Genomic DNA, 55,434 nt, shown 5'->3' on the forward strand with positions numbered 1-55,434 from the left:
TTCGGGGGCCTCCTTCTTTTTTTTATACTCTACTGTTTTTTGGCGGTGTTTGGGGGGGGGCCGGGCGGGGGGGGCCTTCGGCCTGTCACGCCGGGCAGCCCCCAAACGTCGGCGCGATCCCGCGTTGTGGTCCCGATCCGCCTTGAGGGTTTTTGTGAGGTGGTTGATTTTTCGCCACCGCCACCGCCAGCACGCTCCGCGTGCGAGACCGCCATCGCCATCGCCATCGCCACTGACTGCGATCTGCGGCGTGGGGATGATCTGCGCGGGCGCGGTCCAGAGGTCTGTGGGGGTGGCGCGGGGGAAGGGTGCGGCGTTCGTGGGTGTGGCATTCGCTGTCGCGGAGTTGTCACTGGGGCCAGTTTTTTGGGGCGTGTGTCCGGACTGTTGGGACGGGTGTCCTGAAGTCCGTCGTGAAATCTGGGCGGGTTTTTCTCCTGGTGAGCCTTGGCGGGGCGGTGCCACGTAGGCTGGACGGGTGCTCGCAGTCGTTCCGCCTCCAGTCACCGTCCGGGTCCCGGCCAAGGTCAACCTGCACCTGGCCGTGGGGGACCTGCGGGCGGACGGGTTTCACGAGCTGGTCACTGTCTTCCAGGCGCTTTCGCTCACCGACGAGGTGACCGTCGCGGCCGCCGACGAGCCTGGGCTTGAGGTGTACGGCGAGGGGGAGCGCACGGTGCCCACCGACGGCACCAACCTCGCCTGGCGCGCGGCGTGCGAGCTGGCCTCCTACTCCGGACGGCCGGACGCGGATGCGCCGAAGGTGCGAATCGTGCTGCGCAAGGGCATTCCGGTCGCCGGCGGCATGGCGGGCGGGAGCGCGGACGCGGCGGCGGCGCTGGTCGGGCTCTCGTCGCTGTGGAAGCTCGACATCACCCGCGACGAGCTGGCCACCATCGCCGGGAGCCTGGGCAGCGACGTGCCCTTCGCGCTCTACGGCGGCACTGCGCTCGGCACCGGCCGCGGCGAGCAGCTCGTGCCGGTGCTCGCGCGGCACACGTTCCACTGGGTGCTCGCCTTCGACGAGGAAGGCCTGTCCACCCCCAAGGTGTTCGGCGAGCTCGACCGGCTGCGTGCCGACGGGAAGCCGCCGCGGATCGGGTCGCACACTCCGGTCGTGGAGGCGCTCGCGTCGGGGGATCCTCGCCAGCTCGCCCTGCTGCTCGGCAATGACTTGCAGGCGGCCGCGGTGTCGCTGCGGCCCGGTTTGCGCCGCACGCTGCGCGCCGGAGTGAACGCGGGCGCGCTGGCCGGATGCGTGTCCGGCTCCGGGCCGACCTGTGCCTTCCTGTGCTCCGACGCGGAAACCGCGGTCGAGGTGGCCGCGGAGCTGTCCGGCGCGGGAGTGTGCCGGACGGTCCGGGTCGCGCATGGCCCGGTGCCCGGTGCGCGGGTGGTCGGCGGCGACGACGCGCCGCGCAACGCGCCGCCGCGCGTGCACGCCTGAAACCCAGCTTGAATCAACAGTCCACAGTGGAAAGGATCCGGATGGCCAACCTGGTCAACCTGGAATCGGTGAGCAAGTCCTACGGCGTGAAGCCGTTGCTGGACAACGTTTCCCTCGGCGTCGCCGAGGGGCAGCGCATCGGCGTCGTCGGGCTCAACGGCGGCGGCAAGACGACGCTGCTCGAAGTCCTTTCCGGACTGAGCGAGCCGGATTCCGGCCGGGTGAGCCAGGTGCGCGACCTGCGGATGGCCGTCGTCACCCAGCGCACGGAACTGCCGGCGGGCAGCACGGTCGGCGATGTGGTGCTGCAGCGCTACGGAGCCGAGCACGAATGGGCTGCCGACGCGCGTGTCCGGTCCATTGTGGACGGACTGGGCATCACCGCGATCGGTCTCGACACCCCGACCGCGAACCTGTCCGGCGGCGAACGCCGTCGCGTAGCGCTGGCCGCCGCGCTGACCGGCGAGCTGGACCTGGTGGTGCTCGACGAGCCCACTAACCACCTCGACGTCGAAGGCGTGCGCTGGCTCGCCGATCACCTGCTGGGCCGCCGGATCGCGGTCGTGGTCGTGACGCACGACCGGTGGTTCCTCGACACCGTCGCGAGCCTCACCTGGGAGGTCGCGAACGGCCGGGTCGAGCAGTACGAAGGCGGTTACGCCGACTGGATTTTCGCGCGCGCCGAACGCGCCCGCCTCGCCGCGACCGCGGAGGAGAAGCGGCAGAACCTGGCACGCAAGGAATTGGCGTGGCTGCGGCGTGGCCCGCAGGCGCGTTCGTCGAAGCCGCGCTACCGCGTCGAGGCCGCCGAAGCGTTGATCGCGGATGTGCCGCCGCTGCGCGATTCCGTGGAGCTGATGGCGTTCGCGAAGCGCCGGCTAGGCAAGACCGTGCTGGAGCTGGAAGACGCATCGCTGCGGGTCGGCGACCGGACGCTGCTCGACCACGTCACGTGGCGGATCGGCCCCGGTGACCGGATCGGTCTCGTCGGCGTGAACGGCTCCGGCAAGACCACACTGCTGAAACTGCTGGGCGGCGACGTCGAATCGCCGACCGGACGGCGCGTGCAGGGCAAGACGGTCGCGCTCGCGCACCTGCGCCAGGAACTCGACGATCTGCCCGCGGATCTCCGGGTGCTGCAAGCGATCGAGCAGATCTCGGGCCGCGTCGTGTTCGGCAAGCAGGAGATGACCGCGTCGCAGCTCGGCGAGAAGCTCGGCTTCCCGGCCGCCCGCCAGTGGACGCCGGTCGGCGACCTCTCCGGCGGCGAACGCCGCCGGCTGCAGCTGTGCCGGTTGCTGATGGCCGAGCCGAACGTGCTGCTGCTGGACGAGCCGACGAACGACCTGGACATCGACACCCTGCAGCAGCTCGAAGACCTGCTCGACGGCTGGCCGGGCACGATGGTGGTGGTCTCGCACGACCGGTACCTGGTCGAGCGGGTCTGCGACGCCACGTACGCGCTCCTCGGCGACGGCAAGGTCACGCACCTGCCGGGCGGCATCGAGGAATACCTGCAGCGCCGCGCCCGCGCGAAGGAAGCCGCGCCGCGTCGCGAAGCACCGGCCGCGGAGAAGACCGAGGCCAAGCGCAGCGCGGCGGAAACCCGTGCGGCGCAAAAGGAATTGGGCCGGTTGGAGCGGAAGCTGGACCAGCTCGCGAAGCGGGAAGAGAAACTGCACGCCGCACTGGCGGAGGCGGCCACCGACCCGGAGAAGCTGATCGAGCTGAACACCGACCTGAAGGCCGTCCTGGCGGAGAAGGACGACGTCGAGGCGCGGTGGCTGGAGACGTCCGAACTCGCCGAGTGACAATCGGCGGATGGACGACGACGTTCCGCGGCTGTCGATGCTGCGCGCCGACACCACGTCGGTGCTGCGGCTGATCGCGCATTTCGACGCGCTGACCGGCCTCGCGCCCGACGCGGTGGTCCGGTCGGCGGCGCTCGTCGCGGGCTGTCCGGTCGGTGCTGCTATCGACGGGGAATCCGTCTGGTTCGACGGCGCGGGCTCGCCGGTTTCCGGGCCACCACTGGACGACGTCCGGATCGACCGCTCAGCGCCACATCCGCTCGACGTCGTCCTGCTCGACCAGCTCCGCCGAGCCCTGCGCGCCACCAGGTCCAGTTCACCGCTCCGGCTCGGCGAACCCGGCCTGCTGGAGATCGCCGTGTCGTCCCGAGAACAACGCCGGGATCGCTTGCGCGCCCTGCACTTGCTCGGCTACGACCTCGACCAGCCGGTCACCGCGCTCGTCCTCGCCGGTGCCCCGGAAGACGGCCTCGACGCGCTTGCCCGCGCCGGAGCCGGTCGGCTGCACCATCACCGGCTGGGCCGCCTGACTCTCGCACTGACCCAAGGCGGCCCGGCACCTCGGGAATTGGCCGGACACCTGCACGACGACCTCGCCGCCCGCCATCCCGCCTCGACCGGGCTGGACCGAGCCGTGGACATCTGGATCGGCATCGGCGAGCCAGCCGCGGCAGCGGACGCACCCGTGTCGTGGCACCAAGCCCGCACTGCGCTGCGGTTCGCCTCGTCCACTGTGTTCGGTCGCCGAGCCGTTCCGTACGGACCGCTCGGAGTCCTTGTCCTGCTTGCTGAACTGCCGCCGTCCCAGCTCGCCGCGACCCCAGGCGTCGCGGCGCTGGAAACCCACGCCCGCACGCCCGGCGGCGCACTCGACGTCGAAGCGCTGGAGTCGTACTGCGTTTTCGGCGCGCTCCGGCGGACGGCGACCGAGCTGAACCTGCACCACAGCACCGTCGCCGCGCGCCTGGACCGGATCGAAGCGGCGACCGGCTGGCGGCTCGAAGACGCGATGGACCGGTTCCAGGCGACGTTCGCGCTGCTCGCCCGGCGGTTGGTGACGTCGGATCGCACGCTGGGCGACGTCGGGTAGGCGACGCCCGTCGCGCGGACCGGCCGGATCCGGCGACGCGCGTCGGCTGACCCGCCGGGGCTCGCCAGCGACGATCGAGCACGCGCAACGACGCGCGTTTCCCGGAGGGACGCCCATGATCGACCCCACCCGCACCTGGCAGATGCTCGAACAGCGGCTCGAAACGACCACGAAACCCCGGCACCGGCAGGTGCTCGGCATCGTCCTGGAGCACATGAAGGCCGAGGCCGAGCCGGATCTCGACCGCCTGATGGCGACCGTCAGCAAGGACGCCGCGTATCACTTCTGGGGCGCGAGCGGCGACAACGGACCGAAGGGCCACGACGGCGTCCGCGAGTACTACGCGGCTTTCGTGGCGAGCAAGGCGAACCACCTCGAATACCGGATGGACCGCCTCATTGTTGACGATCATGCTCTGGTCACCGAGGGCGATCTGCACATGCTCCTACCAGGCGCGACCGCGCGGCAGATGGGTTTCCCGGCGGACGACGCCGACGGGGACTACCTGTACGTCAGCAGGCAGCTGATCGTGTGGCCGGTCGACGAGGACGGCCTGATCACCGCGGAAGATTCCTACACGTCCGGCCCGCTGGAGTTCCGGAAACTGACCCGCGAGGAGCTGCCGCTGGCGTATCTGGACCGGGTGCGTCCGCAACCCGCCTGACTTCGGACATCCGCTGTTCACGCCGCCGCGGGCGGGCCGCGAAAAACCGGACAGTAATCTGACGCACATGAGTCGGTTTGTGGACACACTCGTCGGGACTGCGGCGGACCGGGGGCAACGGCGCGGCATGGTGACCGGCGAGCCCAAGGAGCCGGTGCGCCGGACCTGGGCTCAGGTGCACGACGAAGCGCGCCGGATCGCGGGCGGGCTGGTCAGCGGCGGATTGAAGCCGGGAAGCGCGGTGGCGGTGCTGGCCGCCGCGCCGGTGCTCATCGCGCCGACTGTGCAGGCGGTGTGGCTCACCGGCGGCAGCGTGACGATGCTGCACCAGCCGACGCCGCGCACCGACCTCGCCGAATGGGCCGAGGACACGGTGAAGGTGCTCGAGATGATCGGGGCCGAGCTGGTCGTGCTGGGCGAACCGTTCGACCAGCTCGCTCCGGTGCTCGAGGGCAAGGGCATCAGCTACCGGCTGATCTCCGAACTGGCCGCCGCCGAACCGCTGGCCGAGATCGTGGACACCGACGAGGGCGACACCGCGCTGCTGCAGCTGACCAGCGGATCCACCGCGGAGCCGAAGGCCGTCCGGATCACCTACGGCAACCTGTACACCAACGTCAAGGCGATGGTCGACCGCGCGGAGTTCGAGTTCGACACCGACGTGATGGTGTCGTGGCTGCCGACCTTCCACGACATGGGCATGGTCGGCTTCCTGACCGTGCCGATGACCTTCGGCGTGGAACTGGTCAAGATCACCCCGGTCGAATTCCTGACCGGCCCGCTGATCTGGCCGCAGCTGATCAGCAAATACGGCGGCACCACGACGGCCGCGCCGAACTTCGCGTACGCCATCGTCGGCAAGCGCATGGCCCGGGTCGAGGACGACAACGCCTACGACCTGTCGAAACTGCGCATCGCCCTCAACGGCGCGGAGCCGATCGACGAAACGGCCGTGCAGACCTTTGTGGACGCCGGAAAGCGCTTCAACATGCCGCCCGAGTGCGTGTTCCCCGCCTACGGCATGGCGGAGGCGACGCTGGCAGTCTCGTTCGCGCCGCTGTTCACCGGCCTCACCCTGGACGTCGTCGAGGCGGACGCCCTGGAAGCCGACAACCGCGCGGTGCCGGTCCCCGAGGGCGACCCCCGCCGCGGCACGGACGAGGTCCGCTCGTTCGCCCTGCTGGGTCGCCCTCTGGACGGCCTTGAAGCAGACATCGTGGACGAATCCGGTGCGGTGCTGGGCGAACGGCAGGTCGGCGAGATCCGCCTGCGCGGCGAGGCCGTGACCCCCGGCTACCTGACCGTCAACGGCCCGCTGAACACCCAGGACCCGGACGGCTGGATGAAGACCGGCGACCTGGGCTACCTGGCAGGCGGCCAGATCGTGATCTGCGGCCGCCGCAAGGACGTCATCATCATGGGCGGCCGCAACCTGTACCCGACGGACATCGAACGCGCCGCCGGCTCGGTGGACGGCGTCCGGGCGGGCAACGCGGTCGCGGTCCGCCTGGACGCGGGCAGCCGCCGCGAACGCTTCGCCGTGGTCGTGGAATCCAAACTGGCCGGCGACGCGGCCGAGGAAACCCGCCTGTTCAAGGAAATCGCGGCAAGGGTCCGGGACGCGGTCGACATGCGTCCGTTCGCCGTGGTGGTGCTTCCTGCGGGGAGCTTGCCCAAGACCCCTTCCGGCAAGGTGAAGCGGGCGGCTACCGCGGTGCAGTACGCGGAAAAGATCGCTAAAAACGCGGACAGTTGATTTTGCCGAGCCGGAACACGACGAAGGCCGCTGCGAGGGATCGCAGCGGCCTTCGCGTCTAGGTCTTATCGGCCGGGCAGCCGTTCGGCCGGCGCCTCGGTGACTACGGGCCAGGAGGCGCGCCCCGCGGTGGCCTCGCTGTGGTCCCGGCTTCCCGGGATCGTCGGGGCCCGTCGTCCGGACAGTTCGGCCAGCTGCGTCTCCGCCTCGTCGAGGAACTGGTCGACCTCGCGCTCGTCATACCCGCGCTTGCCGATCAACGGCTTGGAGAACAGCACGTGGTGGACCTCGGCCGCGGTCAGATCGTCCTCGTCGGCGATCGTCTTGGCGATCCGCCGCACGAAGTCGTCGACCTCCTGCTTGGCGTAGCCGCGACGGCCGATCGGGGCGTTACCGAAAGCGACCTCAGCGAGATCCTCGGCGGTAAACGACATGGATCATTCTCCGATTCAGGGGTCGGGGTGATGCGTTCTCCTGAACCCGTCCTAACCGGTCCCGGCCACCCCGGGAAGCCCGCACCCGCCCGGACGACTCGATCAGGGGCACAGAAGCCGCCCATCGAGTGAGAATTCGATCACGCACGGCCACAGCCGCTCACCCACACGCACAACGGCACGCAGCGGGCCTTAATGCCGCATTCGGGTGGAACCAGACAAAGCGCTTCAGGCGGCGTGGAACGCGTTCTGCGCCGCGGCCAGCCCCCGCGAAATCAACGCCTCGGTCGCGTCCGCACACCGGTCGATCTCGAACGGGAGCTCCTTGCGCTCGACCGTCGAGAAATCCTTCAGCACGAAATCCGCCGGATCCTGCCTGCCCGGCGGACGCCCGATGCCGAAGCGCACGCGGTAGTAGTCGCGCGTGCCGAGCGATTTGGTGATGGACCGCAGTCCGTTGTGGCCGTTGTCGCCGCCGCCGAGCTTGAGCTTCAGCGCGCCGAAATCGACGTCCAGCTCGTCGTGCACCACCACGACGCCGGACGGCGGGACCTTGAAGAACCGGGCCGCGCCGACCACCGGCCCGCCGGAGAGGTTCATGAACGACCGCGGCTTCACCAGCACGACGCGGGAGCCGGCCAGCCTGCCTTCGAGCACCTCGGCCCCGCTGCGGTGCGCCTTGAACTTCCCGCCGATCCGGCCGGCCAGTTCGTCGAGCACCATGAACCCGACGTTGTGCCGGTTCCCGGCGTACTGCGGCCCGGGATTGCCAAGGCCGGCGAGCAGAATCTGCTCGCCGGCCCCTGGCACGTCTTCACTCACGAAAGAGAGCTTATTCGGCGGCTTCGGTGGAAGCTTCCTCGGCTTCGGCGTCCTCGTCAGCGGAGCCGCGCGGGGCCTCGTTGACGGCGACGACGAGCGCCTCGGGGTCGGTGACCAGCTCGGCGCCCGCGGGCAGGGTGACCTGGCCGGCGGTGATCTGGGTGCCGGCCTCGATGCCCTCGACGGAGACCTCGAACTGCTCGGGGATGTGCAGCGCCTCGACCTCGACCTGCAGCGTGTCGAGGTCCTGGGCGACCAGGGTGCCCGGGCCCGCGGTGCCGGTGACGACGACCGGGACGTCGACGGTGACCTTCTCGCCGCGCTTGACGACCAGCAGGTCGACGTGCTCGATGTAGTTCTTGAGCGGGTGGACCACGATGGTCTTGGTCAGCGCCAGCTCGCTCTCGCCCTGCAGGTCGAGCGTGATGACGGCGTTGGTGCCGTTCTCGCGGACGACGCGGGCGAACTCGATGGCCGGCAGCGCGAAGTGCCGCGGGTCCGAGCCGTGCCCGTAGAGCACCGCGGGGATTTTGCCGGCGCGACGGGTGCGGCGGGCGGCACCCTTTCCGAACTCGGTGCGCGGTTCGACGGAAAGACGTACCTCGGACACGGTGTAGCACTCCTTCAATCACACGACGTGCGGCAGGGGGCGGCGGGGATCGTCGATCTCTGCTCGGGGGCGGTTGTGCACGGCGGCGAGATTGCGGGCGCGAAATGACCACGGGGCTTCTCGAGCCGCCGCGTCGATCACGCCGGGCACCTACAGGCGCACCCGCCTCGCCGAGACAACCCGAGAAGTGTAAACCAGCCGGCCCGCCCTGGCGCGCACCGGGTCGGCCCAGGCTCCCCCTCGCGGGTGGGTGACGACACAATTCCCGTGCCGCCCGTCGATCTCATGGGGGTGGCATGATTCCCGCGAAAGAGGGGCGGCCGACATGCGGGCTAGATGGACTGCGACAGCGCTGGTGCTGCTGGGTGGGCTTCTCGCGGGCTGCCAGGTCGCGGTGACCGGCACGGCGGGACTGTCCGATGCTGACCGGCAGCTGGCCGAGCAGCGCGCACAGCAGCAGACGGCGGTCGACGCCGCGCTGCAGACGCTGGAGCAGGCGCCGGCGCTGCAATACGACGCGACGTTGAAGGACGGCGCCGGCAACCCGGCGACGCTGACGTACCGCGTCGCGCGCGACGGCAACGGCTTCGGCGCGCTGCCGCTGGAAGGCAAGTCGGTGCGGATCACCGAACCGGACGGGCAGCTGTACCTGGCAGCGGACGCGGACTACTGGAAGTCGCACGGGCTGGAGGAGAACAGCACCCAGTTCGGCGGCGGATGGGTGCACACCGTCGGGAGCGAACTGCCGGTCGACCCTGCCGCGCGGCTCGCCCCGCCGAAGCTCGCCGGCGAACTGCGCAAGGCGCTCGGCGGTCTCGGCTCCGGCGCTCCGCGGAAGCAGAAGCTCCAGGACGGAACCGAGGTGTACGACCTCGGCGGCGCGCTGCAGGTGACCACCGCCGAACCGCACCGGGTCGCCGGGTTCGCGCCCGCGCTGCTCGACCCGCGCGGCGGCCCGAAGCTGGGTGCGGCGTTCCGCGTGCGGCCGCTCAGTGCCGCGGAGATCAAGCAGTTCCACACCGATTTCAACGCGGCGGTCGACGCGATCGGGCAGCCGTTCGACGGTCTCGCGCAGGCGAGCGTCACGGTGCTCAACGACAAACTCGACTGCCAGGATTACGTCGGTTCCTGCAAGACCACAGTGGACGTTTCCAACAGCGTCGTCGGCAATCAGCCGGGTTCCAAGCCGAATGTGCACATCAAGCTCTCGGTGGAGATCAGCGCGGACTCGCTCGGCTCGCAAACCTGCGCCACGGAAGGCGACGCCGCCGCGGACGCGACCATCACGATGTCCTGCTCGGTCAAGTTCACCCTGCCCAACCGCACCGCGAGCTACCAGGTGCTGGCGAAGCCGACGGCGGTCGCCGAGGTGCGGTCGGCGGTCGACGCGAACGCGGTGAAGGCGAAACTGACCACCGCGTTCGCCGCGCTCGGCGGCTGACCTGCACGCTCACCTCGGGGTGCGTTTCTTCCGTTGAAGTAGCCGAAGACCGGTCCTTACCATCGGCTGCGACGAGACGGACTTTCTTTTCGAGGAGCGGCAAATGAGCAAGCTGGTGGTGTTCGGCGCAACGGGATTCGCCGGCGGCCGGATCACCGACGAGGCGCTGCGGCGCGGGCACTCCGTCATCGGGGTCGCGCGCAAGGCCGAGGGCTTGCCCTCTGGTGTGGAGGCGCGGTCGGGGTCGATGCACGACGCGGAATTCGTCGCTTCGGTGGCCAAGGGCGCGGATGTGCTCGTGATCGCGACGCCGGGCCGCGCGGACGACGATGGCCGCCGCCTGGTGGACGCTCTGCCGACGCTGGTGGAAGCGGCCCGCGCGAACGGCGCGCGGCTGGCGATCGTCGGCGGCGCCGGTTCGCTGCGGGTCAGCGAGGACGGGCCGCGCGTGATCGACACCCCGGAGTTCCCGGAGGAGTACAAGGCGGAGGCGGGCAGCCACGTCCTCGTCCTGGACGCGCTGCGCGAGCTTTCGGACGACATCGACTGGTTCTACGTCAGCCCGGCGGCCGAGTTCGGTTCCTGGATCCCCGGCGAGCGCACCGGCAAGTTCCGCCTCGGCGGCGACGTGCTGGTCAGCGACGCCGACGGCCGGTCGCACATCAGCGGTGCGGACCTGGCGATCGCGTTCCTGGACGAGATCGAAGAGCCGAAGCACTCGCGCTCGCGGTTCACCCTGGCGTACTGAGCGCGCTCAACCCGGTGGTGCCGCTTTGTTGGCACCACCGGGTTTTTTGTTGTTTGTCAGCCGGGAGATCCGGCGGTGCACAGGAATTTCTCGGCGTGCGCGGGGTCGAGCGCGTTCGTGACCAGGTTCCAGACGTTGAGGTCGTAGGCCTCGCCGATGTGCCCGACGGGGTCGAACGGGCAGGTGTCCTGGACGTATTCGTTCGTGACGCCCGGCTCGCGCACGAACGACGTTTCGGTGGGCGTGACGAGTTCGTCGAACCGCGAGGTCAGCACTGTGTAGCGCACGCCGGGCTGCGCGATGGGACCGTTCGTGAGCGTCTGGACCGCGCTGCCGTCGGTGATCAGGTTGTCGCAAGCCGGGCAGCCGAACGCGGTGAGCGCCTTGCCGACCTCGTCGCGCACTCCCAGCAGATACGCCAGCTTCGTCAGCCCGGCGAACGTGGTGCCGTGGGTGGGCGGCGCGATCGACACCACGGAGCCGATCCGGTCCGCGATGCCTTGCGTCTTCGTGACGTACAGGGACTGGAAGCCGCCCTCGGAGTGGCCGACCAGATCTACTTGCGCCGCACCGGTTTCCGCTAGAACTTCGCCGACGAACTGCTTGATTTCCGTTGCGGAGTCGGCGATCGGGCGAAGTCCGCCGACGAGCGGGAACTGCGGATAAGCGCCGTAAGTGCGGCTGAAGGTGCAATATCCCTTGGCAGCAACGTGATCCTGCAGGTAGTTCAAGTCCTCATAGGACGTCGCGCCGAGTCCGTGCAGGAACACCACCGGACGCGGATGCGCCGCGCTCGGCCGGCACGCGGGATCGTTGACGCCGCCTGCCGTAGCGGTGGTGGCGGCGGTGGCTGGGGCGGCGAACGCGGCGGTCAGCAATGCCGCGGCGGCCAGGACGATGCGCAACCTCATCGGAGCGGTCCTTCCCTGTCGTCCTTGACAGAGTCCTTGACACTGGATACCCGTGGGTATTGGATACCTGAAGGTATTGAGCGGGCTGAGCCAGTGTCAACCCCCGGATGAGGGAGAAGCCGATGACCGGCCGGACGCGGCCGACGCGGGCGGAGACCCGGCGGCGCATTCTGGACGCGGCCTTCGCCGTGTTCGGTGAACAGGGCATCGCCGCGACGAAACTGACCGAGGTGGCCGCGGCTGCCGGGCTGACAAAAGGCGCGGTCTACTCGAGTTTCGCGTCGAAAGACGAGCTTGTGCTGGCGTTGATGGAAGAGCACGCCGCGCACCGCCTCGAAGCGAGCCTGGCGAGTTTCGCCGAAGCGGACGACGGCGGCGCGGGGCTGGCGAACGTCGCTGCGGTGCTGATGTACGAAATGCGCGCCGACGCCGTGTGGCACCGGTTGCTGGCCGAGTTTTTCGCGATGGCGCACCACGACGACCGGCGGCGCGACGCATTGCGCCGACGCCGCCGGGAAGTTCGCGACACGATCGCGCGTGCGTTGAACCGGCTCGCCGAGGGGTTGGACCTCGAACTTCCGTTGCCTGCTGAGGAATTCGCCGTCGTGCTGCTCGCGCTGAGCAACGGTTTGGCCGTGGAAGCCGACATCGACGACGAAGCTGTGCCAGACGGTCTCCTCGCTAAGGTGCTCACGCTGATCGCTGGCGACGCCGTCGCAAAGGTGCAGGCGGCTAGCGACCTCGCAGCTCAGCCACCACCGGAGCAAAAGTCTCCATCATCGCCTCGAAAACGGTGAAGTAGGAGAAGCCGTACCGTTCGCGGTGCGCGATCAGCTGCTGCACCATTTCGTCCACCGTGCCGAAGAGCAGCTGCGGTGCGCGCAGCAGCTCGTCGACGTCCGCCGCGCTGCGTTCCTCAGTCTCGGCATGCCATTCCGCGGCGGCCTCGCGACGGTTGTCGGTGACCACGACGCGCTGGATCAGCATGTTGTAATCGATCTCGCGATCTCCGGCCAGGGAACGGAAATACGCGACCCGGTCGTCCATCGCGACGTCGTTGTCGAGCACGAACGTGCCCGGTGGACGTCCGCGATCCTGGCGGAGACCGGCGAACCCGGCGATGTCCGCCTGTTCCGCCGCGAGCTTGAGGACGCCATCGCTGTTGCCCGCGATCAGCAGCTTCGGCATGCCGCCTTCGTCCTCGACGCGCGTGCGCAGCTCGGCGAGACCTTCGGTGAGGTACGTGATCCGGTCGGCGGCTTTGCGCCACGGCAGCCCGGCGTCGTCGAACTCGTGCTTCATGTGGCCGGAGCCGAGTCCGAGTTCGAAACGGCCTTGGGTGAGTTTGTTGACGGTGGCGACATCGCGGGCGAAGAGCGCCAGGTTGTAGAAGGGCACATTGGACACGAGCGTGCCGACCCGCACCCGCTCGGTCACCGCAGCCGCGGCCGTGAGCGCGGGGAACGGAGACAACCGCCCCGGCCCGAGATGGTCGGGCACGGTCAGGTGGTCGTAGCCGAGTTCCTCGGCGCGCCGGCATTTTTCGGTCCACTCAGTGCCGTCGGCGGTGAGCCGCAGGCTGACGCCGAATTCGAATTTCCCCATGGCTGCGACGCTAGTCAGTCCCGGACGGGTGACGCATCGGTTTTCGCCGCCGGCGGAACCCGGTTTTTGTCGTACCCCGTCGCTAGCTTCGAGGGCATGGTGTTGTCGAGTGAAGAACGGGAACAGTTTCTGGCCGAACCGCACATCGGCGCGCTCGCTGTGGTGGAGCGCCCCGACCGAGCGCCGCTGACGGTGCCCATCTGGTACCAGTACACCCCCGGCGGCGAGCTGTGGGTGATCACGGAACCGAACTCGCGCAAGGCAAAGGCGATCGAGGCGGCCGGTCGGTTCAGCCTGATGGTGCAGCGAGTGGAGCCGACGGTGCGGTACGTGTCGGTGGAGGGCCCGGTGGTGCGGACGCGGCCGGGCAGTTACGAGCTGACGTGGGAGATGGCTTCGCGGTACCTGCCTGCCGACAAGGTGGCCGGGTATGTGGAGTACGAGCGGACGCAACTGGGTGAGCACATGGCGATCCATATGCGGCCGGAGAGGTGGTTGTCGGCGGATATGGGCGCGGTGTGACGGTGCGACGGTGTGATGACGAGGGCGCGAAGTGAGGAGTGGAGGGGTGTCTTTGGCTGGTGATGGCGGGGCGGCTGCTCGGTAGCGGCGGTGCGGTTTCGGGCGGTGCTGAACGCGGTGCTGCCTGGACGGATCCGACGGCTTGGACAGCTGCTTCGGTCAGGCGCGGCCTCGGTCAGCCGGGGCGGTGCGGCTGGACCGTTGTGATGCGGTCGGTGCGGAGCGGCTGGAGTGGCGCGGCTGGACCGCGGCTGGCGTGGGGCGGTGCGGCTGGACCGCAGCTGGCGTGGTGCGGTGCGGCTGGCGTGGTGCGGCTCGACCGCGGCTGGCGTGGTGCGACGCGGCTGGACCGCGGTCGGAGTGGTGCGGCGCGGCTGGAGTGGGGTGGCACGGCCGGAGTGGCGCGGCTGGGCCGGGCGACCGTGGCTTGAGCTGAGCGGCGGTGGGGCCAGACGGCGCGGCCGCGGCGGCGCGACTGAGCCGGGCGATGCGGTCTGAATTGGACGGTGCGCCTGGATCGGTGGTGCGGCCCGGAACGGCCGACGTGGCCTGCGTTCGGCGTGCCAGCGCGCGGCGGCAACACCGCCTGAGTCGCACTGGGCCGTCCGGCGCAGGCGGTCCTGCTGAGACGAGGAAACGAGATCCACCCGGCAACCGGGACGCAGTCGCCAAAACGAAGCGACCCGAGCCAGCCGATGCGACCTGTCTCAGGCCGCACCCGCCAACTCGGGCCGTGTCGTTCAGAACCGTTCAGAAACCGTAGAGCGTCAGGCGTTGCCGTCGAACAGCGACGTGACCGAGCCGTCCTCGAAGACCTGCTGGATGGCTTCCGCGAGCATCGGCGCGATGGACAGCACCGTCAGCCCCGGGAAGCGCTTTTCTTCCGGGATCGGCAGCGAGTTCGTCACGATGACCTCGCGCGCCTTGCACTGCGACAGCCGCTCGGTGGCCGGGTCGGAGAGGATGCCGTGCGTGGTCGCGATGACCACGTCCGCCGCTCCCTCTTCCAGCAGTGCTTCGGTGGCCTTCACGATCGTGCCGCCGGTGTCGATCATGTCGTCGATCAGCACGCAGAGCTTGCCCTCGACCTTGCCGACCACGCGGTTGGCCACGGCCTGGTTCGGCTTGTCCGGGTCGCGCGTCTTGTGGATGAACGCGATCGGCCGGTCGCCGAGCTGCTGCGCCCACTTCTCCGCCAGGCGCACGCGGCCCGAGTCCGGCGAGACGACCGTGATGTCCGCGTTGCCGTACGTCGACTTGATGTGGTCGGCGAGCACCGACTGGGCCATCAGGTGGTCGACCGGGCCGTCGAAGAAGCCCTGGATCTGCGCGGTGTGCAGGTCGACCGTCATGATCCGGTCCGCGCCCGCGGTCTTGAACAGGTCCGCGATGAGCCGCGCCGAGATCGGCTCGCGGCCCTTGTGCTTCTTGTCCTGGCGGGCGTACGGATAGAACGGCATGACCACGGTGATCCGCTTGGCGCTCGCGCGCTTCAGCGCGTCCACCATGATCAGCTGCTCCATCACGTACTCGTTGATGGGCGTGGTGTGCGCCTGGATCACAAACGCGTCGGTACCGCGCACCGACTCCTCGAACCGCACGAACAGCTCGCCGTTGGCGAACGTGTGCGCGGTCTGCGGGGTGATCGTCACGTTGAGGTGCTTGGCGACCTCTTCCGCGAGTTCGTGGTGCGCACGGCCGGAGAAGAGCATCAGATTCTTCTTCGGCGTACCTGACTTCGGACTCATGCTGGCGACTCCCCGTCGGTTCCTGCTGCTGACTCGGACACAACGGTGTCCTGCTGCTGGGCGGCGAGTGCGGCTTCCGCCGCCTCCGCCGCGGGCGTGCCCGGCCTGCGCCGGACCGCCCAGCCTTCGATGGTGCGCTGCGGACCGGCCGACAGCGCCAGTGAGCCAGGCGGGACGTCGTCGCGGATCACCGCACCGGCTCCACTGTAAGCGCCGTCCCCGATCCGCACCGGCGCGACCAGCGTGTTGTCCGCCCCAAGCCGGACATGCGAACCGACAACGGTCTGGTGCTTGGCCACCCCGTCGTAGTTCACGAACACACTGGAACAGCCGATGTTGCTGTGATCGCCGACGATCGCGTCGCCTACGTAAGTGAGATGCGGCACCTTGGTACCGGTGCCGATTTGCGCGTTTTTCGTCTCGACGAACGCGCCCAGCTTGCCCTTCGCGCCGAGCTTCGTGCCCGGCCGCAGGAACGTGTACGGGCCGACATTCACGCCGTCGCCCAGCTCAGAGCCAGAACCGTGCACGCGGACGACCGAAGCGCCGCGGCCGATCTGCACGTCGGTCAGCGTGGTGTCCGGTCCCACAATGGAGCCTTCGCCGACCGAACAGTGGCCCTTGAGCTGCGTGTTCGGCTCGATCAGCACGTCACGGGAGAGCGTGACGTCCGCCTCGATCCAGGTGGTGTTCGGGTCAACCACCGTGACGCCTTCGCGCTGCCAGCGGCGCACGATGCGGCGGTTGTACTCGGCCCCGAGGACCGAAAGCTGCACGCGGTCGTTCACGCCCTCGGTGACCCACGGGTCGTCGACCACCAGCGCGCCGACGCCCTTGCCGTCCTCGCGCGCGATGCCGAGGACGTCGGTGAGGTAAAGCTCACCCTGCGCGTTGTCGGTGGACAGCCGCGACAGGCCGTCGATCAGCACGGCCGCGTCGAAGGCGTAGACGCCGGAGTTGATTTCGGTGATCGCCCGCTGGTCCGGCGTCGCGTCCTTGTGCTCGACGATCGCGCTGACCGAGCCGTCGGCGCCGCGGACGATCCGGCCGTAGCCGGTCGGGTCCGCGACCTCGGCGGTGAGCACGGTGACCGCGTTGCCGGCCTTGGCATGCTCAGCTCGGAGCGACTCCAGGGTCTCGGTGTCCAGCAGCGGAACGTCGCCGTAGCTGACGACCACGGTGCCGGTGAGTCCTTCCGGCAGTTCGGCCAGCGCGCACGAAACGGCGTGCCCGGTGCCCTTCTGCTCTTCCTGCACGGCGGTGGCGACCTCGCGGCCGAGCGCCTCGCCGACCCGGTCGAGTTCGGCGCGCACGGCGTCGCGGCCGTGTCCGATCACGACCACCAGATGCTGCGGCGCGAGGCCGGCGGCGGCGCGCACTGCGTGTTCCACCAGCGGCCTTCCGGCGATCGGGTGCAACACCTTAGGAGTGGAGGAACGCATGCGGGTGCCCTCACCCGCAGCGAGGATCAGCGTGCTCAGCGGGCCGCTCACGAGTCTCCCAACGATTCACCGGTGCGTTGACGAGCACCAACGATCCTACGTGGGGTCCTCAGCGCTCCACGCGGGGTCGGTCGGAGCCGTTTCCCCAGGCCAGCCGCCCATGCCGTCGCCGGCCATCGAGTTGGCCGACGCCACCTGGTTGCCACCGCCGCGTTTCGCTTCGTACATCGCCGCATCCGCGCGGGCGAGCACCTGCTCGGCCCGCTCCTGCGGACGCAGCGACACGAGACCAATGGACAACGTCACACCGTGCGAGAGGTGATGCGGCAGTGTCGCGACGGATTTGGCCGCGCGGCCGAGCGCCATCTTCGCCGCCGACGCCGGTGCGCCGGGCAGCAGCACGATGAACTCGTCGCCGCCGTAGCGGGCCACGACGTCGTCGCCGCGCAGAGCGTCGCGGAGAGTGCTTGCGACAACACGCAAAACGTTGTCGCCCTCGGCGTGCGACTGCTTGTCGTTGACGCCCTTGAACCCGTCGAGGTCGACCAGTGCGACCGCGAGCGGCTGCGCGTCCGCCGACGACGCCAGCGAGCGCAGCCGTTCGTCGAGCGCGCGCCGGTTCGGCAGGCCGGTGAGCGGATCCTGCAGCGCCTGCTGGGTGATCGCGCCGTGCTCGGCGGACAGCCGTTCATGCTCGCGGCGCGCGTTCAGCGTGGCGATCTGCGATTCGCGCAGCGCCCACATTTCGGTTTCCAGCGCGGTCGCGTAGTCGATCAGCGACTGGCTCGCGGCGTCCGGGTCGAGCCGGGCGAGTTCGCGGGAGAGAGTGAGCCGCATCGACGGCTGCGAGACGTCCTCGGCCAGCACGTCGCGGGCCTCGCGCAGGACCTGCAGCGCGTCGGTGCGGCGGCCGGTCTGGTCGAGGCAGCGGGCGAGCGCGATCGCGACCAGCTCCTGCTCGTGCGGATAGTGGTGGCCGAGATGCATGCCCTGCAGCCGTTCGACGTGCTCGGCGGCCGGATCGTGCAGCGCGAGCGCCGCGGCCAGCACGCCGACCTGGTCGACCGCGGACACCCCGATCTTGCGCGGGAACAGCGATTCGGCGAACGGCCCTTCGGCGGCCACCGCCATCGACGCGGCGGTGCGGAACTTCTCCGCCGATTCGTCGTACTGCTCGATCCGCTCGAGCCGCAGCCCCCAGCCGAGCAGCATCTTGACCCGGTTCATCAGCTGCAGGGTGATCTCGTGCGGGCTCGCGCTTTCCCGGATCGCCTGGTGCGCGCGGCCGATCACCTCTTCGGCGGCCTCGTAGACGCCGAGCTGGTTGAGCACTATCCAGCAGTCGATGAGCGCCATCGACTGCATGCGGTTCCAGTTGCGGACGCCGACCTGGCGGTCCGGAATCGTGGAGTCGTCGAGGATCGCGAGCGCGCGGGCGATCTCGGTGAGCGCGGCGTCCTCTTGCGCGGCGAGCACGAGCCGTCGCCCGCGCAGCGCGTGCGCGTCCGCGCGCAGCAGCGACAAACCGTGCCGGCGGGTGTGCGCGAGCATCTCGTCGAGCCGGGGTTCGGCCTCGGCCGCGAGGCCGCGGGTGACGAGCCGGGAGAAGGCGGAGGCGCGCAGCAGCTGGGCGACGAGCGTGGGTTCTCCCCGGCGCAGAGTCTCCTCGAGCAGCTCGTCCATGATCTTGACGATCTCGAGCTGGTTTTCGTGCTCCTGGCGCTGAACGGCCGCGATGAGTTCCCGCGCGCGCCCCACCAGCCACGCGTCCGACATCTCGACCAGGGTCGGGCGACGGGCGCCCGCGGGGTCGCTCGGTTCCTCGCTCAGCCGCCCCCACTCCCATCGCCCTCGCCGGATGTGCAGCTCCGCCGCCAGGATTCGAACCTGAACTGTCAGAACCAAAATCTGAAGTGCTGCCGATTACACTACGGCGGATCGGTCCTGGTCAGGATAGCGATGATCGAGGACGGGGGCGCCAGGAGGGGGAGGCGTGCGCCACAGGGCCGTCCCGGGCACCGGGCAATCGGACTTTTCGGGCCTCCACAGCGCCGGAAACCTCCTGTACCGTAACTTACGACACCGTAGGTAAGGGCACCCTTCGCAAGGGGTTGTGAGAGGAAAGAAGTGAGCGCATGACGGCCACCCTCGATCGTTCTCAGTCAGCGGGCGACCCGCCGAAGGGCCCCAAGCCGATCATCGACGGACAGCGCGGGATCGGCGTTCAGCTGTCGGTGTACTTCGGGGTGCTGCTGCCGATCGTGGCGCTGCTGGTCGCGGTTCCGTTCGCCTGGGGCTGGGGCCTGACCTGGCTGGACGTCGCGCTGTTCGTCGTGTTCTACGGGATCAGCGGGCTGGGCGTCACCGTCGCCTACCACCGCTACTTCACCCACGGTTCGTTCAAGGCCAAGCCGTGGCTGCGCGTCGTGATGGCGATCGCGGGCAGCATCGCGCTGCAGGGGCCGGTGATCACCTGGGTGGCCGACCACCGGCGCCACCACGCGTTCTCCGACCGCGACGGCGACCCGCACTCGCCGTGGGCGTACGGCACCTCGCCGCTGGCCATCGCCAAGGGTTTCTGGCACGCGCACATGGGCTGGCTGTTCGACCGCGACCAGAGCAACCAGGCGCGGTTCGCGCCGGATCTGGTGAAGGACCCGGCCATCCGCAAGGTCGACGACCTGTTCTGGCTGTGGTCGCTGGTGAGCCTGTTCGGCCCGGCGCTGCTGGGCGGGCTGATCTCGTGGTCGCTGTGGGGCGCGGTGACGGCGTTCTTCTGGGCGGGCCTGGTCCGCGTGTGCGTGCTGCACCACGTGACCTGGTCGGTCAACTCGATCTGCCACATGATCGGCGAGCGCCCGTTCGCCGCCCGCGACCGTTCGGCGAACTTCTGGCCGCTGGCGATCTTCTCCTTCGGCGAGTCGTGGCACAACCTGCACCACGCGGACCCGACCTCGGCCCGGCACGGCGTGAAGCGCGGCCAGATCGACATGTCGGCGCGGCTGATCTGGATGTTCGAGAAGTTCGGCTGGGTGCACGACGTCCGCTGGCCGACCCCGCAGCGGCTGGCCAGGATCGCGGCCGAGGCCAAGTAGGTTTTCCTTTGCCGGGCTGAGCTTCCGGCGCGCGCTCGTGGATGAACCCCGTCACTCGGCGAGGTTTATTCATGTTTAAACCTGAGGCGACGAGCGGCTCGCCGCGGTCCGCCCGCTACCCTGCTGCGAATGGCGGGGAGACGACGGGCGAAGCGAGAAGCAGCGGTCACCGGCGCGCGGCCGGCCGCACCGGTCGCCCGGGTGCGCATGACGGGCAGCGAGCGCAGGCAGCAGCTGCTCAACGTGGCACGCGCTCTGTTTGCCGAGAAGGGTTTCGACGGCACTTCGGTCGAGGAGATCGCCGCGCGGGCGAACGTGTCCAAACCGGTCGTCTACGAGCACTTCGGTGGCAAGGAAGGCATTTACGCCGTCGTCGTCGACCGGGAAACGCAGCTGCTGCTCGACCGGATGGTCTCGACGCTCCACGGCGGACATCCGCGGGTGATGCTGGAACAGGCCGCCGTCGCGTTGCTGAGCTACGTCGAGGATTCCCACGACGGGTTTCGCATTCTCGTGCGCGATTCCCCGGTCGCCAGTTCCACCGGTACGTTTTCGACTGTCCTCAATGACATCGCCAGCCAGGTCGAGCACATCCTCGCGCAGCAGTTCGCCGCGCGCGGGTATGAGGAGAAGCTGTCCGCGCTCTACGCGCAGGCGCTCGTCGGCATGGTCGCGCTCACCGGGCAGTGGTGGCTGGACGCGCGCAAACCGAAGCGGGACGAGGTCGCCGCGCATCTGGTGAATCTCGCCTGGAATGGCTTGTCGCACCTGGAAAACAAGCCTCGGCTGCTCGGCTGAACCCTCAGCTGCCGGACGGCGCGTTGCTCAGATCCACCACGCAGAACAGGTTGTCGTCCGGGTCGGCGAGGACGACGAAGTCCGGCTCGGGCGGGTAATGCTTCCAATCGACCCGTTGTGCGCCCAGGCCGACAAGGCGTTCCACCTCGGCGCGTTGCTCGTCCGCGGTGTCGGTGTAGAGGTCAAGGTGCAGCCGCGGCTTAGGTTCGGCGGGCGACTCGCTGCGCATCAGACCGAGTGCGTGCGCGCCGCCGGGGTGGGCCAGCGTCCGCCACGACTCGCTCGCCCATTCCGGGTCCTCGACGAGACCGAGCGCCTCGGACCAGAACCGCATCGCGCGGTCGACGTCGGCGACTCCGAGAACCGTCGTCCCGAGCCGCAGCATCAGACCAGTTTTCCTTGGGCGTGCAGGTCGTCGAGGATCAGCTGGACCGTCGCCGAGACCCGGTCGCGGTCGGCGTGGGCGAGCCAGCCGAACGACTCGATCTCGCTGCTCGGCTTCAGTGCGCCGGTGTACTCCGCGGTGTAGCAAGTCATCCGCACCACGACGCCGTCCGCTTTGCCGTGCGCCTGCGCTTCCCAGGCTCCGGCCAGCCGCGCGGACGCCGGATCCAGCGTGACGCTCAGTTCCTCGGCGATCTCGCGGACCAGCGTCTCGACGTCCGACTCGCCTTCTTCGCGTTTCCCGCCGGGCAGATACCAGGTGTCCTTGCCCGCGGAACGCGCGGCGAGCAGCTTGCCGTCGACCACGTGCAGCCAGGCGACTTTGTCGATGGTGGGCATGTCCGCCACCCTACCTCCGCGCCCGCCGATCCAGGTCCGAGAGCAGGATGCGCAGGAGATCGGCCAGCTGATCGCGTTCGGCCGGGGACAGCGCGGAGACCAGGGTTTCCTCGTGCTCCAGCAGATCTCCGACGGTTCGCTCGATCAGCTCGTGGCCGGCCTCGGTCAGCTCGACGTACACCCCGCGACGGTCCGAAGTGGACTTCACTCGGCGGACGTGGCCGTCGCGTTCGGCGCGGGCGGTCTGCTGGGAGATCGCGCCCGGGCTGACCCGGCAGCGTTTCGCGAGTTCTCCCGCGCTGAGCCGGTACGGCGGCCCGGCGCGGCGCAGCGTGCTGAGCAGGGTGCGGGTGGAAGCGTCCATTCCGAGCTCCAGCATCGTCGCACGCCGGTCGTCCTCCAGCAGTTTCGCGATGTGCCAGATCCGCGTGATCACGCCGATGGACGACACCGGCGTGCCCGGCCGCTCCCGCAGCCACGCCTGCTGAATCTCGTCCACCTCGTCGCTTGACGGGTTTTCCCCGCCGCCGGTACCGTCGTCCACAAGAGGTACTTTAGCAATAAAGGACGTGGGGATGAATCGGGACGTAGTGGTGACCGGGGGCAGCACCGGAATCGGATACGCGATCGCCGCGGCGTTTGTCCGGGACGGCGATCGAGTTACGATCACCGGACGGCGCGAGGACGTGCTCACCGAGGCGGCGACGCTGCTCGGCGCGCGGGCGGTGAGCTTCGACGCGAGCGATCCCGAGGCGGTCGAGGCGGCTGGCGAACAGTTGCCGGAACGGGTCGACGTGCTGGTGAACAACGCTGGTGGGAACACGGATTTCCTGCGCTCCGACGGTCAGGGATTGAAAGCGCTCGATGCCGCCTGGACGGCCAACATCCGGGCGAATCTGTTCTCCGCCGCGTTCGTGACGTCGGCGCTGGGGGAGCGGCTGGCCGACCGCGGCCGCATCGTCACCATCGGCTCGATCGCCGGGCACACCGGCGCTGAATCGTACGGCTGGGCGAAAGCCGCGGTGGAAGTGTGGAATACCGAAACCGCGCGCCAATTCGGCCAGCGGGGGATCACCGCGAATATCGTCGCGCCGGGGCTGATCGTGGACACCGAGTTCTTCCGCGGCAAGCTCTCCGCCGAACGGCAGGAGCGGCTGGTCGAGAACACGATGACAAAACGCGCGGGCAAACCGGAGGACATCGCCGAGGTGGTGCGGTTCCTGGCCTCTCCGGAGGCGGGACACGTCACCGGCCAGGTCGTGCACGTGAACGGCGGCGCGTACGTCGGCTGACCTCAGCCCGGCGTCACCCGCAGCACTTTGTCGTTGCTGCCGTTGGAAGTCGTCACGTACAGCGCGCCGTCCGGTCCGCTTCGGGCGGCGCGCAACCGGCCGAACTTGTCATTGAATTCGACAGGCAGCGTGACTCCGGTGACCTTCGCGGCGGCGTCGAGGTGCAGCAGCAAAAGCTTCTGTCCCTTCAGTGCCACCACGACCAGCGCGCCTTCGTTCGCACCCCACTGTTTGCCGGTGAGGAACGCGTCGCCGCTGGTCGCTTCGGTGATCTGCCCGCTGGTCCACAGTGGACGAACCGCGTCCGGGAACCGGGTGGTGTCGGTCATCGGCACGCTCTCGTCGTAGCTGGCATCGGTGCCGCCCTTCGACGGATCCCAGCCGTAATTCCCACCTGGCCGCAGGAGATTCACCTCGTCGTCGAACGCCGGTCCGTGTTCGGAGGTGACCACCTGCCCGGTGCCCGGCCGAATCGCGACGCCCTGCACGTTCCGGTGGCCGTAGGTGTAGATCCGGCGTTCGTTCGGATCGGCGGACGACAGGAAAGGGTTGCCGGGCAACGGTTCCCCGGTTTTCGCGTCGATCCGCAGCACCTTGCCGCCGAGGCTGTGCCGATCCTGCGCCACCGTGGACCGCGCGGTGTCGCCGGTGCCGACGAGCAGCGCGCCGTCGGGAGCGAGCGTCGGGCGGCAGCCGGAATGCCGTCCGCTCGGATTCACCGGCAGGCCAGTCAGCAGGTCGCGCACCTTGGCCGCGCTGGCGCCGTCGTCGGCGAGCCGCCAGGTGACAAGCCGGACGTCCACCGCGCGTCCGTTTTCCTGGTGCGTCTGGCAGGTGGTGAACTCGCGTGACGTCGCGAAATCCGCCGCCAGGACCAGGCCCATCAGGCCGCCTTCGCCCTGCACGAGGACGTCGGAGAAATCGGCGCGCACGTCGGTCTTCCGGCCGTCGCGGATCAGCGCGAGCTTGCCGGGGCGCTGCGGCACGAGCAGCGATCCGTCGGGAAGGAAGGCGACGTCCCAGCCGTGTTCGAGGCCGTCCGCGACCTCCTGCACAGCGAAGCGGCCGGGCTCCGGCTTCGCTGGGACGCTCGCTGGCGCGGCCGAGCAGGCGGCGAGCAGCAGAACGGAGGCGAGCAACGCGACGAGACGCATGGGTCCAGCATGCCCCGATTCAGCCGCCTGGACGTACCAATCCGGATTCATACGCGAAGACGACCGCGTGCACCCGATCCCGCAGCCCGAGCTTGTTGAGCAACCGTCCGACGTGCGTCTTCACCGTCGTCTCGCCGATGAACAGCGTCCCGGCGATCTCGGTGTTCGACAATCCGCGCGCGATCAGGCCGAGCACGTCCTTCTCGCGTTCGGTCAGCGTCTCCAGTTTCTGCTCGTCCAGCGGTGTCCGGTGTGCGCTGAGATAGCGGTCTAGCAGGCGTTTCGTCACCGACGGCGACACCATCGCGTCGCCGCGCAGCACGCCCCGGATCGCCACCAGCATCTCGTCCGACGGCGCGTCCTTGACCAGGAATCCGCTCGCTCCGGCGCGAAGGGCGGAGTAGGCGTACTCGTCCAGGTCGAACGTCGTGATCACCAGGACCGAGGTGTCCGGGAGCTCGGCGCAGATCTGCGCGGTGGCCGCGACGCCGTCGAGGACTGGCATCCGGACGTCCATCAGGACGAGGTCCGGGCGGCGCGCGCGGGCGAGCTCGACGGCTTCCGCGCCGTCGCCCGCCTCGGCGACCACCTCCAGGTCGGGTTGGCTGTCGACGATCATCCGCAGCCCGACGCGCACCAGTTCCTGGTCGTCGCAGATCAGCACGGACGTCATGCGGCGTCCGTCCGCAGTGTCGCCGAGACGCGGTAGCCGCCGTCCGGGAGCGCGCCGGTTTCGAGCTTGCCGTGGTACATCGCGACGCGCTGGGCCATGCCGGTGAGCCCGCGCCCGGATCCGGGCAGCCCCGCTGCGACCGGCTGGCGTCCGCCGGAGTTGGTGACTTCGACGCGGACTTCCGGACCGGCGAACGTGACCCGGACCCGGCCGGTCGCGTCGGGCGGCGCGTGTTTGAGCATGTTGGTCAGGGCCTCCTGGACGATGCGGTACGCCTGAAGCGCGACACCGGCGGGCAGGTCGGCGATGTCGCCGTTGACTTCGAGGGTGACATCGCGGCCGGACTGCTCGACGAGCGTGCGCAACTGATCGAGCGTCGGCTGCGGAGCGCGCGCGGGTTCGCCAGCGTGCATTACTTCCAGCAGCCGCCGAAGCTCGGCGAGGGCGGAACGGCCGGTTTTGCTGATGGTGTCAAGCGTACGGTCGACAGCGTCCGGGTCGTGATGGCGTGCGAGCTTCGCTCCTTCAGCGTTCAGGACGATCACGCTCATGCTGTGTGCGAGTACGTCGTGAAGCTCGCGCGCGATCCTTGTGCGCTCTTCGGCGACTGAAGCGCGACTGCGGGCTTGTTCCTCGGACGCCGCCAGCTCCGCTCTCAGTCGTTCTTCTTCGGCGAGTTGTTCCTTCGTGCGGAAGAACGCGCCGAGCGCCCAAGCTGCTAAGTACAGCGGCACTGTGCCGACGACGCTGAGCGTCGGGTTCAGGGTGTTGACGCCCCAAGTGAATCCCCAGAAAGTGTCCAGCCCGGCGACAGCTACCGCGAAGCCGATGAACCATCTGTCACCGGCTTTGACGAGCGTGTACAGCATGACCGCCATCGCGAGGTCGCCACGGCCACGGTCATACGCCCAGACTTCGTTCATATAGACGACGGCTACGCCGATGAGGATCAGGAGCGCGACTGTGCGCGGGTAGCGGCGACGCAGCAACAGAGGCAGCAGAAACAGCATCGAAGCCATGCGGATCTGCCACGTCTCCTGATCCGCGATGTTGGGTCCGAAGGCGATGAAGACGGCGTACAGCGGCAAGTCCAGCAACCATCGCTGCCTGCGCCCCCACATGACCAGTCTCCGCACGAAACGAACGTAACGCGAGATCGTCGTCGCGCGCGTCGTTCCGGAGGATGGCCGTGGTCCTCCGAGCGAACGACTTTTCCCGCCGACCGAGCCGATCCGCGACGACCGAAGCGCTTCCTACCGTCGAAAACATGTCGATTACCAGGGAGTTCTTCCGGCACCCGATGCGGACCGGCGCGATCGCCGCCAGCTCGGAACGGCTGGCCGGAGTGATGACGGCGGGGCTGGGCGTCGAGAGCGCGCACAGCGTTGTAGAGCTGGGGCCAGGAACGGGCGTCTTCACCGAAGTGCTGCTTCGCATGCTTCGGCGCGACGCGCACTTCACCGCGGTAGAAATCAACACGCACCTCGTACAGGAGCTACGCGAACGCTTCCCTTCGCTGCACATTGCGGAGGGCTCTGCGGAACACGTCGCTGCGTACGTGACGATGCCGGTCGACGTGGTCGTCTCCGGTCTGCCGTGGACAGCCATGCACGCCGCGCCACAGGCCGCAGTACTGAACTCCGTCTGCGAGGTGCTTTCCCCGCAAGGCCGTTTCACCACCTTCGCGTACGCGCACACCTCGTGGACGCCGCCAGCGCGTCGGTTCGCACGGTTGCTGCGAAGCCGCTTCGCGGTTGTCGAACGCACCAGTGTGGTTTGGCGGAACCTGCCGCCGGCGTACGTGTACCGCGCGGCCTTGCCGGTGCGGTCGGGACTGGACCGGTATGGACAGCCTGCTTCAGCCACTTCTTGACGCTCCCGCGCCGCTCGTCTATCTGATCTGCGCGCTGGTGATCATGGCCGAGACAGCGCTGTTGCCGGGCATTGTGCTGCCGACGCTGTCCACCTTGCTGCTTATGGGTTTCCTTGTGCAGCGCGGGACTTTACAGCTGTGGCCAGCCCTCACCGTCTGCGTCGCGTCGGCGCTTGCGGGGGATCAGCTCGCGTACTGGGAGGGACGACTGTGGGGCCCGAAGCTGCGTCGGTCGCGCGTAGGGCAGCGGATCGGCGAAGCGAAGTGGGACAAGGCTGAAGCGACTGTCGCACGTTATGGCGTGCCAGCTGTCGTCCTAGGACGGTGCCTTGCTGGCGTACGCACTCTCGTGCCGCGCGTCGCGGGTTCTGCCGGACTGTCGTACCGACGGTTCTTTATCGGAAGCCTGTGCGCGGCGGTGCTGTGGGCGGGTGTGGAGTTGACGTTGGGGCAGGTCACCGGCTGGGTTGCGCCTTGAGCAGCTCGGCTGTCGAAGCGTCGGCGGGCAGGAAGGTTTCGAGACTCAGCTCAGCGACCGTCACATCGACTGCGGTAGCGAACTGCGTGATCGCGGTAAGCAGCCGAAGTTCGCCCGCAGAACTGGACAACTGCAACGGCACAGCGAACCCGAGGTGGTCACCCGACGGTTCACCAGGCGACGGCAGATAACCGGTGAGTTCCTCCAACAACGCCTGGTGCCGCGGATCAGGTCCGTGCGCCAGGCCACGCCGCGGGCGTTCGAGCACGTGCTGCGCCCAATCCGCGAAATTCTGGATCCGCGGTGCCATCCCTCGCGGATGCAAGGCCAGCCGCAGCACGTTGATCGGCGGTTCGAGCAGTTCCGCCGCGACACCCTCGGTGAGGAGAGCGAAACCGTCGTTCGCCGCGACCAGATCGCCGTAGCGATTCACGACCAGCGCCGGGTACGGCTCGTGCCCGGCGAGCAGCGCGCGCAGCGATTCGAGCACCGGCGTCAGCGCGGGGTCGTCCAGCCGGGTTTCGGGGTAGACCGGCGCGTATCCGGCGGTCAGCAGCAGGGCGTTGCGCTCGCGCAGCGGCAGGCCGAGCGCCTCGGCGACCCGCACCACCATGCCGCGGCCGGGCAGCGAACGGCCGCGTTCCATGAAGCTGACGTGGCGTTGCGTCGTCCCGGCTTTCAGCGCGAGGTCGAGCTGGCTGAGCCGGCGGCGGGAACGGGCGTCGCGCAAGGCGTCGGCGAACGTGGTGGGCACCTGCGCGATTCTGGCCGAGGTTTCGGACGTCGGGCCATTCCCCGCAGGGAATTGCCGGGACGCCGGGCCGAGCTGGATCGTCGACGGCGTGGAATTCGGACTACTTCTTCCTGCCGGACAGGCACAGCTCGAAGCAGGCGGCACCCCGCGTGCCCTCGTCGCAGTGGCCCGCGAAGCCGAACGGCTCGGGTTCGCGTCGATCTGGGCCGGTGACTCGCTTTCCCGGCCGCGGATCGAACCGCTCACCCTGCTCACCGCGGTCGCGCAGGCGACCGAACGCGTCACCGTCGGAACCGCCGTGCTGCTGCCCGCGCACCGCAATCCGGTGCAGACCGCGATGACGCTCGCCTCGGTCGACCTGATCTCCGAAGGACGGCTCGCAGTCGGCGTCGGCGCGGGCTTCCCCGGGTTCAGCGAGCGGGAGTTCGACCTGGCCGGGGTCGATTTCCGGACGCGGTTCTCGCATCTGGACGACGTCGTCACGCTCTGGCGCGAACTGTGGACCGGCCAGCCGAGCTCGTTCCACGGCAAGGTGCTGCACTACGACTGGCTGCCGCCGGCGATCCGGCCCGCGCGCCCCGGCGGTCCGCCGATCTGGCTGGGCGGCGCGACACCGGCCGCGCTTCGCCGCACCGCTCTGCGTTACGACGGCTGGCTCCCGTACCCGCCGGACCCCGCGGACTACGCGTCCGGCCTCGCGACCATCCGCGCCGCAAGCGATCGCACGATCACCCCGTCGCTGTTCCTGACCGTCTACGTCGACCCCGATCCGCGGCGCGGCCAGCGTGTCCTGGAGGACTACGCACAGGCGACGTATCAGCGGTCGCTGGCGCAGATCAGTACCATCCAGGCGACCGTGACCGGCCCGATCTCGGAAGTCGCGGCGACTGTGCGCCGATACGCCGAGGCCGGAGCGGAGCACATTCTGCTGCGCGTCGGCTCCCTGGAACCCGGCGCGGTCGAGCGGCAGCTGCCCCTGTTGGCGGAGGTGATCGCCGGGGAGCGGAAACCTGTCGGTGCCGCGACGTAGGCTGGGATGGTGACCGACGCTGTACTGTCCGGACTCCTCCAAGCCATCCTTCCCGACCCGGCGCTGCGCGGCGTTGTCGAGCGCGCCGGCGCCCCGCTGCTCGAACTGCAAGGCGCTGTCGCCGTACGGCAGCTCGTGGCCGCCGCGCTGGCCGAAGACCCCGAGCGCGGCGGCGCGGGCCGTCCGGTGCTGGCCGTCACCGCCACCGGGCGCGAGGCCGACGAGCTGACCGCGTCGCTCAGCGCGCTGCTCGGCCCCGATCGCGTGGCCGACTTCCCGTCCTGGGAGACGCTGCCGCACGAGCGCCTTTCGCCGCGCGCGGACACGGTCGGGCGGCGGCTGGAAGTGCTGCACCGGCTGCACACCGGGGACGAGGAACTGCGCGTCGTGGTCTCCACCGTGCGCAGCCTCATCCAGCCGATGGCCCCCGGGCTCGGCTCGCTCGCGCCGATCGACCTGGTCGTCGGAGAGGAGCAGAGCTTCGAGGACCTGCTCGAACGGCTGGTCGAGCTGGCTTACACGCGCGTGGACATGGTCGAGAAGCGCGGCGAGTTCGCGGTCCGCGGCGGCATCCTCGACCTGTTCGGGCCCACCGCGCAGCATCCGGTCCGCGTCGAGTTCTGGGGCGACGAGGTCAGCGAGATCCGCGCGTTCGCGGTGGCCGACCAGCGGTCGCTGCCCGGCGAGATCCAGCGGGTCACCGCGCCGCCGTGCCGCGAGCTGCTGCTCACCCAGGGCGTCAAGGCGCGCGCGGCCGAGCTGGCCACCACGTACGAGGCCGACGCGCACCTGGCCGAAATGCTCACCAAGCTGTCCGGCGGCATCCCGGTCGAGGGCATGGAGGCGCTCATCCCGGTGCTCTGCGAGGGCGAGCTGGCGCTGCTCACCGATTCGATGCCCCAGGGCAGCCACGTGCTGCTGGCCGACCCGGAGAAGATCCGCGCCCGCGCGGCCGACCTCGTCCGCACCGGGCAGGAGTTCCTCGAAGCCTCCTGGACCACCGCCGCGGCGGGCGGGCAGGCCCCGATCGACCTCGGCGCGTCGGCGTACCGCGAGCTGTCCGAGATCGCCGCGCACGCGCAGGAGACCAAGCGCCCGTGGTGGACGCTCACCCAGCTGACCAGCGAAGACCCAGCCGTCTACCGCGTCGCCATCGAGCCCGCGCCCGCCTACCGGGGCGAGCTGGAACGCGCGATGACCGATCTGCGCGCGCACCTCGCGTCCGGCGGCACCGGCGTGCTCGTCGTCGCCGGGCAGGGCACTGCCAGCCGCGCGGTCGAGCAGTTGATGGCGGCCGAGGTCCCGGCGAAGCACGCCGAGGTGCTCGCCGAAGTGCCGCCCGCCGGAGTCGTCACGGTCACCTGCGGAGGGCTCGCGGAGGGCTTCGTCTCGCCGGAGCGCGCGCTCGTGGTGCTGTCCGAGGCCGACCTGACCGGCCGCGGCGCCACCGCTGGATCGTCCACAAAGGACTTGAACACGAAGATGCCGTCGCGCCGCCGCGGCGCGGTCGACCCGCTGGCGCTCAAAGCGGGCGACTACGTGGTGCACGACCAGCACGGCATCGGCCGGTTCGTGGAAATGGTGCAGCGCACGGTCGCCGGCGCCACTCGCGAGTACCTGCTGCTGGAGTACGCCTCGTCCAAGCGCGGACAGCCCGGCGACCGGCTGTTCGTGCCCACCGACCAGCTGGACGAGGTGTCCCGCTACGTCGGCGGCGAGCTGCCCACGCTCAACAAGCTCGGCGGCTCGGACTGGAAGAACACCAAGGCGCGCGCCAAAAAAGCGGTCAAGGAGATCGCCGCCGAGCTGGTGCAGCTCTACGCCGCCCGCCAGGCCGCGCCCGGCCACGCGTTCGGCCAGGACACACCGTGGCAGTCCGAACTGGAAGACGCCTTCCCGTTCACCGAGACCAACGACCAGCTCGCGGCCATCGACGAGGTCAAGTCGGACATGGAGCGCGGCGTCCCGATGGACCGCGTGATCTGCGGCGACGTCGGCTACGGCAAGACCGAGATCGCGGTGCGCGCGGCGTTCAAGGCGGTGCAGGACGGCAAACAGGTGGCCGTGCTCGTGCCGACCACGCTGCTCGCGCAGCAGCACCTGAACACGTTCACCGAGCGCATGCGGTCGTTCCCGGTCACCATCAAGGGCCTTTCGCGGTTCACGCACAAGGCCGAATCGGACCGGATCCTCGAACAGCTCGCCGACGGCGAGGTCGACATCGTCATCGGCACGCACCGGCTGCTGCAGACCGGCATCCGGTACAAGGACCTCGGCCTCGTGATCGTCGACGAGGAACAGCGGTTCGGCGTGGAGCACAAGGAACACATCAAGGCGCTGCGCACGCACGTCGACGTGCTCACCATGTCGGCGACGCCGATCCCGCGGACGCTGGAGATGTCGCTGGCGGGCATCCGCGAGATGTCGACCATCCTCACCCCGCCCGAAGACCGGCATCCGATCCTGACTTATGTCGGCGCCTACGACGACAAGCAGGTCGGCGCCGCGGTCCGGCGCGAGCTGCTGCGTGACGGCCAGGTGTTCTACGTGCACAACCGGGTGTCGTCGATCGAGAAGGCGGCGAAGCGGATCCGCGAGATGGTGCCGGAGGCGCGCGTCGTCACCGCGCACGGACAGATGAACGAGGACAAGCTCGAAAAGATCATCCAGGGCTTCTGGGAGAACGAGTACGACGTCCTCGTCTGCACCACGATCGTCGAGACCGGCCTGGACATCTCCAACGCCAACACGCTGATCGTGGAACGCGGCGACATGCTCGGCCTCGCTCAGCTGCACCAGCTGCGCGGCCGCGTCGGGCGTGGCCGCGAGCGCGGATACGCGTACTTCCTGTACCCGCCGGAGGCGCCGCTCACCGAAACCGCGCACGACCGGCTCGCGACCATCGCGCAGAACGCCGAACTCGGCGCGGGCATGGCGGTCGCGATGAAGGACCTGGAAATCCGCGGCGCGGGCAACATCCTCGGCGCAGAACAGTCCGGGCACATCGCGGGCGTCGGATTCGACCTGTACGTCCGGCTGGTCGGCGAAGCGGTCGAAGCGTTCCGTCGGCACGCGGGCGCGGAGCCGGCGGAGGACGAGGAACTGGCCGAAGTCCGCGTCGACCTGCCGGTGGACGCACACATCCCGCACGACTACGTCCCCGGCGAACGGCTGCGGCTGGAGGCATACCGCAAGATCGCGTCGGCCCCGGACACGGCGGCGCTGGACGCGGTCCGCGAGGAACTGGTCGACCGCTACGGCCAGCCACCCGCCCCGGTCACGCGGCTGCTCGCGGTCGCCGCGTTCCGGCACACCTGCCGGGCGGCCGGCGTCACCGAGGTCGCGGTACAGGGCAACACGATCCGGTTCGCGCCGCTGCCGTTGATGGATTCGCAGCTGGTGCGGCTGAAACGCTTGTACCCCAAGGCGTTGTACAAGGCAGTCACCAACACGGTGTCGGTGCCGAAGCCGACCGAAGGTCCGGCAGGCGGCCGGATGGGCGCGCCGGTGCTGCGGGATCAGGAACTGCTCGACTGGTGCACGAAGCTGCTGGGCCAGCTGACAAAAACCCCGGCGGCGGTATGAGCGCTGGGGCATAGCCACGCACCACCGCCGGACATCGGCAACGGCCGGGCGTGCCGCGGCATAACTGACCGGATCGGCTGTGCCACGCCATTGCGGTACGAAATCGGATGCGCGCGGAGATCACGATGGCGAAGTACTGCCGCGCCCGCTCGGTCGTGACGCGCTTTTCGTGGCCGACCGGGAGACGGTTCAGCCAGCCGAACAGACCTCGAACCCCGGCGGTTGCGCGGTGGCGAGCCGCAACGACACTTCCTCCTGCGGCGTCGGCAGCGCACCGCAGCCGGACATCGGCAACGGCCGGGGACGCCGCGGCACCCGGGCTCCCGAACCGCCGCCGCGACCCGGGTACACGAGCAGTCCGCGTTCCGGGTCCGGCACCGCGTCGAGAGCGGCGGTCACCGCAGGCAGGCTCCGGAAGCGATCTCGTTTCTCCTCCGAGGAAAACTCGATCTCCAGCGTCACGCCCCAGTGGTGGACGTGCCACGTCCACTGCTCGGCGCCGTTGGTCAGCGCGGCCTCGGTCAGCCGGTCGCCGTGAGCGCGTTGCCACGCGCTCGCCGCGAAGGCCCCGTCGAGGACTTCGATCGACAACCAAGAGTCCATATGTCGACAATAGCCCGCTGAATGCCTCGATGGTGTTGCGTTTCGAGGGCATGTGAGAGGGTAGGGCCTGTGATGCGGATCATGGGGCGCCGCCGTGCGCTGGGCGCCGTTCTCGCCGGAGCTTTCCTCCTCGCCGGATGCGGTACCGGCCCCAGTCAGGTGGGCACCGCCGCGGTCGTCGACGGTCAGGTCACCACCATCGACCAGGTCCAGGCGCTGCTCGACCGCGCCGTGCAGGAGCAGCCGTACGCCCGGCAGCTCGCCGCGCGGCACCAGCTCGACCTCGTCGGGCGCGAGATCGTCCGGCAGGCGCTGCTGCACGAGGTCGTCGTGAAGGCCGCGCAGAAGGAAGGCATTTCGGTCGACGAGGCCACCGTCACCGAAGCCATGCAACAAGATCCGCTCGCGTCGCCGGTGCCCGAGGCCGTCACGCAGGACCAGTCCGCGGCCGTCACCCAGCTCGTCTGGCGGCTGCGCGATCACCGCGAGGCCGTCACCGATCAGTATCTGCAGCAGCGGATCGCGCTGAAGTACCTGCCGACGCTCGCGGTGAACTTCGATTTCACCAGCATCGGCGCGCCGACCTCGGAGAGCCAGGCCCCGTCGATCGACCCGAAGACCGCGCGCAGCCAGGCCATCGCCAAGGCCGAGGAGTACGCGGCCAACCCGGGCGCGATCCAGTCCGACATCCGCGGCGGCGCCCAGGGCAACATGGGCCAGCAGGCCCCCGCGCTGTCCTCGCCGCAGGACGCCGCGACCGTGCTGTTCGGCGTCCCCGCGAACACCGCGATCGCGTTCCAGCCGAACCCGGCGAGCGCGCCGACCTGGTGGGTCACCGCCGTGGTGCGGAAGCGGACGACGGACTCGAAGGTCGCCACCGACCAGGTCCAGCAGCCGACCGCGGCCCAGTTGGGTGCGATCGGCGTGCGGATGCTCCAGCCGTATGTTGGCAACGTGGACTTCAAAATCAACCCGCGCTACGGCGTGTGGGACGCAGTCGGCATGAACCTCGCCCCGAGCGCGGCCGAGGTGACGGGCGTGGCCGTGCCGCTGCACGGCGGTGCCCCGGCGCAGCAGTGACCGGCACCGTAGTCTTGGTCCACGGCGCGACCCTGCCCGCGGCTGCCTTGCCCCTGCTTCGCACCAGTGCGGTGTACGCCGCGACCGACGTCGATGCTGCGCAGCTTGGCGTCCCGCCGGTAGGCCAGTCCTTCGCGGACATCGTGCTGCTCGCCGCTTCCCGCACGGAACCGACCGCCGCCGCGATGCTCGCCGCCGGCGCGCGGCTGATCGAAACGCCCGTGCCCCCGCTCGTGGAAGCAGTCGAGGTCATGGACCGCCTGCGTTCCCCGGGCGGCTGCCCCTGGGACGCCCGGCAAACGCACGAATCCCTGCGGCAGTACCTGGTCGAGGAAACGTACGAACTGCTGGAAGCCATCGAGGACAACGACCGCGCGGCCTTGCGCGAGGAACTGGGCGATGTCCTGCTGCAGGTCCTGTTCCACGCCCGCGTAGCCGCCGAACACGGCCGCGCGCCCTTCACCATCGACGACGTCGCGGGCGATCTGGTGGACAAACTGGTCAGCCGCCACCCCAACGTCTTCGCCGACGCGGCCCGTATCGCCACGGCCGAGCACCAAGAGCTGAAGTGGGAAGAGCTGAAGCAGGCCGAGAAGCAGCGTAAGTCCATTGTGGACGGTGTTGCTCTTGGTCAGCCCGCCGTAGCCCTTGCCGGGAAATTGGGCCAGCGCAGCGGCCGGGCCGGAATCCCGCTGGACCTGTTCCCGCAGGACACCTCGGCCCCCGCCCAGCTGTTCCGGACCGCGGCGACCGCGCGTCGAGGCGGATTGGACCCGGAGGGTGAACTGCGGGCGGTGGCGAAGCAGTTCGCCCGCGACATCCGGGCGGCGGAGACAGCGGCGCGGAAAGCCGGGGTGGAACCGGCGACGTTGGAGGCTGAGGGCTGGCGGAAGTTCTGGCCTTCGGCTTGAGCTGCTTGGGTTTCTGTCGCGCGCTGGGTTGACGGCTGCCTGAAGTTCTGGCGTGCTGCTTGCCTTCTCGGCCGACGTCGAGTCCGCGCTCCGCGTGCTACTGCGCTTTGCGCTAGTCGATTTGCGGAGCGCCATGCACTCGCACTCACCGTCGTTCCTGGCGATGGCGGGCGCTTCTCGCACGTTTCGCTTCGCCCGGCATTCTCATCGCCCGCGCCGGTACTTAGCGTTCTCTCGACCCGTTCACGCTCGCCACTCCGGCCGACCTTTCGTCCGATGGGTTTCGCGCCCGTGTCTCAGCTGTGCCGTCTCGCGCGCCGTGCAGCCATCTCATCCGATTGACGGGCGGGCCCCACTCCCGCTGTCTCTCAAGCGCGATTGCCCCTGCTGTCGGCTCTCGTGTGTTCGCGCTGCACCGAGGCTCTGCGCTTGGCCCTTCGCTCATTGCCGGTGCTCTGCTTGGCCTCCGCACTGGCCGCCCCAACTGCTCGACGCTTTCCGCAGCGCGTTCCCTGTCCCGTGCCTCAGCCACGCGGCTTTACTACCTGCCTCGCGCACCCCATCGTCCTCACTCGATGGACGGAGCCCCCACCAATCCACCCGCACAGCGCGCGTCCCCCGGGCACGATTGCTCCGATGCCCGAACCACCCCTAGTTCGCAGATGTGACCCACGTCACTCATTTCTGAGAACCGAAAGCGCGGAGGCGGCGTCTTGCCGGGTGTGAGACACAAGCCACCCAGGGAGCCGGACGAGGAGCACCTCCTCCGGCGCACCGCCCGCGGTGACCGTGCGGCGTTCGAAGAGCTCTACCGCCGCACGTCGCCGTGGCTCGCGGTTCGCCTGCGGCACCGCTGTTCCGACGACCAGATCGTCTTGGAGGTGATGCAGGAGACCTACCTCGCCGTGTGGCGCGCCGCGGGTTCGTTCGCGGGCGTCGTCGCCGGCGGCTCTGCCGTGGGCTGGGTGTGGACGATCGCGGTGCGGCGGCTCATCGACGCCTACCGGCGGCGCGCGCACCACGCGCATCCGCCTCCCGCGGCGCAGGAGGCGCTGTCCGCGCCGGCGGCCGAGGAGGAGGCGCTGGCCGGCACGGTCGGCGATTCGGTGGGCGACGCCTTGCGCAGCCTCGCGCCGGAGTTGCGCGAGGTCCTGCAAGCCATGGTGCTCGACGGATTGTCGGTCCGGGAGACCGCGATCCTGCTGGACCTGCCGGAGGGCACGGTCAAAACCCGGGCCCGCCGCGCCCGGATCGCGATGCGGGAGGCGTTGTCGTGAAACCAGGACTGGCCGGAGGAGGTCAAGCCATGAACCACGTATCCGACCGGATGCTCGCCGGTTACGTCGCCGGTGGCGCACTGCCGGGGGACGAGGCATGGGCGATCGAAGGGCACCTGGAGAAGTGCGCGCACTGCCGGGCGCGGCTCGCCGGCGCGTCCACCGCCGAGGTAGCGGGTCTCCTCGACACTGTCTGGGCCGGGCTGGAGCCGGATCTGGCGCACGCACCGCAGCCGATGCCGCGCCGGGTCGCGAGATCGCTGCATTGCTGGGCGACCCCGGTGATGGTGCCGTGGCTGCTGATGGTCCTTGTCGTCGGCGCGCTGTCGGTCTACCTCGACCGGTCACTGCACGACAGGCTGTCGTTCGTGCAACTGCTTTCCCCTGTGCTGCCGGTCTTCGGAGTGGCGGCGGCGTGGTCGCGCGGGCTGGATCCGTCGTACGAACTCACCGCGGCCACCCCGCGGGCCGGGCTGGAGCTGATCCTGCGGCGGACCACCGCGGTCGTGGTGCCGGTGCTCGGGGGGCTGTTCCTCGCCGGATGGCTGGTCGGCGCGCGCATGGGGCTCGGACTGCTGCCGAGCCTCGCGTTCACCACGGGGACCCTCGCGCTCGGCACGTTCATCGGCGTCGCCTGGGCGGCGTCGATCCTGATCGGCCTGTGGCTCGGCGCGCTGGTGGTGCCGAGCGTCGCGTTCGGGGGCTCGGCACTGCTGGAGGTCGCCGCCTGGCCGGGCTGGCTGGCGGCCGCCGCCGTCGCGGCCGTGTTCGTAGTGCTTCGCCGGAACACCTTCACGCAGCTTGCTGCGCATCACTGACGGAAACGAGAGGGGACACCGATGCGGGCTGTGGAAGCCGCCGAGGTCGCTCCGGCGACCTACGCCTGGGAAATCCAAGCCCAGGCGCTCAAAGTACGGGTCGGCCGCAAGAAAATGGCGGTCGACGGCCTCGACCTGGCGCTCGGCACGGGGGTGCACGGGCTGCTCGGGCCGAACGGCGCGGGCAAGACCACCTTGATCCGCACGCTGGCCACGGTGCTGCGGCCGACGGAAGGCGAGCTGACGCTGCTCGGAGAGCCGATCGGGGGGCACTTCGAGCAGCGCGGCCTGCGCCGGCGGATCGGATACCTGCCGCAGACCTTCGGGTACTACAAGCGGTTCACTGTCCGCGAGTTCGTCGAGTACCTGGCGTGGCTCAAGGAAATGCCCAAGCGTGAGGTGCCGGGCGCGGTGCAGCGCGCGATCGAGCGGGTCGGTCTCGCCGAGCGCGCCGAAGACAAAATGAAGACCCTGTCCGGCGGCATGGTCCGCCGCGTCGGCATCGCGCAGGCGATCGTGAACGACCCGGTGCTCCTGCTGCTCGACGAACCCACCGCCGGGCTCGATCCGGCGCAGCGCTTGCGTTTCCGGGAACTGCTGCAGGAAATCGGCCGGGACGCGTGCGTCGTCGTGTCCACGCATCTGGTCGAAGACGTCGCGGCGGCGTGCTCGGACGTCGTCCTGTTCGCCGACGGGAAGCTGGTTTTCCAGGGCACGCCAGCAGATCTGGCCGGGGCGGGCAGCGAGGCGGACGTCGGCGACAGCCCGATCGAGCGCGGCTATTCGGCCCTGCTCGGCCACGCACAGGGGAAGGGGGCCTGGTGATGAGCGTGTTCCGGATCGAACTCCGGCGCACCATCGCTCCCTGGGTGCCGGTCGCGATGCTGGCGGTGAGTCTTAGTCTGCTCCTGTTCTCGCGTGGACCGTGGAGCTCCAATTCCGCGGCCTGGAACGCGACGTGGCTGACCGCGGTGCGGTGGCCGCGCTACCTGCTGGTGCTGATGTGGCCGATCATCGTCGGAGCCGCGGCGATCCAGGGCATGCGGGACGCCCGCGCCGGGGTCGGCGAACTGTTCGGCTCCACGCCCCGGCCCGCGGGGCAGCGAGCCGCCACGCTCGGTCTCGCCCTCGGGCTCAGCGCGGTGGCGGGCTATCTGGTGCTCGTCGCCGCCGGGGTCGGGCAGGTGATCGCGAAAGACGGGCTGTTCACCACGTCGTGGGTGATGCAACTGGTGCTCGGCGTGCTGTCCGTGGTGGCCGGCGTGGCGCTGGGGCTCGGCCTCGGACGTCTCCTGCCGTATCCGATCACCGCTCCGGTGCTCGCCGTGCTCGCGCTGGCAGGCGGGCTCTTCGCGCAGGTGTCGGGCATGAACGGAGCGGGACCGAACGCGATGGTGCTGCTGGGGATCGGGCAAGTGCAGCCGCACGGTCCGTTCGACCTGCCGAGCCCCGCGGTGGAACTCGGGCAGCTGAGCTGGCTGCTCGGGCTCACCGTCGCGGGAATCCTGTTGCTGCTGGCCGGTTCGGCGCGCACCAAGGTGCTCGCGCTGCTCCCGGTGGCGGCCGGGCTGGCGGTGGCGTTGCCGCTCTTCCCCGCCTGGTCGACGGACAACTACGTTCCGGACAAGACGGCATCCGCCCTCGTCTGCGACGGCCCGGTGTGCGTCACGCGCTTGCACGAGGATTGGCTGTCCACTGTGGCCGGTCCGGGCAAGGAAGCCTTGCGGTATCTGGAGAAACTGCCGAACCATCCGACCCGGATCGAGGAGTCGGCGGAGTCGTTCTGGAACACCAAGGTCGGCCCGCGAGATCCGTCCCGGCTGCTGATGCAGAAGGACTCCTATGCGCTGTGGCACGAAAGCGGCCCGAGTCTCACCATGGTGCTGCTGAGCGGCGCTGGGACATTGCCCTGCCACGCCGCGTCCTACGGCGGCGAGCAGAACGACCGGGAGGACGCTGCGCGCTGGGTGATGGCGCAGTGGCTGGTCGGCTCGTACGCGCCGCCGTCTTCGCAGCGGCAGCCTCCGCTGAAGCCCGCGACGGACTCAGCGTGGGCGGCCTTGAAAGCGGTGCCGGAGGCGGAGCAGACCGCCCGGATCGGCGCGGCTCGGCAGGTGGAGCTGACCTGCACCGGCGACCCGTTGAAGATTCTCACCGACGGTGCGCGCTAATGCGGTGGACAGCGCTGTACGTGCGTTCGCGCCACCTCGCGGTGGCACTGGTGGCGGTGTTGCTCTGCGCCGCCGTTCTCCCGCTGCTGCTGGGCGACAGTTGGTCGAACTTCTTCGCGACCGTCAGCCTCGGCGCCGCGGTCGCGGTGGCGGGCGTGGGCCTCAGCGGGCAAGACCTCGACCTGGACCGCACGGCCTCCTTCCGCTGGCCGCCCCGACGGCTAGTGCACCTCCTGCTGATCGGTGCGGTGGCCGGAGGAGTAATGCTTGCGGCACAAGGCTTTGTCGACCACCCGATGGAATCCGGTTGGATCGTCCGCAACGCGGCCGGGCTCCTCGGCCTCACCGGGCTGGCGGCCACGCTGTTCGGCGGTCAGTTCGGCTGGACGCTGCCGTTGGTCTGGGCGATGACAGCGGTGTTTGTTCCGAGAACCGCCGGACCGGCCCACGACATCGTGGCCTGGCCGATGGCGGCAGCAGATTCCGCCGCGGCGTGGTGGACGGCCGGGCTGCTGTTCGTGGCGGGCACAGCGGCGTACACGGTGGCGGGTGCTCGTCGTTGAGAGCCAGTGGATTGGTGAAGCCAGGCGCAGCCCCGCCCCTCCCCCGGGCAGGGGCGGGACTGCGGACTGGCGTGCCTTCAGACGTTCCGGTTGTTCGGCTTCACCTCGAGCGGCTCGCGGTCGGGGTCGTCGATGCCCATGCTGATGATGCGCTGCGGGTAGATGCGGATGACCGCGCCGTCGAGGTGGCCGTCCGGTGCGAAAGCGTCCGGCACGGCTTCCGCGCGGCCCCGGATCTCCAAGCAGCGGATGCGCATGGGCTTCGTCGAGGGCTGATCGTCGATCACGATGGCGACCTGGCCGTTGGCCTCGACGTTGCGGTACTTCCTGCTGTTGGTCAGGTTGTACCCGGACACATCGATGGTCCGCGTCTCCGGATTCCAGGAGAACGCGACCGGGCTGACCTGCAGGGTTCCGTTCGGCTGCTGCGTGGCGACCCGGGCGAGCGGCTGGTCGGCCAGGTAGCTGAGTTCTGCGTCGGTGAACATGCACCTACCGTGCAAGTTCAAGCTTGCTTGAAGTCAAGCGCACGCGGGGGATCACGTGCTCGGCGAACCGCCGCATCTCCGCTTCGAAGGGCTGAAATTGCAGCATAAACGTCTCGATTCCCAGGTCAGCCCACTCGCGGATCCGCTGCGCGACGGTGTCGTAACTGCCGACCAGACCGGCCGCGGTGCCGCCGTTCGTGCCTATGTGCGGGTACTTCGCGAACGTCTGAAACATCACCGCCTTCGGATCGGCGTCCGCGACAAGCGCCTCCCAGCGCGCCTTGCCCGCCTCGGCCAGTTCCCACAACGCCGCCAGTTCCGCTTCCGCCTCGGCGTCGGTTTCGCGAGCGACCACGAACGCGGACAGCCCGAATCGGACTGGCGGGCCGACGCGCGGGCGGGCGGCGACGTCCTCGATCAGCCGGGCGACGTTCTCCCGCGGCTGCCCGTTGATGAACCACACGTCGGCCTTGTCCGCCACCAATGCTCGCGCCGGGTCCGACTCGCCGCCGACATACACCGTCGGCGACGAGCCAGCGGGCCGCAGCTGGTACCCGTCGACGTGAAAATGCTTGCCCTCGAACGAAACCCGCTCGCCGGCCAGCAGTCCGCGCACGACGCTGATCCACTCGCGGCCGTACTCGTACCGTTCGTCGTGCTCGGCGAACGGGATGCCAGCTCGTGCCAACTCCGGTTTGAACCATGCGTTGACCAGGTTCAGCCCGAACCGGCCGCCGCTGATCTCCTGGATCTGCAGCGCCTGCTTGGCCAGCACCACCGGGTGCACGAGATACGGCTTGATCGCCGCGATGATCTCGATCCGCTCGGTGAGGGCGGCCAGCGCCGCCGCGGACGTCCACGTCTCCAGCTGATCCAGTTCGTCGCCGAACGGGTTCACCACGTGCTGCGCGATGAGCGTCGAATCGAAACCGAGCCGGTCGGCCTCGACGATCAGCCGCCGGTTGCGTTCCCAGCTTGCGTCCACCGGATCGGCCGGATGATCGAACGGGCCCCACGACCCGTAGACGACCGCCCACACCCCGAACCGCGGCTGTGCCACAGCGACCACGACCGAACTCCTCACCTCGCGCGGATGAACGCGGTCACCGTCGCTTGCCCGGAAGGCACCGGCAACCGGTCCCACGCAGTGGCGGGGCGGCGAGGTTTGTACTGGTCAGGCGAAGAGTCCGTCGCCCCAGTTGCTGGTGGGAGCGAGGCCCGGCGGGATCGCGAAGTGCGCGGAACCGGTGTGCTGCAGGTACTCCATCATCGCGTCCTTGGACGACAGCACCTGCTGCATCGGGACGTACTGCGTGCGGGTATCCCGGTTGAACGCCAGGAAGAACAGCCCAGCCTCGAGGTGTCCGACGCCGTCGGAGCCGTCGACGAAGTTGTAGCCGCGGCGCAGGATCTGCACGCCCTTGCGGGTCTGGCGCGAGGCCAGCCGGACATGCGCGTCCTCGGCGATCAGCGGGGTCCCGCCCGCGCCGCCGACCTGCAGGTCGACCTGGTCGAACTCGCCGGTCTGCCCGAGCGGCGCACCGGTTCCCTTGGAGCGCCCGACGATCTGCTCCTGTCCGGCGAGCGTTTCGCGGTCCCAGGTTTCGATGTGCATCCGGATCCGGCGCGCGACCAGGTAGGTGCCGCCCGCCATCCAGGCCTGTCCGTCGCCGGCCTGCGCCCACACCTGGTCGCGGAGCACGTCGGTGTCCTCGGCCTTGACGTTGTTGGTGCCGTCCTTGAAGCCGAACAGGTTGCGCGGCGTCTGCTGCGAGCGCGACGTCGAGGAACTGCGGCCGAACCCGAGCTGCGACCAGCGCACCTCGGTGACGCCGAAGCCCAGCCGCACCAGGTTGCGCACCGCGTGCACCGCGACCTGCGGATCGTTGGCGCAGGCCTGGATGCACAGGTCGCCGCCGCTGCGGGCCGGGTCGAGCTTGTCCTTCGGGAACGCCGGCAGGTCGATCAGCTGCGGCGGGCGTTTCGCGGCGAGGCCGAACCGGTCGTCGAAGAGCGAGGGGCCGAAACCGATCGTCAGCGTCAGATCGGAGGCGGGCAGATCGAGCGCCTCGCCGGTGTCGTCCGGCGGGGCCTGCGCGGACCCGGCGAGCGCGCCGTTCGGGCCGACCTCCTGGCCCGCCGTCATCCGCCGTGCCGCGGCAGTCCAGGTGCGCAGCAGTTCGCGGAGCTTCTTGGGGTCCTTGGTGGTCACGTCGAGCGCGGCGAAATGCAGGTTCGGCTGCGCCGGGGTGACGATGCCCGCCTGGTGCTCGCCGTGGAATTCGACTTTGGACGTCGCGGCCGCGGCAGGGGTGTCGCCGCCGAGCCGGTCGAAGCCGACGCCGGCCGCGGCGCCCGCGCCGGCCAGCGCGACCCCCGCGCCGGCCAGCCCGAACAGCTTCCGGCGGGAAACCTGGGTTCCCTCCTCTGTCACTTCGCCACGACCTCCGCGACCTTGCTGAGCGGCTCGCTCAGCGCGTCGACTGCCGAGGCGAACGCCTTGATCTGGTCCTGGGAGAGCTCGTTGTAGTACTTGAAACCGTCGCCGGAGCGGGTCTTGTCCAGCAGTCCCTGCACGTTCGCGAATTCCTTGTCCAAAGTGGACACCAGGGTCGCGTCGCGCTCCTGCAGGATCGGCCGCAGCGCCGCGATCGCGCCCTTGGAACCGTCGAGGTTCGCCTGGAAGTCCCAGAGGTCGGTGTGCGAGAAGGTCTCCTCCTCGCCGGTGATCTTCTTGGTCGCGACCTCGTCGAGCAGGCCCTTCGCGCCGTTGGCCAGGTCCAGCACGCTCAGCTGCAGCGTCTTGGTCTTGGCGACGAGTGCCTTGACGTCGGTCAGCAGCTTGTCCGCGATCTGCGGGCTGTCCGGCTTCAGACCGGTGGTCCACAGGTCCTTCTCCAGCCGGTGGAAGCCGGTGAACTGCTGGCCTGGCTCGACGTCGGCCTCGCGGGCGTCGATCGACGGGTCGAGGTCGCCGAACTTCTCCGCGACCGGCTCGATCCGCTCGTAGAACACGCGAGTGCGCGCGTACTCGGCCTTCGCTTCGTCAGCCTTGTTGGCCTTCACCGCGGCGACGAACTTCGCGGTTTCGGTCTCCAGCGCCGAGCTGTTGTTCTCGACGTAGGTCGCGTAGCTCTTGGTGGCAGCGGTCTTCTGCGCGCTGGCGTTGCTCTGGCCCTGCGCGCCGCCGGTGACGGTGAAGTCGCCGCGGATGCCGTTGCCCGCCATGCCCGGCTTGCAGGCGGTCTGGTACTTGCCCGCGTCCGGGACCTCGACGATGAGCCGCCGGTTCAGCCCCGGCGCGATGTTCTCGACCTCGCCCATGATCCGGTCGCCCTCGGCGTACAGGTAGAACTCGGTGACCTTGCTGCCCTTGTTGGCGATCTCGAAGGTCAGGTTGCCCGCGGCCGCGGTCGTCGCCGACACCGAGCAGGCGGTGTCGGACGCCTCGACCTTGATCGGCCCGCCCGCGGCCGCGCCGGAAGGACCGGACGCGGAGTTCGTGCTGTCGCAGGCGGTCAGCGCGACGAGCGCGCCGAGGCCGGTGAGCACAGCCGTCGAGGTTTTGCGGAACTGGGACACGGTCACTCCTTGGCGGCGGCCGGGGCGGCCGGAGCCGCCTCGGTCTTGGTCTTGCGGGCGGGCTTGAGGAACAGCGGCAGCACGATCGCCACGTAGACGACCCACGCGATCGCTTGCAGCACAGTGGTTTGCTGCGAATAGTTGAAGATCCCCTTGAGCAGCGCGCCGTACCACGAGGTTTCCGGCAGCGTGCTCGACGCGTCGAAGGCGAGCGTGGTCAGGCCGGGAATGAACCCGGCTTCCTGCAGGTCGTGCAGGCCGTAGCCGAGGACGCCGGCGGCGACGAACACCAGCAGCACGCCGGTGATCGTGAAGAACTTCGCCAGGTTGAACCGCACCGCGCCGCGGTAGAGCAGGTAAGCGAGCACGATCGCGGCGGCGATCCCGATCACGAACCCGACCAGCGGCTGCAGGGTGTCGGACTGCGCGGTCTGCACGGCCGAGTAGAAGAAGACGGCGGTTTCGAGCCCCTCGCGGCCCACCGCGAGGAACGACAGCAGCAACACCGCCGCCGGACCGACCTTAAGCGCGTCTTCCATCTTGCCGCGCAATTCCGCCGCGATGTGCCGGGAAGCCTTGCGCATCCAGAAGATCATCGCGGTGACGAAGACGACCGCGACGATGGAAAGAGAACCGCCGAGCAGTTCCTGATGCTCGAAACTCAGCTGCGCGGTGCTGTAGGTGAGGATCGCGCCGACGCCGACCGACAGCAGCACGGCCGCGCCGACCCCGGGCCACACGAACCGCAGCGCCTGCCGTCGATCGGTTTTGACCAGGAAGGCGACCAGGATGCTCACCACAAGCGCGGCTTCGAGGCCTTCGCGCAGCCCGATGAGCGCGCTCGAAAACACCACTGTTCAGTCCTCCTTCGACTACCTGACCTGATGTTTTTAGGTAAGGCTTGCCTGTAAGTCCAGAGGGAGTTTCGCTGAACGGGTCCGGCAAAACGCGCAAAACGACGTTCCGCGGGGAGTTAGGTTAGGGTAACCGCAGGTCAGAGCGTCGCCGAGAAGTCACGTAACGAATTGTGTGACCTGGGCGGCTCAGGCGTCGAGTTAACCATCCGCTTGCCATTCGCCCAGTCCAGCGTCCCTCACCCGGGTTCATCAGTAACCTGTCCGGGTGGCCGATACCACTCAGCCGACCATCGCCCCGTCTCCGGCGGGCCCGCCGCGCCGCTACCCGGGCCGAATCGCCTTCGCGCTGGGCCTGGTGCTGACCGGGGTCGTGCTGGTGGCGACCATCGGAATCCGGAACCCGAACCCGCCCGCCCCTCCCGCCGCGGCCGCACCGCCGCCGGTCTCGGCGAAAGCGGAACCCCGCCCGCAACCCGGCACCGAAGCCCCGCGCGTCGGCCTGGCCGCCCCGCCGGACCGCCCACTGGTGTCCGATCAAGCGGAGTTGGACGCCTGGGCGACCCGAGTCGCCGCAAAAACCCGGCTGGACGCGCGAGTGCTCGCCGCGTACGGACGCGCGGAAATGTGGATGCAGCGGCAAAAACCGTCGTGCCACCTGTCGTGGGCGACGCTCGCGGCGATCGGGAACCTGGCCTTCGGCACGGAAAAACCCGGCCCCGACGGCACCATGAAGGTCGACCCCGGCCGAGCGGAAGCCCCGGACACCGACGAAGGAAAACTCGACGGCGACCGCACCGCCGACCACCGCGTCGGCCCGCTGCGGATCATGCCCGCCGCCTGGCACAAACACGCCCAACGAGCAAACGGCGACGGCAAACCCGCCGACCCCCGCAACCTCGACGACGCGGCCTTCACCGCCGCCCGCGACCTCTGCTCCGGCGACGACGACCTGGGCACTCCGGCAGGCTGGTGGAAAGCGATGCTGCTCTACAACCCGGCCGTGAACTACGCGCAAGACGTCTTCACCGCAGCGGATTCGTATGCGGCGCAGAGTGTGGCGCCGTGAGCGGGCTTGGCCGGGTTGGCCTGCGGCCGGTGGACGAGCCGGGCTGAACCAGGTTGGCCAGCGGCCGGTCGGCGAGTCGGCCTGACCTGGTCGGCCGGATTGGCCAGCGACTGGTGGACGAATCGGACTGACCTGGTTGGCCGAGATGGCCAGCGGTTGGTGGAGGAGTTGGCCTGGCCTGGTCGGCTGGGTTGGCCGGCGACTGGTGGACGAATCGGACTGACCTGGTTGGCCGAGATGGCCAGCGGTTGGTGGAGGAGTTGGCCTGACTTGGTCGGCTGGGTTGGCCAGTGGCCGGTCGGCGAGTCGGCCTCACCCGCTTGGCTGGTGGCCTGAGCTGGTGGGTTAGCGACGGCGGCTTGGCTCGATGTTCGACTGCGGCCGATTTTTGCTGCGATGCTTGGCTTTTTGGCGATGGGCAGTCAGCAATGTCGCAGTGCGGCTAGCCGGTGCGGCGCGCGGAGCACAGCCGGCGCGGCGGCTTAGGCCGATTCGGCTCCGTGCAACGCAATGTTGTTCTGCCGGTGACCGCTGGTGCGGTGGCATGGTTCGTGAGCGGGCGCGTGGCGGCTTAGGCCGGTTCGGCTTGTGGTTGATCGGTGTCGCTGATCAGCGCGCCGTGGTGGTTCGGCTGGTGGCCCGCCAGTGCGGTGGCGTGGTTTGTCACTGCGCGCGCGGTGGCTCGGGCCGCTTCGGCTGTGGCTGATCGGTGTCGCTGATCGACGTGGCGCGCCGTGGCGATCCGGCCGGTGGCCCGCTGGTGCGTGGGGCGGTCCGTGAGCGGGCGAGCGATGACTTGCGCCGGTTCGGCTCGCGGCTGTTCCGCGTGGCGGACGATCAGGTTCGGCCAGTCGCCGACTCGGTTGCCCGATCTGCTTCTGGCCGAGGGGGCGACTGCCGTGGCACCCAGCCTGACCAGCTGAGATGCTCTGACTTGATGCGGTCGGCTGCGCCCCGATCCGGCCAGGCCAGCAGTCCGCAGCCAGCCAGCCAGCCAGTCAGTGGGTCGTCAGCGCGGCGCTCACTCGCACCGGCTTCTGCGTCACGCCCTCGGCGCGCACCGGCTGCTTGCGCGGCCGCACCGGGTGGCGTTCGTTCAATTCGACGAGCGTCGGCGCCAGCGCCATCAGCACCAGCACGATCAGCCCGGCGGTCGCTCCGATCACGGTCAGCGCGGTCATGTCGGCCTCCTCTAATCGCTCTCTGTGATGACACCAAGGATCGCTCTTCGCCCGGTCTGCCCGGATCGGCCGACCGGCCGAGCCGCGTCGCCGGATGGCCAGGCTTCCCCGCTGCCCTGTTCACTTCAGAAGACGCGCCGGGACCGTGCTGGATCCGGCGGTTGCACGGGAGTGCCTCCGCGGGTGCACGTTCGGGTCACGCGGGCTCAGCGGTCGCTCAGCGTGATCCTCGCCCTGACCTCGCTGATCGCTTCGAGATACTCCGGCACCGGGTTCATCGCCGACGCCATCCGCAGTTGTGCGAGCGCCTCGGCCAAACGGCCGAGGCGCTGGAGGGTGCGGCCGAGCACGAACCGGGCGTAGTGGTCGGTGGGGTCGAGTTCCAGCACGCGGGTGAAGGCGCGTTCGGCGCGGCGCAGCTGGGCGGAGTGGAAGTACGCGCGGCCGGCGAGCAGTTGCACGCTCGGCTTGTCCTGCTCGTCGGCGAGCAGGGGTTCGAGCTCTTTGAGCGCGTCGAGCGGGCGTCGCCGGGCGACCAGATGCTCGGCGTTGCGGAACCTGCGGAAGCGCGATTCGCCGTCGGGTTCGGGGGCTGCTGCGGCGTCCGTCATGGTCGCTTCACGATACCGGCGCGGAGGGCGTTGCACGACCGTCAGACGAGTCGTGATGGACTGTTCCGCCATGAGCAGCGATCAGGAACCCGGCTATGTGGGACTGGCGCCGTACCTCTACTACAGCGATGCGACCGCCGCGCTCGCCTGGCTGACCAGGGTGTTCGGCTTCACCGAGGAAGTCCGCTTCGAGGACGGGGCCGGCGAGGTCTTCCAGGCGACGCTCCTCGCGGGCGACGCGCGTCTCCAGTTGGCCGGGGTCGGTCCCGAATACTGGGAGGCCAAGGGGGTCGAGGGGCCGGTCGGGCAGTTGAACGTCGTGTACGTGACCGACGTCGACGCGCAGCACGAGCGCGTGTCCGCGGCGCTCGGCGAGGACGCGGCCCCGGAGCCTCCGCAGGACCAGCCTTACGGCGCGCGGATCTTCACCGTGGCCGACCCCGGCGGCAACAGCTGGACGTTCTGGCAGCAGGTGACCGATCAGGTCGAGCTGCCGTCGGGGTGGCGTGAGGTCCGGCCGGAGGACCAGGCGGCCGGCGAGACCGGCGAAGTGCCCGGCTGAGCTGGAGAACACGCAGCGGAACGGCCCCGCACCGGCCTGGCCTCCAACGGGTGAACCCGCTGGGCGGTTACTCTGGGCGGCGTCACCGCAGGCACGACCCACCAAGGAGCAGAGCGTGGCTCTCATCGAGCAGGTAGGCGCGCGCGAGATTCTCGATTCGCGCGGGAACCCGACCGTCGAGGTGGAGGTGGCGCTCGACGACGGCACCCTGGCCCGGGCTGCGGTCCCGTCGGGGGCGTCGACCGGCGAGCACGAAGCGGTCGAGCTGCGCGACGGGGACACCGGCCGCTACAACGGCAAGGGCGTGGAGCGCGCGGTCGCCGCGGTGCTCGACGAGATCGGGCCGGACCTGGTCGGCGTCGAGGCGGTCGACCAGCGGATCGTCGACCAGAAGCTGGTGGACCTCGACGGCACGCCGGCGAAGTCGCGGCTGGGCGCGAACGCGATCCTCGGCGTTTCGCTGGCCGTCGCGAAGGCCGCCGCGGAATCGGCCGAGCTGGAGCTTTTCCGCTACCTGGGCGGGCCGAACGCGCACGTGCTGCCGGTGCCGATGCTGAACATCCTCAACGGCGGCGCGCACGCCGACACGGACGTCGACATCCAGGAATTCATGATCGCGCCGATCGGCGCGGAGTCGTTCCGCGAGGCGCTGCGCTGGGGCACCGAGGTGTACCACGCGCTGAAGTCCGTGCTGAAGGGCCGCGGCCTGGCCACCGGCCTCGGCGACGAGGGCGGTTTCGCGCCGAGCCTCGCCAACAACCGCGAGGCGCTCGACCTGATCCTCGCCGCGATCGAGAAGGCGGGCTACGCGCCGGGCCGGGACGTCGCGCTCGCGCTGGACGTCGCCGCGACCGAGTTCTACTCCGACGGCGCCTACACCTTCGAGGGCTCGAAGCGCAGCGCCGAGCAGATGTCCGCGTACTACGGCGAACTGCTGCGCGACTACCCGCTGGTCTCCATCGAGGACCCGCTGAGCGAGGACGACTGGGACGGCTGGGTCCAGCTGACCTCCGAGATCGGCGACAAGGTCCAGCTCGTCGGCGACGACCTGTTCGTCACCAACCCGGACCGGCTCGAGGAGGGCATCACCCGCCGCGCGGCGAACGCGCTGCTGGTGAAGGTCAACCAGATCGGCACCCTGTCGGAGACGCTGGACGCGGTGTCGCTGGCCACGTCGTACGGCTACAAGTCGATGATGAGCCACCGGTCCGGCGAGACCGAGGACACCTTCATCGCCGACCTCGCGGTCGCCACCGGCGTCGGCCAGATCAAGACCGGAGCCCCGGCGCGCGGCGAGCGGATCGCGAAGTACAACCAGCTCCTGCGCATCGAAGAAACCCTCGCGGACGCCGCGCGCTACGCCGGCGACCTCGCCTTCCCGCGGTTCAGCGCGGAGGCCTGAGGGGCACATGGCCGACCGGGGGAGGGCGCGCGGCCGCCGCGGCGGCCGGGCCGAGGGAAGCGGGTCCAGCAGGGCCCGCCGTCCCGCTTCGGCCCGGCGCCGCACCGGCGCGGGCACGACGGAGACGACCAGGGCCCGGCTTCGTCGCGGCCTGGCGGCGAAACGCGCCTCCGGTGCGGCCAAGGTGCTCGGCATGTCGACCACCCGGCGCGCCGCCGTGGTGGCGATCGTGGTGTGCGCGCTAGCGTTCACCGTCGCGGTCCCGTTGCGCACCTACCTTTCCCAGCGTTCCGAGGTCCGCGACCAGGAAGCGCAGCTCGCTCAGCTCCAGCACGAGGTCGCCCAGCTGCGCGACCGCAAAGCCCAGCTGAGCGACCCGGCCCAGATCGAGGCGGAAGCCCGCCGCCGGCTCCGGTACGTGAAGCCTGGCGAGACCCCGTGGATGGTCCAGTTGCCGGAGGACCAGCCTGGTTCGCCGACGGCTGCTCAGCCTGGGCAGCAGCCTGCTCCGCAGGCGCCTTGGTACGAGAACCTTTGGGCGCAGGTTTCCGGGGGTTGAGGTTCCTGGCTGACGGGTCGCTCGCTGGGTGGTCGGGCGGGCGAGGTTCCGGGTTGGGCAGGGCGGCTGGTCAGGCGGGATCTCTGCTGGACGCGGTTGATGGCTGGGTGAGGTTGTCGGCTGGGTGCGGTTGATGGCTGGGCGGGGCTGCTGGTCAGGCCGGATCTCTGCCGGGTGCGGTTGATGGCCGGGCAAGGTCGTCGGCTGGGTGCGGTTGACGGCCGGGCGAGGTTCCTGGTCGGGTAGGGGCTGCCCGGTGCTGTTGCTGGCTGAGCGGGTGCCTGATCCGGCGGGATTGCCGACTGGGTGCTGTTGCGGCGGCGAGTGCCGGTTCTTGCGCGCGGAGCGTGCGATTCTTGGCGGTTGGGCCTTAGGCGTCTCCTCGAGGTCGTGAGTTTCGGTGGTTCTCGGCTGGGCGGCTGAGGCTGCGCGGTTCTCGGATTCTGTTTCACATGGCGCAGTCGTCCTTTCTTTCCGGCGTCTTGATTTCGTGGCGGAGCTTCGGCTGCCATCTACGTTAACCACATCGCAAGGGCCTCGGCGGCGACCGCGGCGAGTTGTCCACACGGTGTGCGGGTTGTGGACAACTCGGCCGTTTCGGCGGAGGTCGCGAGGGGTCGGACGGACGGCGGCATTAGCCTGGAGAGCGTGAACAGCAGCACGGAGACACCCCGATTCGAGCCCGTCACCGATGCCGACCGGGAGGTCATCGCGCAGCAGCTCGGACGGCCGCCGCGGGCGTTGCGGGCGGTGGCCGCGCGGTGCCCAAGCGGGCATCCTTCGGTGGTCCAGACCAGTCCGAGGTTGGAGAACGGAACGCCATTCCCGACGTTGTATTACCTGACCTGCCCGCGGCTGTCGTCGATGGTGGGCACGCTGGAGGCGTCCGGCGTGATGAAAGAGATGACCGAACGGCTCACCACCGATCCCGAACTCGCGGCGACTTACCAGCGCACGCACGAGACGTACCTCGCCGAGCGGGACGCCATCGAGTCCCTCGGGACCCAGGTCACCGCGGGCGGGATGCCCGGGCGGGTGAAATGCCTGCACGTCCACCTCGCGCACACACTCGCGGCCGGCCCGGGCGTGAACCCGTTCGGCGACGAGACCCTCGCTTGGGTCCGCGAGCAGGGCTGGCCGACGGGCGACTGCGCCGGGTAACGCTCCGGTCTCGGGTGCGGATAGGCACAGCAGAGGCCGGTGTCCGCCTGGGTGGGAATGCTTCGCGGCGCGCATCGGAGCAGGACACCGAGCAGGCGAGCCCGGGTGCACCGCCGGGCGCGCTGGGGAGGGGCGGAAAGTGCGGGTGCCACGCAGATCTCGGCGGTCGGTGCGCGCTGAAGCGTCTCCTGGCGCGGACGGCCGGGTCGAGCCGGTGGTGGACGGTGCGGGTGACCGGGGTGCTGGCGGTGAGGTGGGTGCTGGCGATGAAGTAGCTGGCGACGCGGTCGGTGAGTTCAGTGCGGGCCGGTCGGCGGTCGGGGATTTCGGTGCGGAGCGTGGGGCGGTCGGGGAGTCCGGCGCGGGCCACGAGGCGGTCGGTGAGTCCGGGGCCGGTGGTCGCGCGGTCGGTGGCGGGGTTGTGGACGGGATCGCTGCTGATAGCGGGACCGCTGCTGGCGGCGATGCAGCTGGCGGCGACGAGATCGGCGAGATCGGCGAGGGTGGCACCGAAACCGTCAGCGAGACAGCCGACGGAGATCACGCCGACGATCACGCAACTGATGCTCAAGTAGCGGGCGAAGACGCCGAAACCACCACTGGTCCAGCCGGAACCGCGAGAGCCGCCATGTTGGTTGGGCCGCCGCTGGAGAAGGTGCGGTGGGTGGGGCGGGCGAGGGTTCGGGCGCGGCGGGGGCGTTATCGGGCTCGGCGGGTGGCTTCGCGGCATCGGACGGCCGTCGCGGTGCTCGCGGGGGTTCTCGGGGTGCTTCCGGCGGCCGTCGGCGCGGGGGTGGTCGCCGGGTGGGCCGGGCGGATGCCGGTGGTGCATACGGCGGACGTTATGCCTGATCAGGGGTATGACCCGGGGATTCGCGGCGTCGCGGTCGACGGGCGGTTGCCTGATGCGCCCGCGCCGATTCCCCTTCCGGGATACGACCTTCCGGACGGGCCGCTCGGGATTCCGGCTACCGCGCTGGTCGCGTATCGGCATGCGGCGGAGGTCTTGGGGAAAGAGCAGCCGGGGTGTCATATCGACTGGGCGCTCATCGCGAGCATCGGGCGGATCGAGTCGAACCACGCGCGCGGCGGGTACGTCGACGCGGCCGGGACGACGCTTCAGCCGATTCTCGGGCCTCAGCTCAACGGGACTGGGCCGTACGCGGCGATTCCGGACACTGATCACGGAGTGCTCGACCAAGACCCGGTTTGGGATCGGGCGGTCGGGCCGTTCCAATTCATTCCGGCGACTTGGCGGATCTACGCAGCCGACGGCAACGGTGACGGCAAGGCCGATCCCAGCAATCTCTTCGACGCTTCGCTCGCGGCGGCGCGTTACCTCTGCTCCGGCGGGCTCGACTTGGCCAATCCGGACCAGTTGCGCACTGCGATCTATCGCTACAACAACTCCGACGCCTACGTCACCACGGTCATCCTCTGGGCGGAGGCTTACCGGAAGGGCGTCGCGCAGGTGCCGGACAGTCCGGTTCCGGTCGGGGCGGCGTCTGGGCCGACGACCTCCAGTGTCGCGCCGACGGCGAATCCGGCGAATGGGCCGCGGCCGCCGCAACCCGGGTCGTCGTTGCCGCCGGTCTTTACTGGGGCTCCGTCCGTGACGCCTACCGGGACCTCGCTGCCGGGCAGTCCGTCCGGGTCGCCTTCGGGCAGTCCGGCTGAAACGTCGACCAGTTCGACGTGCGGATCCGCCACCAGCACCACGACTACGACCACTACGACACCGACGGAGACCTGCACCTCGTCGAGCAGCAGTCAGGCGAGCAGCGGGGTGTCGGCTGCTGGCTGACCAGCGAAACCAGCGAAACCGCCAACGTGATCTCCTCCGGTAACCTCGATTACACCATTACCGCAGGAGCGCCGATGAGTCTTCGTCAGTTCGAGTACGCCTTGGCGGTCGCCGAGGCGGGGTCGGTGACTGCTGCGGCCGAGCTGCTCCACGTCGCCCAGCCGTCCGTGTCGCAGCAGATTCGGGGGCTCGAGCGGGAACTCGGCGTGCAGCTCTTCTCCCGCACGCCCACGGGGCTGGTGCCGACCGTCGTGGGGCGGGCGTTTCTCAAGGACGCCGAGGTCGCCGTTAGGGCGGCGCGGCGGGCACAGGCGACGGCGCGGGCGGGCGCGGACGAGCTGGCCGGCGAGTTGCTCGTCGCGGCGCAGATGGGGTTGGGGACTCGGCAGCTGCCGGGCGCGTTGGCTGCGTTGCGAAGGCGGTTTCCCCGGTTGGCGGTGACCGTCTTCGAGGAGCCGAATCCGGCGGAGCTGGAGCAGTTGGCTCGGCGTGGGGTGCTGGATCTCGCGTTGCTCGGGTCGGCGTGTGATGAAGGGTTGTACGAGGGGCATCACCTTGGCGACGAGGAGTTCGTGGTCGTCCTCGGCACGGGGCATCGGTTGCTCAAGAAGGACCGAATCGCGTTGCGGGAGCTGGAAGAAGAGCACTGGATCCGGTTCGATCCGGACAGCGCGCTCGACGGTCACCTAACAGAAGTGTTGCGCGACAACGGGTTGGAGCCGACCGCGGTTGCCCGGGTGTCTCAGACCTCGACGGCCGTGCGGTGGGCCGCGCACGGGCTGGGCGTGACGCTTGTTCCGGCGTCGGCGGTGCCGGAGGGGCATGAGCACCTCGTGCGGCCGGTGTTTCCGGTCGTGGCCCAGCCCGTCGTCGCGGCGGTGCGGCCCGGGGCTGGGCCCGCGGAGATGGCGTTGCTCGAGTTTCTGCGGCAGGAGAGTTGGTACCAGTCCGAGGCTCCGGCCGCCTGAAGCGTCAGAGTTGCGTGTCGCCTCCGTCTACGACCAGTTCGATGCCGGTGGTGAAGGTGGCGTCGAAGGCCAGGAAGGCGACGGCACGGGCGATCTCCATCGGGGTGCCCAGCCGTTTCATAGGGTTGGCCGCGGCTCGGGCGGCCTTGAATTGCGCGGCCTCCTCGGCCGACATTCCGGCTTCCAGGATCTCGGTGTCGATGGGGCCGGGGCTGATCGCGTTCACCCGGATGCCGCGCGGGAGCAGTTCGGCGGCGAGCGTGCGGGCCATCGACCGGAGCGCGGCCTTGCCCGCGGAGTAGACGCTGGTTTCGGCAAGGCCCATGACGTTCGCGGTCGAGGTGGTCAGGACGACGCCCGCGCCGGAGCGCAGCAGGGGCGCGAGCTTCTGCACGGCGAAGTACGCGCCCTTGACGTTCACCGCGAACTGCTCGTCGAACTGCTCCTCGGTGACCGACTCGAACGGTGCCGTCCGGGCGATCCCGGCGTTGACGAACAGGGCGTCGACCGGGCCGGGGACCTGGGCGGCCAGCGTGTCCAGGTCGGAGAGCGACGCCACATCGCCGCGGACGGCTGTCGCGCGGTCACCGAGTTGGGCCAAAGCGGCGTCGAGGCGAGACTGCGAACGGCCGGTGATGATTACGCGAGCGCCGCCGTCGGCGAACAATTTCGCGGTGGCGAAACCCATTCCGGTGCTGCCGCCGGTGACGACGACAGTTTTGTCCTGATAAGCATTCATCGCGGGTATTCGCCTCCATCGACGGCCAGACCGCTTCCGGTGAGCCAGTTCGCTTGGTCGGACAACAGGAAGAGCACGGCGTTGGCGATGTCGTCGGGGTCGCCGTCCCGGCCCAGCGGGACGTCGGGGAGAGCGAAGCCGGGCATCAGAGTCGCCCACTGCTCCCGCGTCGCCAGGCCGCCGGGGGTGGCGGTCCGGCCGGGGGACACGGTGTTGACGCGGACGCCGGCGGGCGCCAGTTCGGCGGCCAGGCCTTGGCTGTAGGCCTCCAGAGCCGTTTTCGCCGCGACGTAGTGCAGGAAGGGCGGGAACGGCGGGCGGATCGCGGCGGTGGAGATGTGCACGATCGAGCCCGATCGGCGCTCCCGCATGCCGGGGGCCAGCAGCGCGTCCAGGCGGACCGCGGCCAGGAGGTTCACCGACAGCGCGTCCTGCCATTCGTCGTCGGGGATCTCCAGCGCGCTG

The 55,434-nt window shown here is 69.5% G+C and carries 56 protein-coding genes and 1 tRNA gene (1 of these 57 only partly in view); 31 read left to right on the plus strand and 26 right to left on the minus strand.

What is annotated here, in order from left to right:
* Positions 1-478: 478 nt before the first annotated feature.
* The 5 genes from ACFXI3_RS13715 (at position 479) to ACFXI3_RS13735 (ending at position 6,768) form a co-directional block, all read left to right on the plus strand.
* The gene (locus ACFXI3_RS13715) at positions 479-1,447 is read left to right on the plus strand and encodes a 4-(cytidine 5'-diphospho)-2-C-methyl-D-erythritol kinase (RefSeq protein ID WP_344280334.1); all 969 of its coding nucleotides are present in this window, start codon (positions 479-481) and stop codon (positions 1,445-1,447) included.
* Positions 1,448-1,488: 41 nt separating this feature from the next.
* The gene (locus ACFXI3_RS13720) at positions 1,489-3,258 is read left to right on the plus strand and encodes an ABC-F family ATP-binding cassette domain-containing protein (RefSeq protein ID WP_378399743.1); all 1,770 of its coding nucleotides are present in this window, start codon (positions 1,489-1,491) and stop codon (positions 3,256-3,258) included.
* A 10-nt stretch (positions 3,259-3,268) separates the two neighbouring features.
* On the plus strand, positions 3,269-4,348 hold the full coding sequence (locus ACFXI3_RS13725; protein WP_378399744.1) for a PucR family transcriptional regulator: 1,080 nt from the start codon (positions 3,269-3,271) through the stop codon (positions 4,346-4,348).
* Between the two features lie 115 nt (positions 4,349-4,463).
* Complete coding sequence (locus ACFXI3_RS13730) at positions 4,464-5,012, plus strand: nuclear transport factor 2 family protein (protein ID WP_378399745.1); 549 nt, start codon at positions 4,464-4,466, stop codon at positions 5,010-5,012.
* Positions 5,013-5,079: 67 nt separating this feature from the next.
* Complete coding sequence (locus ACFXI3_RS13735; protein ID WP_378399746.1) at positions 5,080-6,768, plus strand: fatty acyl-AMP ligase; 1,689 nt, start codon at positions 5,080-5,082, stop codon at positions 6,766-6,768.
* A gap of 65 nt (positions 6,769-6,833) precedes the next feature.
* Here ACFXI3_RS13735 and ACFXI3_RS13740 read toward each other — a convergent pair whose 3' ends face one another.
* From ACFXI3_RS13740 to ACFXI3_RS13750, 3 genes are all read right to left on the minus strand, one after another.
* Positions 6,834-7,202, minus strand: coding sequence for a DivIVA domain-containing protein (locus ACFXI3_RS13740; protein WP_378399747.1), 369 nt, complete (start codon positions 7,200-7,202; stop codon positions 6,834-6,836).
* A 228-nt stretch (positions 7,203-7,430) separates the two neighbouring features.
* Entirely contained in the window at positions 7,431-8,024 is a 594-nt protein-coding gene (pth, locus tag ACFXI3_RS13745) for an aminoacyl-tRNA hydrolase (protein WP_378399748.1), read from the minus strand.
* Between the two features lie 10 nt (positions 8,025-8,034).
* Positions 8,035-8,634 (minus strand): 50S ribosomal protein L25/general stress protein Ctc, encoded by a 600-nt coding sequence (locus tag ACFXI3_RS13750; protein ID WP_344280314.1) that lies wholly within the window; start codon positions 8,632-8,634, stop codon positions 8,035-8,037.
* Positions 8,635-8,959: 325 nt separating this feature from the next.
* Between ACFXI3_RS13750 and ACFXI3_RS13755 the strand changes: the two genes are divergently transcribed.
* On the plus strand, positions 8,960-10,075 hold the full coding sequence (locus ACFXI3_RS13755; RefSeq protein WP_378399749.1) for a hypothetical protein: 1,116 nt from the start codon (positions 8,960-8,962) through the stop codon (positions 10,073-10,075).
* 103 nt (positions 10,076-10,178) lie between these two features.
* Positions 10,179-10,823, plus strand: a complete 645-nt coding sequence (locus ACFXI3_RS13760; protein ID WP_378399750.1) for an NAD(P)-dependent oxidoreductase — start codon at positions 10,179-10,181, stop codon at positions 10,821-10,823.
* A gap of 56 nt (positions 10,824-10,879) precedes the next feature.
* Here ACFXI3_RS13760 and ACFXI3_RS13765 read toward each other — a convergent pair whose 3' ends face one another.
* Positions 10,880-11,734, minus strand: coding sequence for an esterase/lipase family protein (locus ACFXI3_RS13765; RefSeq protein ID WP_378399751.1), 855 nt, complete (start codon positions 11,732-11,734; stop codon positions 10,880-10,882).
* Between the two features lie 122 nt (positions 11,735-11,856).
* On the opposite strand from ACFXI3_RS13765, the gene ACFXI3_RS13770 reads away from it, so the two are divergent.
* On the plus strand, positions 11,857-12,531 hold the full coding sequence (locus tag ACFXI3_RS13770; RefSeq protein WP_378399752.1) for a TetR/AcrR family transcriptional regulator: 675 nt from the start codon (positions 11,857-11,859) through the stop codon (positions 12,529-12,531).
* Here ACFXI3_RS13770 and ACFXI3_RS13775 read toward each other — a convergent pair.
* Entirely contained in the window at positions 12,467-13,339 is an 873-nt protein-coding gene (locus tag ACFXI3_RS13775; protein WP_378399753.1) for a TIGR03621 family F420-dependent LLM class oxidoreductase, read from the minus strand. The two genes, ACFXI3_RS13770 and ACFXI3_RS13775, sit on opposite strands and share 65 nt — an antisense overlap.
* Positions 13,340-13,435: 96 nt before the next feature.
* On the opposite strand from ACFXI3_RS13775, the gene ACFXI3_RS13780 reads away from it, so the two are divergent.
* Together ACFXI3_RS13780 and ACFXI3_RS13785 are read left to right on the plus strand one after the other, a co-directional pair.
* Complete coding sequence (locus tag ACFXI3_RS13780) at positions 13,436-13,861, plus strand: pyridoxamine 5'-phosphate oxidase family protein (protein WP_378399754.1); 426 nt, start codon at positions 13,436-13,438, stop codon at positions 13,859-13,861.
* 231 nt (positions 13,862-14,092) lie between these two features.
* Positions 14,093-14,359, plus strand: coding sequence for a hypothetical protein (locus ACFXI3_RS13785; RefSeq protein ID WP_378399755.1), 267 nt, complete (start codon positions 14,093-14,095; stop codon positions 14,357-14,359).
* A gap of 269 nt (positions 14,360-14,628) precedes the next feature.
* Here ACFXI3_RS13785 and ACFXI3_RS13790 read toward each other — a convergent pair whose 3' ends face one another.
* The 4 genes from ACFXI3_RS13790 to ACFXI3_RS13805 form a co-directional block, all read right to left on the minus strand.
* Positions 14,629-15,609 (minus strand): ribose-phosphate diphosphokinase, encoded by a 981-nt coding sequence (locus ACFXI3_RS13790; protein ID WP_116200125.1) that lies wholly within the window; start codon positions 15,607-15,609, stop codon positions 14,629-14,631.
* Entirely contained in the window at positions 15,606-17,102 is a 1,497-nt protein-coding gene (gene glmU, locus ACFXI3_RS13795) for a bifunctional UDP-N-acetylglucosamine diphosphorylase/glucosamine-1-phosphate N-acetyltransferase GlmU (RefSeq protein ID WP_378399756.1), read from the minus strand. The genes ACFXI3_RS13790 and glmU overlap by 4 nt, the downstream gene beginning before the upstream one ends.
* Positions 17,103-17,147: 45 nt before the next feature.
* Positions 17,148-18,827 (minus strand): GGDEF domain-containing protein, encoded by a 1,680-nt coding sequence (locus ACFXI3_RS13800; RefSeq protein ID WP_344280282.1) that lies wholly within the window; start codon positions 18,825-18,827, stop codon positions 17,148-17,150.
* 90 nt (positions 18,828-18,917) lie between these two features.
* Positions 18,918-18,989: transfer RNA gene (locus ACFXI3_RS13805), tRNA-Gln, on the minus strand.
* 197 nt (positions 18,990-19,186) lie between these two features.
* Between ACFXI3_RS13805 and ACFXI3_RS13810 the strand changes: the two genes are divergently transcribed.
* Together ACFXI3_RS13810 and ACFXI3_RS13815 are read left to right on the plus strand one after the other, a co-directional pair.
* Complete coding sequence (locus tag ACFXI3_RS13810) at positions 19,187-20,146, plus strand: acyl-CoA desaturase (protein WP_378399757.1); 960 nt, start codon at positions 19,187-19,189, stop codon at positions 20,144-20,146.
* Between the two features lie 207 nt (positions 20,147-20,353).
* Entirely contained in the window at positions 20,354-20,944 is a 591-nt protein-coding gene (locus tag ACFXI3_RS13815; RefSeq protein ID WP_033288150.1) for a TetR/AcrR family transcriptional regulator, read from the plus strand.
* A 4-nt stretch (positions 20,945-20,948) separates the two neighbouring features.
* Here the strand turns inward: ACFXI3_RS13815 and ACFXI3_RS13820 are convergent, their stop codons facing one another.
* The 3 genes from ACFXI3_RS13820 to ACFXI3_RS13830 are packed head-to-tail and all read right to left on the minus strand — an operon-like array spanning position 20,949 to position 22,271.
* Positions 20,949-21,329: a VOC family protein gene (locus ACFXI3_RS13820; protein WP_378399758.1), complete on the minus strand. Its 381-nt coding sequence runs from the start codon at positions 21,327-21,329 to the stop codon at positions 20,949-20,951.
* Positions 21,329-21,727 (minus strand): NUDIX domain-containing protein, encoded by a 399-nt coding sequence (locus tag ACFXI3_RS13825; protein WP_378399759.1) that lies wholly within the window; start codon positions 21,725-21,727, stop codon positions 21,329-21,331. Before ACFXI3_RS13825 ends, ACFXI3_RS13820 begins: the two co-directional genes overlap by 1 nt.
* A 10-nt stretch (positions 21,728-21,737) precedes the next feature.
* Complete coding sequence (locus ACFXI3_RS13830; RefSeq protein WP_378399760.1) at positions 21,738-22,271, minus strand: MarR family winged helix-turn-helix transcriptional regulator; 534 nt, start codon at positions 22,269-22,271, stop codon at positions 21,738-21,740.
* A gap of 31 nt (positions 22,272-22,302) precedes the next feature.
* Between ACFXI3_RS13830 and ACFXI3_RS13835 the strand changes: the two genes are divergently transcribed.
* Positions 22,303-23,019: an SDR family NAD(P)-dependent oxidoreductase gene (locus ACFXI3_RS13835; protein ID WP_378399761.1), complete on the plus strand. Its 717-nt coding sequence runs from the start codon at positions 22,303-22,305 to the stop codon at positions 23,017-23,019.
* Positions 23,020-23,021: 2 nt separating this feature from the next.
* Here ACFXI3_RS13835 and ACFXI3_RS13840 read toward each other — a convergent pair whose 3' ends face one another.
* The 3 genes from ACFXI3_RS13840 to ACFXI3_RS13850 are packed head-to-tail and all read right to left on the minus strand — an operon-like array spanning position 23,022 to position 25,967.
* A complete protein-coding gene (locus ACFXI3_RS13840; protein WP_378399762.1) occupies positions 23,022-24,173 on the minus strand; it encodes a PQQ-dependent sugar dehydrogenase in 1,152 nt (383 codons plus the stop codon).
* 19 nt (positions 24,174-24,192) lie between these two features.
* Positions 24,193-24,846, minus strand: a complete 654-nt coding sequence (locus tag ACFXI3_RS13845; protein WP_037820214.1) for a response regulator transcription factor — start codon at positions 24,844-24,846, stop codon at positions 24,193-24,195.
* A complete protein-coding gene (locus ACFXI3_RS13850; protein WP_378399830.1) occupies positions 24,843-25,967 on the minus strand; it encodes a sensor histidine kinase in 1,125 nt (374 codons plus the stop codon). Before ACFXI3_RS13850 ends, ACFXI3_RS13845 begins: the two co-directional genes overlap by 4 nt.
* A 146-nt stretch (positions 25,968-26,113) precedes the next feature.
* On the opposite strand from ACFXI3_RS13850, the gene ACFXI3_RS13855 reads away from it, so the two are divergent.
* Both ACFXI3_RS13855 and ACFXI3_RS13860 read left to right on the plus strand, forming a co-directional pair.
* Complete coding sequence (locus tag ACFXI3_RS13855; protein ID WP_378399763.1) at positions 26,114-26,719, plus strand: class I SAM-dependent methyltransferase; 606 nt, start codon at positions 26,114-26,116, stop codon at positions 26,717-26,719.
* Complete coding sequence (locus tag ACFXI3_RS13860; RefSeq protein WP_378399764.1) at positions 26,691-27,197, plus strand: DedA family protein; 507 nt, start codon at positions 26,691-26,693, stop codon at positions 27,195-27,197. The genes ACFXI3_RS13855 and ACFXI3_RS13860 overlap by 29 nt, the downstream gene beginning before the upstream one ends.
* Here the strand turns inward: ACFXI3_RS13860 and ACFXI3_RS13865 are convergent.
* Positions 27,175-27,951: a helix-turn-helix domain-containing protein gene (locus ACFXI3_RS13865; RefSeq protein ID WP_378399765.1), complete on the minus strand. Its 777-nt coding sequence runs from the start codon at positions 27,949-27,951 to the stop codon at positions 27,175-27,177. The two genes, ACFXI3_RS13860 and ACFXI3_RS13865, sit on opposite strands and share 23 nt — an antisense overlap.
* A gap of 88 nt (positions 27,952-28,039) precedes the next feature.
* On the opposite strand from ACFXI3_RS13865, the gene ACFXI3_RS13870 reads away from it, so the two are divergent.
* Both ACFXI3_RS13870 and mfd read left to right on the plus strand, forming a co-directional pair.
* Positions 28,040-28,981 carry an LLM class flavin-dependent oxidoreductase gene (locus tag ACFXI3_RS13870; RefSeq protein ID WP_378399766.1) on the plus strand — a complete coding sequence of 314 codons (942 nt, stop codon included), beginning with the start codon at positions 28,040-28,042 and terminating at the stop codon, positions 28,979-28,981.
* Positions 28,982-28,987: 6 nt separating this feature from the next.
* Positions 28,988-32,566: a transcription-repair coupling factor gene (gene mfd, locus ACFXI3_RS13875; RefSeq protein ID WP_378399767.1), complete on the plus strand. Its 3,579-nt coding sequence runs from the start codon at positions 28,988-28,990 to the stop codon at positions 32,564-32,566.
* Positions 32,567-32,755: 189 nt separating this feature from the next.
* Here mfd and ACFXI3_RS13880 read toward each other — a convergent pair whose 3' ends face one another.
* The gene (locus ACFXI3_RS13880) at positions 32,756-33,169 is read right to left on the minus strand and encodes a hypothetical protein (protein WP_344280248.1); all 414 of its coding nucleotides are present in this window, start codon (positions 33,167-33,169) and stop codon (positions 32,756-32,758) included.
* An 81-nt stretch (positions 33,170-33,250) separates the two neighbouring features.
* On the opposite strand from ACFXI3_RS13880, the gene ACFXI3_RS13885 reads away from it, so the two are divergent.
* From ACFXI3_RS13885 to ACFXI3_RS13915, 7 genes are all read left to right on the plus strand, one after another.
* Positions 33,251-34,249: a hypothetical protein gene (locus tag ACFXI3_RS13885; protein WP_344280244.1), complete on the plus strand. Its 999-nt coding sequence runs from the start codon at positions 33,251-33,253 to the stop codon at positions 34,247-34,249.
* The gene (locus tag ACFXI3_RS13890) at positions 34,246-35,160 is read left to right on the plus strand and encodes a MazG family protein (RefSeq protein ID WP_344280241.1); all 915 of its coding nucleotides are present in this window, start codon (positions 34,246-34,248) and stop codon (positions 35,158-35,160) included. The genes ACFXI3_RS13885 and ACFXI3_RS13890 overlap by 4 nt, the downstream gene beginning before the upstream one ends.
* 722 nt (positions 35,161-35,882) lie before the next feature.
* Positions 35,883-36,437 (plus strand): RNA polymerase sigma factor, encoded by a 555-nt coding sequence (locus tag ACFXI3_RS13895; RefSeq protein WP_378399768.1) that lies wholly within the window; start codon positions 35,883-35,885, stop codon positions 36,435-36,437.
* Between the two features lie 29 nt (positions 36,438-36,466).
* Complete coding sequence (locus tag ACFXI3_RS13900; protein WP_378399769.1) at positions 36,467-37,255, plus strand: zf-HC2 domain-containing protein; 789 nt, start codon at positions 36,467-36,469, stop codon at positions 37,253-37,255.
* Between the two features lie 21 nt (positions 37,256-37,276).
* A complete protein-coding gene (locus ACFXI3_RS13905) occupies positions 37,277-38,080 on the plus strand; it encodes an ABC transporter ATP-binding protein (protein ID WP_378399770.1) in 804 nt (267 codons plus the stop codon).
* Entirely contained in the window at positions 38,080-39,426 is a 1,347-nt protein-coding gene (locus ACFXI3_RS13910; RefSeq protein WP_378399771.1) for a hypothetical protein, read from the plus strand. The genes ACFXI3_RS13905 and ACFXI3_RS13910 overlap by 1 nt, the downstream gene beginning before the upstream one ends.
* On the plus strand, positions 39,426-39,989 hold the full coding sequence (locus ACFXI3_RS13915) for a hypothetical protein (RefSeq protein WP_378399772.1): 564 nt from the start codon (positions 39,426-39,428) through the stop codon (positions 39,987-39,989). Before ACFXI3_RS13910 ends, ACFXI3_RS13915 begins: the two co-directional genes overlap by 1 nt.
* Positions 39,990-40,066: 77 nt before the next feature.
* Here the strand turns inward: ACFXI3_RS13915 and ACFXI3_RS13920 are convergent, their stop codons facing one another.
* From ACFXI3_RS13920 to efeU, 5 genes are all read right to left on the minus strand, one after another.
* Positions 40,067-40,477: a PPOX class F420-dependent oxidoreductase gene (locus tag ACFXI3_RS13920; RefSeq protein ID WP_344280223.1), complete on the minus strand. Its 411-nt coding sequence runs from the start codon at positions 40,475-40,477 to the stop codon at positions 40,067-40,069.
* A gap of 4 nt (positions 40,478-40,481) precedes the next feature.
* On the minus strand, positions 40,482-41,546 hold the full coding sequence (locus ACFXI3_RS13925; RefSeq protein WP_378399773.1) for an LLM class flavin-dependent oxidoreductase: 1,065 nt from the start codon (positions 41,544-41,546) through the stop codon (positions 40,482-40,484).
* A 105-nt stretch (positions 41,547-41,651) separates the two neighbouring features.
* Positions 41,652-42,911, minus strand: a complete 1,260-nt coding sequence (efeB, locus tag ACFXI3_RS13930) for an iron uptake transporter deferrochelatase/peroxidase subunit (RefSeq protein ID WP_378399774.1) — start codon at positions 42,909-42,911, stop codon at positions 41,652-41,654.
* Positions 42,908-44,059 carry an iron uptake system protein EfeO gene (gene efeO, locus ACFXI3_RS13935; protein ID WP_378399775.1) on the minus strand — a complete coding sequence of 384 codons (1,152 nt, stop codon included), beginning with the start codon at positions 44,057-44,059 and terminating at the stop codon, positions 42,908-42,910. Before efeO ends, efeB begins: the two co-directional genes overlap by 4 nt.
* A 2-nt stretch (positions 44,060-44,061) precedes the next feature.
* Positions 44,062-44,913 (minus strand): iron uptake transporter permease EfeU, encoded by an 852-nt coding sequence (gene efeU, locus ACFXI3_RS13940; RefSeq protein ID WP_378399776.1) that lies wholly within the window; start codon positions 44,911-44,913, stop codon positions 44,062-44,064.
* A 268-nt stretch (positions 44,914-45,181) separates the two neighbouring features.
* Between efeU and ACFXI3_RS13945 the strand changes: the two genes are divergently transcribed.
* Positions 45,182-45,982, plus strand: coding sequence for a murein transglycosylase (locus ACFXI3_RS13945; protein WP_378399777.1), 801 nt, complete (start codon positions 45,182-45,184; stop codon positions 45,980-45,982).
* A gap of 998 nt (positions 45,983-46,980) precedes the next feature.
* Here the strand turns inward: ACFXI3_RS13945 and ACFXI3_RS13950 are convergent.
* Positions 46,981-47,163 carry a hypothetical protein gene (locus tag ACFXI3_RS13950; protein WP_378399778.1) on the minus strand — a complete coding sequence of 61 codons (183 nt, stop codon included), beginning with the start codon at positions 47,161-47,163 and terminating at the stop codon, positions 46,981-46,983.
* A gap of 206 nt (positions 47,164-47,369) precedes the next feature.
* Complete coding sequence (locus ACFXI3_RS13955) at positions 47,370-47,774, minus strand: tetratricopeptide repeat protein (RefSeq protein WP_067575623.1); 405 nt, start codon at positions 47,772-47,774, stop codon at positions 47,370-47,372.
* A gap of 70 nt (positions 47,775-47,844) precedes the next feature.
* On the opposite strand from ACFXI3_RS13955, the gene ACFXI3_RS13960 reads away from it, so the two are divergent.
* The 6 genes from ACFXI3_RS13960 (at position 47,845) to ACFXI3_RS13985 (ending at position 54,230) form a co-directional block, all read left to right on the plus strand.
* On the plus strand, positions 47,845-48,336 hold the full coding sequence (locus tag ACFXI3_RS13960) for a VOC family protein (protein WP_344280200.1): 492 nt from the start codon (positions 47,845-47,847) through the stop codon (positions 48,334-48,336).
* A gap of 115 nt (positions 48,337-48,451) precedes the next feature.
* Positions 48,452-49,738, plus strand: a complete 1,287-nt coding sequence (gene eno, locus ACFXI3_RS13965) for a phosphopyruvate hydratase (RefSeq protein WP_344280197.1) — start codon at positions 48,452-48,454, stop codon at positions 49,736-49,738.
* A gap of 193 nt (positions 49,739-49,931) precedes the next feature.
* A complete protein-coding gene (locus ACFXI3_RS13970; RefSeq protein ID WP_078870811.1) occupies positions 49,932-50,297 on the plus strand; it encodes a septum formation initiator family protein in 366 nt (121 codons plus the stop codon).
* Between the two features lie 639 nt (positions 50,298-50,936).
* Complete coding sequence (locus ACFXI3_RS13975) at positions 50,937-51,458, plus strand: DUF501 domain-containing protein (protein WP_344281221.1); 522 nt, start codon at positions 50,937-50,939, stop codon at positions 51,456-51,458.
* 253 nt (positions 51,459-51,711) lie between these two features.
* The gene (locus tag ACFXI3_RS13980) at positions 51,712-53,262 is read left to right on the plus strand and encodes a lytic transglycosylase domain-containing protein (RefSeq protein WP_378399779.1); all 1,551 of its coding nucleotides are present in this window, start codon (positions 51,712-51,714) and stop codon (positions 53,260-53,262) included.
* Positions 53,154-54,230, plus strand: a complete 1,077-nt coding sequence (locus tag ACFXI3_RS13985) for a LysR family transcriptional regulator (protein ID WP_378399780.1) — start codon at positions 53,154-53,156, stop codon at positions 54,228-54,230. The genes ACFXI3_RS13980 and ACFXI3_RS13985 overlap by 109 nt, the downstream gene beginning before the upstream one ends.
* 4 nt (positions 54,231-54,234) lie before the next feature.
* On the opposite strand, the gene ACFXI3_RS13990 is transcribed toward ACFXI3_RS13985, so the two are convergent.
* Both ACFXI3_RS13990 and ACFXI3_RS13995 read right to left on the minus strand, forming a co-directional pair.
* A complete protein-coding gene (locus ACFXI3_RS13990) occupies positions 54,235-54,969 on the minus strand; it encodes an SDR family oxidoreductase (RefSeq protein ID WP_378399781.1) in 735 nt (244 codons plus the stop codon).
* On the minus strand, positions 54,966-55,434 hold the 3' portion of the coding sequence (locus tag ACFXI3_RS13995) for an oxidoreductase (RefSeq protein ID WP_378399782.1). Its footprint extends 269 nt past the window's final position; 469 of the gene's 738 nt are visible here — the last part of the coding sequence; the start codon falls outside the window, past its right edge; its stop codon occupies positions 54,966-54,968. Before ACFXI3_RS13995 ends, ACFXI3_RS13990 begins: the two co-directional genes overlap by 4 nt.

The organism is Amycolatopsis sp. NPDC059235, from assembly GCF_042754125.1.
GTDB lineage: Bacteria > Actinomycetota > Actinomycetes > Mycobacteriales > Pseudonocardiaceae > Amycolatopsis > Amycolatopsis albidoflava.

Bases quoted from the DNA above. Each gene is read 5' to 3' on its own strand.
- ACFXI3_RS13720 (WP_378399743.1), top strand. From the start codon at position 1,489: ATGGCCAACCTGGTCAACCTGGAATCGGTGAGCAAGTCCTACGGCGTG.
- ACFXI3_RS13725 (WP_378399744.1), top strand. From the start codon at position 3,269: ATGGACGACGACGTTCCGCGGCTGTCGATGCTGCGCGCCGACACCACG.
- ACFXI3_RS13730 (WP_378399745.1), top strand. From the start codon at position 4,464: ATGATCGACCCCACCCGCACCTGGCAGATGCTCGAACAGCGGCTCGAA.
- ACFXI3_RS13735 (WP_378399746.1), top strand. From the start codon at position 5,080: ATGAGTCGGTTTGTGGACACACTCGTCGGGACTGCGGCGGACCGGGGG.
- ACFXI3_RS13740 (WP_378399747.1), bottom strand. From the start codon at position 7,202: ATGTCGTTTACCGCCGAGGATCTCGCTGAGGTCGCTTTCGGTAACGCC.
- ACFXI3_RS13755 (WP_378399749.1), top strand. From the start codon at position 8,960: ATGCGGGCTAGATGGACTGCGACAGCGCTGGTGCTGCTGGGTGGGCTT.
- ACFXI3_RS13760 (WP_378399750.1), top strand. From the start codon at position 10,179: ATGAGCAAGCTGGTGGTGTTCGGCGCAACGGGATTCGCCGGCGGCCGG.
- ACFXI3_RS13765 (WP_378399751.1), bottom strand. From the start codon at position 11,734: ATGAGGTTGCGCATCGTCCTGGCCGCCGCGGCATTGCTGACCGCCGCG.
- ACFXI3_RS13770 (WP_378399752.1), top strand. From the start codon at position 11,857: ATGACCGGCCGGACGCGGCCGACGCGGGCGGAGACCCGGCGGCGCATT.
- ACFXI3_RS13775 (WP_378399753.1), bottom strand. From the start codon at position 13,339: ATGGGGAAATTCGAATTCGGCGTCAGCCTGCGGCTCACCGCCGACGGC.
- ACFXI3_RS13780 (WP_378399754.1), top strand. From the start codon at position 13,436: ATGGTGTTGTCGAGTGAAGAACGGGAACAGTTTCTGGCCGAACCGCAC.
- ACFXI3_RS13790 (WP_116200125.1), bottom strand. From the start codon at position 15,609: ATGAGTCCGAAGTCAGGTACGCCGAAGAAGAATCTGATGCTCTTCTCC.
- ACFXI3_RS13800 (WP_344280282.1), bottom strand. From the start codon at position 18,827: ATGTCGGACGCGTGGCTGGTGGGGCGCGCGCGGGAACTCATCGCGGCC.
- ACFXI3_RS13810 (WP_378399757.1), top strand. From the start codon at position 19,187: ATGACGGCCACCCTCGATCGTTCTCAGTCAGCGGGCGACCCGCCGAAG.
- ACFXI3_RS13815 (WP_033288150.1), top strand. From the start codon at position 20,354: ATGACGGGCAGCGAGCGCAGGCAGCAGCTGCTCAACGTGGCACGCGCT.
- ACFXI3_RS13820 (WP_378399758.1), bottom strand. From the start codon at position 21,329: ATGCTGCGGCTCGGGACGACGGTTCTCGGAGTCGCCGACGTCGACCGC.
- ACFXI3_RS13825 (WP_378399759.1), bottom strand. From the start codon at position 21,727: ATGCCCACCATCGACAAAGTCGCCTGGCTGCACGTGGTCGACGGCAAG.
- ACFXI3_RS13835 (WP_378399761.1), top strand. From the start codon at position 22,303: ATGAATCGGGACGTAGTGGTGACCGGGGGCAGCACCGGAATCGGATAC.
- ACFXI3_RS13840 (WP_378399762.1), bottom strand. From the start codon at position 24,173: ATGCGTCTCGTCGCGTTGCTCGCCTCCGTTCTGCTGCTCGCCGCCTGC.
- ACFXI3_RS13845 (WP_037820214.1), bottom strand. From the start codon at position 24,846: ATGACGTCCGTGCTGATCTGCGACGACCAGGAACTGGTGCGCGTCGGG.
- ACFXI3_RS13850 (WP_378399830.1), bottom strand. From the start codon at position 25,967: ATGTGGGGGCGCAGGCAGCGATGGTTGCTGGACTTGCCGCTGTACGCC.
- ACFXI3_RS13855 (WP_378399763.1), top strand. From the start codon at position 26,114: ATGTCGATTACCAGGGAGTTCTTCCGGCACCCGATGCGGACCGGCGCG.
- ACFXI3_RS13860 (WP_378399764.1), top strand. From the start codon at position 26,691: ATGGACAGCCTGCTTCAGCCACTTCTTGACGCTCCCGCGCCGCTCGTC.
- mfd (WP_378399767.1), top strand. From the start codon at position 28,988: ATGGTGACCGACGCTGTACTGTCCGGACTCCTCCAAGCCATCCTTCCC.
- ACFXI3_RS13880 (WP_344280248.1), bottom strand. From the start codon at position 33,169: ATGGACTCTTGGTTGTCGATCGAAGTCCTCGACGGGGCCTTCGCGGCG.
- ACFXI3_RS13885 (WP_344280244.1), top strand. From the start codon at position 33,251: ATGGGGCGCCGCCGTGCGCTGGGCGCCGTTCTCGCCGGAGCTTTCCTC.
- ACFXI3_RS13900 (WP_378399769.1), top strand. From the start codon at position 36,467: ATGAACCACGTATCCGACCGGATGCTCGCCGGTTACGTCGCCGGTGGC.
- ACFXI3_RS13905 (WP_378399770.1), top strand. From the start codon at position 37,277: ATGCGGGCTGTGGAAGCCGCCGAGGTCGCTCCGGCGACCTACGCCTGG.
- ACFXI3_RS13910 (WP_378399771.1), top strand. From the start codon at position 38,080: ATGAGCGTGTTCCGGATCGAACTCCGGCGCACCATCGCTCCCTGGGTG.
- ACFXI3_RS13915 (WP_378399772.1), top strand. From the start codon at position 39,426: ATGCGGTGGACAGCGCTGTACGTGCGTTCGCGCCACCTCGCGGTGGCA.
- ACFXI3_RS13920 (WP_344280223.1), bottom strand. From the start codon at position 40,477: ATGTTCACCGACGCAGAACTCAGCTACCTGGCCGACCAGCCGCTCGCC.
- ACFXI3_RS13950 (WP_378399778.1), bottom strand. From the start codon at position 47,163: ATGACCGCGCTGACCGTGATCGGAGCGACCGCCGGGCTGATCGTGCTG.
- ACFXI3_RS13955 (WP_067575623.1), bottom strand. From the start codon at position 47,774: ATGACGGACGCCGCAGCAGCCCCCGAACCCGACGGCGAATCGCGCTTC.
- ACFXI3_RS13960 (WP_344280200.1), top strand. From the start codon at position 47,845: ATGAGCAGCGATCAGGAACCCGGCTATGTGGGACTGGCGCCGTACCTC.
- ACFXI3_RS13970 (WP_078870811.1), top strand. From the start codon at position 49,932: ATGTCGACCACCCGGCGCGCCGCCGTGGTGGCGATCGTGGTGTGCGCG.
- ACFXI3_RS13990 (WP_378399781.1), bottom strand. From the start codon at position 54,969: ATGAATGCTTATCAGGACAAAACTGTCGTCGTCACCGGCGGCAGCACC.